We start from the raw sequence: 57671 nt of genomic DNA on the forward strand, positions 1-57671 counted from the left end.
CAGATGACCAGCGACACCATCGTCATGCGCATACCGGCCGATCGGTTTGACCCATTCATCTCTGAACTGGCGGCACTGGGAATCGTGACTCGCAAGAACATCGAGGCCGTCGACGTCACCGAACAGTATGCCGATTTGGAGCTGCGCCTGCGGTCGGCCAAGGCGATGCACGACAAGCTGATGGTTCTGCTGGACAAGGCCGCCGGCGTCAAAGACACGCTGGCCGTCGAGACCGAAATCGCCCGCGTTCGGGAGGAGGTCGAGCGGCTCGAAGGCCTGCTCAACCGCCTGCGCAACCAGGTGGCGTACTCGACGATTACCGTGAATTTCACTGCGGCCGCAGCCCCGCAGGCCCCTGGCGAACTGAAGATCAAACTCCCCTTCCCGTGGCTGGACAGCCTGGGCCTGGACCGGCTGCTCGAGAGCTAAGAAGAAGATTCGAAAGGATGACCTATGTCGCAGATGAAGACGTTGGCATTGCTGGCAACGGCGGCTGTACTTTCCGGGTGCCTGGGCGCGACGACGATCGAGGTGCCCGGCGATTTTGTGCCTGTCGAGCGCTGCGAGCCTTACACCATCAAGGCCGTCTCGGCTGACGGGGTCGTGCTGGCCCAGCGGACCGAGGATAATCCCAAGAACGGGACACTGGAGTTCTGGGCGGCGGCCATCGGCAACCAGTTGTTCGCCCGCGAAGGATACAAACTCGCCAGCAATGTCGAGGCCACCAGCGAGTCGGGCATCCCCGGGCGGCTGATGACTTATGACGCCCTCCGCAGCGGCGCGTCCTTCAAGTACCTTCTGGCCGTGTTCGTCAAGGGCGGCAAGGTGATCGTCGTCGAGGCCGGCGGGCGGGCCGACTCTGTCAACAAACTTCTGCCCCAGATCCGCACAGCCATGATGACAGTCAAATAGCCGTTCTCAGCCCAATGCGACCATTGCCACGGCTGCCAGCACGATCATCAGCGCGGCCAACGGGAGGATGTCATTTCGATTGAGTCTCATGGCGATGTCTCCACAGGAGGGTTCGCACTATAGGACGCCGGAGGGCTCAAAATGTTCCCACCGGGTTTGTCTGGTTAAAACTTCCCCATTTATTTGCCTGCGCGGTACACTTTATTGCTCGATGGCGAGTCTGACGGCATGAGCGAAATAACCAAAGATTCCAAGCTGACCTTCGGTAAGCACCGCGGGCGAAAGCTCGGGCAGTGCCAGAGCGACTATCTCGAATGGATGGCCGCCAAGCTGCTCGACACCGACTTTCACGCCTGGGCCCTGGCGGCCAAGAAGATTCTTGAGTCCCGCAAGGCCGCCGGCGCCGCCGAGGTTAAACTGGCCAGCCTGGAAGAACAGGCCGACGCCCTGCTGCGGCGGGCGGGCTTCGACGCCAAGGGCCAAAAGGCCGACGGGTGGGAAGATGACCTGGAGGAAGAGGAAGAATGACGCGATCGGCACATAAGTCTGACGGACTTCTGGACGAGGTGACAGTCCTGTCGCACCGCTTCGGCGGCGACGAGTTTGTCAAGGGCGGCGGGGGCAACTGCTCCGGCAAAGACGCTCACACGCTCTGGATTAAACCCTCGGGCCTGGCGTTGAGCGACCTCAAGCCCGCCGACCTGGTCGCCCTCGACCGAGCGAAGCTGGCCAAACTCTACTCCGCCAAGGCGCCGCGCAACGCCACGGCCCGCGAAGCGCTGGTCAAGGAGATCATGCTCGACGCCGTCGCCCCAGGCTCGAGCGGGCGCCCCAGCGTTGAGAGCCCGCTGCACGATTCGTTCCACGCCACCTTCGTCCTGCACCTGCACCCCCCGCTCGTCGGAGGCATGGTCTGCGCCGCCGACGGAAAGGCCGCCTGCCAGGAACTCTTCCCCAACGCCCTCTGGATGGACTACACCGACCCGGGCTTCACCCTCTGCATGAGCATCAGACACGCCGTGGCCGACTACACCAAAGCGCACGGCCGCCAGCCCAGCCTCGTCTTCCACGCCAACCACGGGCTGTTCGTGGCCGCCAACTCCTCCGAAAAGGTCAGCACGCTCTGTCACGAAGTGCTCGACGTGCTTCGAGGCCGCTACCGCCAGGCGGGCGTTTCGATGGAGCTTGGATTTGGCGAGCCAGCGCCCCAGGCCGACATCGACAAGGCTATCGCGCAGATGTCCGAGGTGCTCGGGCCCCAGGCCGAGCACGTCTGCGTCGAGGCGCCGTTCGCGGTGGCCCAGGGCCCGCTGACGCCCGACCACATCGTGTACATGAAGTCGCACACGCTGACGGCCCAGCCGACGCCGGCGGCAATCGCCCGCTTCGTCAAGGCCCACGGCTACATGCCGCGCGTGATCCGTTGCCCGGCCGGCGTCTTCGCCATCGGCACCAGCCCCCGAAACGCCCAACTGGCCATGGACCTCGCTCAGGACGGCGCCCTGGTAGAGCAGCTCACTGCCGCCTTCGGCGGCGTGCAGTACATGACGGCCGCCGCGCAGGACTTCATCGACAACTGGGAAGTGGAAGCCTACCGCCGGCAAGTCAGTTCGTAGCACAGGCGTCTCGCCCGTGAGTAGCATGGCCGTCTCTTGGGCAAGATGCCCATGCTTCTTTTGAGAGTGTCGCGGACGTCCCGTCCGCGCGTACGCGAGGGCGTCTCGCCCTCGCTTTGCCCTATTCCCGCGCCGGTGCCGTGGCGGGAGGGCTTTAGCCCAACAGCCACGACAGGGCAGCAGCGCCGCAAGTTCAGGAATCGTGGCTCTCCGGGGCTTCGCCCCCGCGCGCCACGGCACCCTGTCGTCCCGCCGCACACAGCACCAACTCCCGCAACGACGACGGTTCATCCAGGAAGTCGATCTCGACAGCCAACTGCCATAGCTGCAACACCTGCGTCAAACCGGCGAGTTTGATGTGGTCTTTCTGAGTGGTGATAGCGGCCTCGGCGCTGGCAGCGGTCGCACGCGCGGCGATGGCGCCCGCCAAGGCGGCGTCGTAGTGGGCGTGATCGTCCAGCGCCTCGCGGCCGACCAGTTGCGTGCCGGCGCGTTGGAGCGTGTTGAAGAAGCTTTCCGGATTGCCGATCCCGCAGAAGGCGTAGAGCTTTCTGCCGGCCAGAGTCGCCAGCTCCTGCCGCACGCCCCGCGGGTCGATGACATGCGAAGGTCTATGCCTCGCCGCCAGCACAGGGGCGGCTGTCCATTTTGAGGGAAGATCGCGAAGCTCGTTCAGCCGCTCGGCGGTCACTTCGTCGGCGCGCGTGATAATGACGGCCGCCGCATCAGCCAGTGCCGTCGGCGGCTCGCGCAGCAGCCCGCGCGGCAGACAGCGTCCGTAGCCCAGCGGGCAGGTTGCGTCGATGAGCACGATGTCCAGGTCGCGACGCAGGCGCAAGTGCTGGAATCCGTCGTCCATGACGACCACGTCGGCGCCGCCCGCGCGGGCCTGTGCCGCGCCGGCGACGCGGTCGGCGTTAACGATCACCTTGACCCCGCAGAGCGATTCCAGAAGCGCCGCCTCGTCCGAGACGCCCGCTTGCGCCTTGTACCCGCGCGTGAGGATGGCGGGGTTTCGCCCCGCGGCCTGAAGCTGTCGGACGATCCACGCGACCATCGGGGTCTTGCCCGCCCCGCCGGTAGTGAGGTTGCCCACGCAGATGACCGGCACGCCGGCCTGGCGCGACGCGAAGACGCCGCGATGATATGCCCATCGCCGCACGCGCATGGCCGCCGCATACGGCAAAGCCGACAGCGACAGCACCCCCCGCAGCGCAGCAGCGCCAACCCCGCCCCGCCGCCCGCTCAGAATGTCATGCACCGCCCGCTCATCCATGCCTGATATCGTAAATCGGGTGGCATGGCGACACCAGTTTTATCGGGGTCGCCATGGTTACGCCGCCCGATGTGCCCCATGGCGACCCGCTTCGCGTGTCGCCATGCCACCCTTCCCATCCTCTTAATCCTCTCAATCCCATAATCCCGCACTCCCCATCCCCGGAACTTTCGTGGTATCATGCGGCGACCTTAAAGGAGAACCGGCGATGAAAGAAGGCCCCCATGCCGAGCGGAGCGTTCAGCGGCTGAGCGAAGACGCACTCAACGAGTGGCTGTCGTGGGAGTACGGCATGTTCATCCACTACGGGATGAACACCTACAGCAAGGGCCGCGGCGGCGAGGCCGACCTGTACCAGCCCATCGAGAACTACCGCCCGACGAAGCTCGACGTCGATCAGTGGGTCGCCGTCGCTCGCGACGCGGGCATGAAGTACGCCATCCTCACGACCAAGCATGGCACGGGCTTTTGCCTCTGGCCCACCAAGCACAGCGACTACAACGTCGCCAACAGCCCCTGCAAGAGCGACGTCGTCGAGCTGTTCGTCAACGCCTGCCGCAAGTACTGCGTCAAACCCGCCTTTTACCACTGCGGCGGCGACCATAACTTCGGCCTCACCGGCGGAGAGGTCGTCAAAGGCCGCAAGTACGAACACTTCGAGTACGTCAGCGAGCACGTCAAGGAACTGCTAACCTGGTACGGGCCTATCGCCGAGATGTGGTTCGACGGGCCAGGGCAGTACGGCCTCGAGGGGCGAAAGAAACTCTACTCCCTCGTGACGGGCCTGCAGCCGCAGATCGTGGTGGCCAACAACGGCGCCTTCGACAACAACGGCCACAAGTCGGTGGTCAAGCCCGAGACGTGGCCGACGGATGTGAACGTAATCGAGGCAGGGGTGCCGCCGTTCTGGCCGATCGACCGGTTCGACATCGGCGAAGACGTCACCGGAAAGCCGGGCCCGGCGGAAGAATACTACCTGCCCATCGAAGTGGTCACGTGCATGGACAACATGGCCGACCGCTGGTGGTTCGGCGGCGACCACGCCGTCGTCCGCAGCCAGAACGAACTGCTGGCCATCCGCCTGCTGTGCAAGCTGCGCGGGGCCAACTGCGTACTGAACGTCCCCCCCACGCCCGAGGGGCGGCTGAGGCAGGACTACGTCGACGCGCTGCTGGAACTGCCCAAGACCTGGGCGAAGGTCACCGCCTGACCGGGCCGACCGCCCTACTTTGCCGCGTCGAAGGCCGGACCGTCCAGCGTCAGCTCGATCACCGTGTCGACGGGCTTTTGATCTTCCTTGGCCAGCGCCACCGTCACGCCCGAGGCCGTCTGCTCGACGCTCACCTTGCCGCCGGTCAGGGCTGAGGAAGCGACCACCTTGTGCGCCAGCGGTCCCAGGGCGATCTTGCCGTCCTCGGGCCACTTCTGCACGTGAAGGTAGATCGTCTTGTCGCGGCAGGTCGCGGCGCCCCAGGGGCCGGGGCGGTACGGCCCGCCGCGCGTGCCATAGATGCTCTTGCCGTACTGCCCGAGCCACCGGCCCACCTGGCGCAGCACCTGCACCTCTGCGTCGACGATGTGCCCATCCGGGTGCGGGCCGACGTTGAGCAGCAAGTTGCCGTCCGAGCCCGCGCAGTGGATCAGCAGGTTCATCACGGCCTCGAAGCTCAGCGGCTTGGCGTCGGGTTTCCACGACCACCCCGCCCCGATGGGCACGCAGCTTTCCCAGGGGCGCCGGCGATCGAACGCCCCGACCTTGTACTCGGCGCTGGAGAAGTCGCCGGGCAGGCCGCAGCGGTCGTTGATCAGGCACGCCGGCTGCAGTTCGTAGATACGGTTGAACAGGTTCTTCGCGTCCCAGTATTTCGCCGGGAACGGCCCTTTGGCGTCGAACCAGATCACCCCGACGGGCCCGTACTTGGTGCAGAGTTCCTCGATCTGCTTGCGGATCTTGACCGCCAGGGCGCCGTAATTCTGGTTCTCGAAGTCGCCGTCGTGCCAGTCGCGCTGCGAGAAGTACCAGCCGAGCATGAGGCCCTTTTTTGCCGCGGCGGCGGCGAGTTCCTTGGCCACGTCGCGCCCCAGCGGGCAGTCCTTGGAGGTGACCTTGTAGTCGGTGATCGCCGTGTCCCAGTTGCAGAACCCGTCGTGGTGCTTGGTGACGAAGACCATGTACCTGGCGCCCGAGTCGGCGATGATGCCAGCCCATTCGTCGGCGTTGAATTTCTCGGCGGAGAACTTCTTGTAGAGGTTGTCGTACTCAGCCGCGGGAATGTTGCCGCGTTTGCCGCGCTTTCGTGACCAGCTTATCTCCTGGCCGGAGATGACGCCCGGGCCCCAGTGGATGAAGATGCCGAACTTCATGTCGCGCCATCGCTGGAGCGCCTCGGCGGTGTTCTTTGCCGGCGGAATTACCAGCGGCGCCGCCGGCTGCGTGGCAGGGGCTTTATTGTCCTGGGTGTGACCAGCCGCGGCCAGGCCCAGGGCGAGGCTCATGATCGTCAGCAGCAATTTTGTCGGCATAGCGGAGTTCTCCTGCACGTTAAACAGCGGTTCGAAGTTCGAAGGTCGACGTTCGAAGGAAGGACCGAAAGGACTGCAGGGACTGCAAGGACGGCAAGGACGGGTGGCATGGCGACACCGGTTTTATCGGGGGGCGCAGTCAAGCCATCTCCATCAGACCGCAGACCCGGTGGCTTGTCCATGGCGACCCGCTGCGCGTGTCGCCATGCCACCCGTCTCTTTGTCCTCTTAATCCTCTTAATCCTTAAATCCCGCACTCCCGGTCCCTGACCTCGCCCGGCGGTTGAGCCCGGCGACGATGGCTCGGACGGCGGCCTGGTCGATGTTCGTGTCGCTTCCGACACCGAAGACGATCTGGTCGCCGTTGAACCGCAGCGGCACGTAGGCCACGGCCCGGGCGTCTTCGCCTTTGCCGACGGCCTGTTCCTGGTAGTCGTCGACGGCGAAGGGTTCGGCCCCGAGCTGGTGCATCGCGTGGCAGAACGCCGAGACGGGCCCGTTGCCCTCGGCTACGACGCTCTTTTCCTGACCGTCCACGCGGAGGCGCACCTCGCCGTGGATATGCGTGGGGTTGTTCTCATCCGGTCGCGGCCAATACCCGACCAGCTCATAAGGTCCGCGCGGGTTTATAAACTCGTCGACGAACGCCTGGTAGACTTCGGCGCTGGAGACCTCGCGCCCGACGCGGTCGGAAAGCTGCTGCACGGCCGAGCCGATCTGCGGGTGCATGGTCTTGGGCGGCTGGAGACCGTAATCCTGTTCGAGCACCCAGACCACGCCGCCCTTGCCGGACTGGGAGTTGATGCGGATCAGGTCCTCGTACTGCCTGCCGAGGTCGCAGGGGTCCACGTGCAGGTACGGCACCTTCCAGGCGGCGCCGAATTTCGCGGGGGCTTCGTCGAGTTTTCGCATGCCCTTGCGGATGGCGTCCTGGTGGCTGCCGGAAAAGGCGGTGAAGACATACTGACCGGCGTACGGCTGGCGGTAGTAGACCTCCATGCCGGTCAGGCGGTGGACGCTCTGGGCGATCTGGGGCAGGTTCGAGAAGTCCAGCCCGGTCTCGATCCCGCGCGAGAAGAGGTTGTTGGCGACGGTGACGATATCGACATTGCCGGTGCGTTCGCCGTGGCCGAACAGCGTGCCCTCGACGCGCTGCCCGCCGGCCAGCAGCGACAGTTCCGTCGCGGCAACGGCCATCCCCTGGTCGTTGTGCGCGTGCAGCGAGATCAGCACGTCGTCCGGTCGCGAGAAGCGGCGGCAGAACAGCTCGATCATGTCGGCGTACTGGTTGGGCGGGCGGCGCTCGACGGTGGCGGGCAGGTTCAGGATGAGCGGTTTGTCGGGCGTGGCGCGCCCCCAGGTGGCCAGGACCGCTTCGCACAGGTCGAGCACGAACTCGAAGTCGGCGTCGGTGAACTCCTCGGGCGAGAACTCCAGGCGGATGTCCGAGCCTTTCATCGCCGCCGCCGAGTCGCGCGACTGCGCGATGGCCTTGACGACCATGTCCATGGTTTTGGGATGGTCGAGGCCGAAGACCTGCTGCATGTGCAGTTCGCTGCAGGGGCAGTACAGGTGCATGATGGCCCGCGGCGCGCCGGCCAGCGACTGGAACGACCGCTCGATCAGGTGCCCGCGGCACTGGCAGAGCACCATCATGAACACGTCAGGCGGCAGGTGCCCCTGCTCGATGAGCACGCGCGTGAAATCGAAGTCGTCCTTGCTGGCCGAAGGGAACGAAACCTCAATGTGCTTGAACCCGATGGCGGTCAGCAGCTTGAAGTATTCGAGCTTCTGGGCGGGGTTGAGCGGGTTGGGCAGGGCCTGGTTTCCGTCGCGCAGGTCGACCGAGCACCAGATGGGCGCTGCCGACAGCGCGCGCGACGGCCATTGGCGGTCGGGCAGATCGATGCTCTTGGGATACGTGTACTTTGGCGTTGTCATGGTCCTGCTCCTGCACCTAAACAAAAAGCTCCGCAATCCTCAGGATCGCGGAGCTTGAAAAGGGACTTAAGCCCGCGGTCCGTCAGCGCAGCAACAAACCCAGAAGCAGCAGAGCGGGCAGGTTGTTGATGCGACGGACCATTATTATCTCACACTCACAGATATCATATCGGCCATCGCAGGCGGCGGTCAAGAGCAAGGCGGGAAGAAAAATGGATGGATGAATGGATGGATGGATGGACTAGTCACGGCGTCGCCGAAGGCGAAGCCGGAGGCCCGCCCGCCCGTCACTCAAACTGAATCGTCGGCCAGTCGCCATTGCAGGAGGCTTCGAAGCCCTTAGCCGGACCGAAGGGATAGAACGTCTTGAAGAACTTGGCGATGGGCGTCTTGCCGTTGGGGGCTGGCCAGTCCCCATCCTGCAGATCGTGACCGTTGTTGGTCAGGGCGACGGTGGGCGCCATCTCCCCGACGTGGCCATCCATGTAGACGGCGTTAGAGACGCCGCCATGGCGGAAGACCAGGCTGCCCATCCCGGTGTTGGCGGGCTTAACGATGGCCGTGGCGCAGTCGGCTTCATACGGGTTGTTCTGCCAGTCCGCCCAGGTCATCATGCGGTACGGGTTGCCCTTGAGCTCGCTGCGCAGCACCCAGAACGCCTGCGGTCCCAGGCTGGTCATGCGGGCACTGGCCGAGAGGGTGTTCTCGTTGCAGCCGATGCTCACCCGCAGGTTGTCGTACTGCGAGAAGGTTCCCAGCCGCCCCAGCGATTCTGTGGCCCCGTCGCCGGGGCAGCGCGACACCTGCTCGGGCAGCTTGGTGTCGCCCAGCCAGTACCGCGGGATGCCCATCGTCGCGTCGAGGTGCTTGTACGAGTCCAGCATCAGGTCGTTGTGCTCGCGGGTGAAGCTTTGGCTGGCCTGCTCGTAGCCGCGCAGCAGCGGCTTGCAGGCGGTCTTGCGGGCATTGCTCAGGGCGTTGCTGATGACCGGCACGAGGATGCTCGCCAGCACCGAGATGATCGCCACGACCACCAGCAGTTCGATAAGCGTGAACGCGCTGCGGTTCCGTCTGTTCGGCATCTTCAGTTTCCCCAGTTACGGTTGCGTCGGGGCCTTGAGGGCCTCTTCCAGCGCGAGCATCGCGAAGGAGGTGGCCAACACGGGATGGCCTTCCCACCAGCGGTCGGAGTTATTGACCCAGCTTCCATCCTTGCGCACGCGCTGGGCCAGGTGGTCGATCAGTTCGTGCCGCCAGTTGTGCCCGGCCCCTTCCGGGTCGGTGATGACGTCCTGGCCCCAGGCCCGCAACGCCTTGGCGAAGACGTGGTAGTAGTAATACAGCCCCGCCTGCGACTGCGCCTGGGGCATGTTGGGGTTGGCGTCCAGCCGCCAGTACTTGCGGATCCAGTCGAAGGCCGCCCGCACCCGCGGGTCGTCGCGCTTCACGCCGGCATAGAGGAACGACTTGAAACCGGTATACGTCATCGTGCCGTAGCTGCGGGCGCCCTGGGCGTCCTTGGGGAACCGGTAGACGAACCCCCCGTCGTTGGAGCCCTGCGACGCCCAGTCCATCCTGTTGGTCTCGGTGTTGTTCTGCAGGCGGCTGATGAAGGCCATCGCCTGCTGCATCGCCGGGTCGTCGGCCGGCACGCCCGCCTCGTGAAGGGCTTCCATCCACATCCCCACCACGCTCAGGTCGCCCGAGGCCGCCCCCTTGGCGTACCCCAGCCCCCCCACGTTCGGGTCGTCCGCGGCGATGGCTTTACCGTCAGTCGACTCGGCGCCGGCCACGATCTGCAGGCTCTTGAGGTAGGCCGTCAAATCCTTCACGTGGGAGGCGTACTCGGGACTTTTCGCCGCCGCCAGCGCCATCAGCGCCACGGCGGAGGTGTAGCTCGATCCGCCTTCCTCAGCGACATACACTCCCCCGTCAGACTGCTTGAATGTCAGCAAAACCTCGTAGGCGCGTTTCACCGCCGGATGTTCCACGCCATAGCCCGGATGCTGCACCAGGGCCTTGAGCACCATCGCCGTGATCGGCGGAGCCGCGGTGCTGCGCCCGGTCGACCAACTCCCGTCGCCCTGGCGCTGGCGGAGCAGGTACATCGCGCCGGCGTCGAGCAACGCCTGGGCCTTGGCGCGGTGGGCGGCGTCCAAGGCCGACTCGGGCAGGTTCGCCACGCCGCGCCACGCCGCGCCCGCCGGCGCCGGCTGCGACGCGCTTGTCCGAGCGGGCGCGGTGGCCGCGGAACTCTTGCCCGACTTGGCGCTGCTGCACCCGGTCATGCTCACGCTCAAGGCCGCCAGCAGCAACGCCGCCGCCACGCCCGACCGCCGGTTCGAGATGCTGTCAGTGATTGTCATCAGTTCATGCTCCTTCCTTCCTGCAGCAGCCTCAGGGGCTGTCGGCAGGCAGCGTTGATCGCCGGCCACACGCCGGCGATCAGGCAAAGCGCGATCGTGGCGCCGATGCCGTAAAGCAACATATCCCAGGGAATCACAAACGTGGCGTGTACACCCCACATCTCCTTGCTGGAGGCGATGCCCGTCCACGAAATCAAAGTCCCAAACAGCAGGCTGGCCACCGTGGCCACCAGGGCGATCAGCACGCCCTCGGCCAGGATCAGCCTCAGCAGTTGCCATCGCGTCATTCCGATTCCGCGCAGGATTCCGATCTCCCAGTTGCGCACGCGCACCGACGTCATCATCGTCCCTACCACCGCCAGCGCCGACAGACCCAGCGCCATCAGCGGATAGGTCGTGAGGCTGTCGAGGATCCCGCCGGCGCGGTTCATCAGGGCGCTGGTGACGGCGTGCATATCTGTCACCGTGACCGAAGCGGCGCTGTCAATCATCAACCGCGGTGGGCCGCTCATGCCGCCGCGCCGGCCCCGTCCGCCCCCGCCCCGCCCGGCCATACCGCCCATCCCGCTTCCACCCCCACCCGGGCCGCCGCCCATCATCCCCCCGTTTGTGCCGCCGCCCCTGTTGGCCGGTCGCGATGACGGCAGGACCACTCTGGCGTTGGGATCGGCGATCCGCACGATCGGCAGTTCCAGATCCAGCGGGCTTCTGCCGTCTTCCATCTTCAGCCAGAAGTTCTTGTACGCCGCGCCGGGATACGCCGCCGCCGCCGTGGCCGTCGGAACAATCACCAGCCCGCCGACGCGACCCATCGAACGCATCTGCGAAAACTTCGTCAGCCACTGCCAACCGGGAATTTCGATCACCCCTGCGATGGTGTATTTCAGTCGCGCCGTCGCCCCGCCCATTGAATCCATCTCGATCGTCTGGCCGACGTCGTACTTCTCCGGGGCGCGGTTGTAGAAGCTATCGGTGAGCAGACACGCGTCGCCCTGCTCCAGCCGGGCGAAGGCCTCCTTCGCCCTGCCACGTACGAAATTGGCCTGCATCATCCCATCGCGCTCGTCGAGCAGCTTATGGACATCGCAGCCGAGGTAGATCACCGTCCGGGCGAAGACACCCTTGATGACCTCGTCGGCCTTCATCACGTGCTCGGGCAAGTCCGTCACGTCCGGATGCTGCATGATCATCGCCACCACTTTCCCCGACGCCACGCCCGGCAGTTTTTCCACGGCCGCCAGCGACTCCTCCGCAATCCCGTCGGGCTGCACGGTGATCACGGCGTCGGGGCTGCGGGCGCTGAGCACGAAGGGCCTGAGCATCGACTGCCCCCAGATCTGCACCGTGACGTACAGCCCCAGGCCCACCATCAGGGCCGTCGCGCACCCGACGGTGCGCCACAGCCCCGCGCTGAGCTGCCGCGCCAGCAGGCGGTGATTCAGCCCCAGCGGCAAGGCCGCCGCCCGGGACAATACCCGCTCGCACAGCGCGATCGTAAAGGGCAGCAGCAAGGCAAAACCCGTGATCGCTGCCAGGCAACTGATCGGCAGGGCGATCGGGGCGCGCCACGTCTCAGGGACGATCTCCGTCAGCGTCACCACCGGATTGACCGCGACCAGCGCCAGCCCCACCGGGACCAGCCACGCCGGAACGCCCGCCGACTGCAGCAGCGGCGAAATGCTCATGCTCTCCAGCGGTTTGCGACGCGAGGCAAATATCGCCGGAACGATCGGCGCAGCCGCCGTGGCGCCATAGGCCGTCAGCGCCCCCAGCGCCGCCCAGAGCCCGACGTGCAGCGGTACGTCCTGCCCCGCCAGCGAGGGGATCTGCGAGACGCTCCATTTCATCACGAAAATGCCTGTCAACAATCCCAGCAGGTATCCTGCCGTCGCCACCACCAGTGCCTCGGCGGCGATCAGCCCCACCACCCCGCCGCGCGTCATCCCCACCGCCCGCATCATCGCCAACTGCCGCGAGCGCTCCTGCAGCCCGATATTGAGCGTGCTGAATATCACGAACATCGCCGCCAGAATCGCCAGGTTCATCCCCGCGTTGCGCAGCAGCGGGAAGAATCCCGCGCCCGACCGCTGCGCCATGCCCCCCATGCGCGCCGCTTCGCTCTGAAAGTCGCTGTTGGTCTGGACGTCGATAGGTTGCTGGAGCCTGTGGGCGGCCGTCACCAACTCGTCCAGGAACCGCTCCTGAGAGACGCCATTCTTGAGCTTGAGCAATGCGCGATTGGTGGCCGGCGGCGCCCCGGTCAACCGCTGGAAGGCGTCATTGGAAACGTACATCGCCGCCAGGGTGCGGTTCTGCACCGGCAGCTTGATGACCCCGCCGATACGCACCTTCTGCCGGCCGGCGGTGGTGGTAATCTGAAACGCCGTGCCCAGGGTGCCGGCAGGAGGCTCGGGGGTTCGGCCAAATGGAGAGCCCCTTGCGGGAGTCGGCGGCGCTGCCGGCTGGGTCGTGGCCACGACCGCCAGACGTGACGCCATCGTATAATCGATCACGACCTCGTTCGCATCCGCGTCGCTGACCCACTTGCCCCGCTCCAGCGGGAAAGGCGGCTCCGGGTCGCCCGAGGCCAGCAGAGGCCACGTCATCCCCATCCTTGCCATGGGATTCATCGGCATTGCGCTGGCACTGGCGCCTAAAGCCATGGTGTCGACGCTAGCCTGGCAATACTCCCGCATGCTCTCGACGCTGCGGTGATCGCGCAGCCACGTCAGCAGTTCGGACTTGATCGGGTGTCGGGGCGCCTGAGGGCCCATGCGCATCCGATCCGCCTGCATCTGCGCCCGCGCGGCGCCATAGAGGACCATGTCGAAGGACCCCAGGGCGTGGGCGGAACGCCCAGCGGCCATCTGCGCCTGGGCCATCGTAATGTCCTGTCCGCCGACGAAGACTACCACCATCGCCACCGACGTCACCAGCGCCCCCAGCGCCAGCAGCGTCCGCAGCCAATGCCGGCAATACTGCGCCCACAGCAGTTTGACCGTCAAACGCATGCCGGGGCCTCCTGGCGGTCGAGGATGTCCTGGAACCGCGTCCCAAGGTCCCGCGCCGACTTGAACTGCGACGGCAGCAGGGTTTCGACCACGCGCCCGTCCTTGAGCACTATCACGCGGTCGGCCCACATGGCCACTCCCGGATCGTGCGTCACCGTCACGATCGTGCGAGATTGCTCCTTGCACAGGCGGTGCATCAGTTCGCAGAGATTGCGGCCGCTGGCGCAGTCAAGGTTGCCCGAAGGCTCGTCGGCGAGGATGACGGTCGGGTTGGTAATCATCGCCCGCCCGATCGCCACGCGCTGCTGCTCGCCGCCGGAGAGCTGGTCGGGACGGTGGCGGCGGCGGTCCTTGAGGCCCAGCGTTTCCAGAAGAAACTCGACCTTCTGACGGTCGCCGCTTTGCCCTCGCTCCAGCAGCAGCGGCAGGCGGAGGTTGTCTTCGACGCTGAGCGTGGGAACCAGGTTGAACGCCTGGAACACCATGCCAATGCGCCTTCGTCGCAGCAGCGTCAGCGCGCGGTCCTTCAGGGTCGAAAGGTCCTTGCCGCCGATAAGGACCCGCCCCGCCGTAGGCGCAGCCAGCCCGGCGGTCAGGTGCAGCAGCGTGCTCTTGCCCGAGCCGCTGGGCCCGATCACGGCCAAGTGCTCTCCGCTGTCCACTTCGAGGTTGATATCGCGCAGCGCGTGAACCTCGTTAGGGCCGTGGCCGAAAGACATCGAAAGATCGCTAACCTCAACGGGCGGCAGGCTGGGGGGCGGAGTCGGCATGACGAGCTCCTGAATGTAGAGACTTCATGCCGGACTCACTGCAATAAGCGCGCCAAGTGAAGCGTACCCCGAATATCGTCGCCGGCGAGATCGCAGACACCGCAAAGACATGATGCGGGATCATTCGTTATCGCCGATCGGAGCGAGATTCACCAGGCTCTTGGCGGTGTGCATAAACCATGTGCGGCCGCGACAAATAATGTGCAGCCCCTGACGTTGAGAGGCAATGACCACGGGTCGCTGCAGGGCCATTGCCCCGTCCCTCCAGCGGCCCGTGCGATGCGCACCGGCAGGGCGCGTGAATCTTCAGGGTGTGGGAGCGGCGGCCTTGATCGACTCGATCAACTGTTCGATCGGGTAAGGCCGCACCAGCCACTGGCCGTTGTCGGTCAGGGCCAGCGCCGCGACCTGGCTGCGGCGGCTCTCGCTTGCGACGACGATGATGCGGACCTGCAGCCCGGAGTTTCGCCGTGCGTCACGGCAGAGCACGGGCGCCTGGGCGGCGACCGTGTCCAGATCTATCACCAGCACGTCGGGGCGCAGGCGGTGCGTGAGCAGACCGGCCTCGAAGGCCCCGCAGGTGAGGTGTACTTCAAAACTCTCATCGTCGCCGAGGCGATCCTTCATCTGTTCCAGCCCGTCGGCGCCGACGGCAAGGACGCGGCAGGGACCGCGGCGCAGTTCCGTCAGCGGCAAGCCGTACTCGTGCATGAAGCGGATGAGGTTCTCCATCGGGATGCGGCGCTCGCGGCTGAGCGGGATGCGAAATCCGCGCAGTTTTCCGGTGTCGAACCACTTGCTGACCGTCCGCGGCGCCACGTGGCAGATGCGCGCCACGTCGCCTGTCGTTAACAGGTGTTTTTCCCTCAGTTCCGGCATGGTGACCTCCATGTCATGTATCGTCACGCCGGAGGGTCAGCTTGATTAGCCAGGAAATCGAAAAACCGACGACGAGGACGAGGACGAGGACGACAAAACCAAAGAACGCTCTCGACGGGTTGTTTCCCAGACCGAACAACCGCGCGGGGCAAGCCCCGCCGCTAAAACCACATTTTCGTCCTCGTCGTCGTCCTCGTCCTCGTCGTCGGTTGTTTCTTTCCTGCCCGCAAGCATCGTCGATTGTTTCTTTCTTTCCCGCAAGCATCGTCGATTGTCTCTTTTCTTCCCCCCGCAATGGCGTGTAAAGTGTGACGGTGGACCTTCTGAGCAATCTCAACGACGCCCAGTTTCAGGCTGTCACGCACGTGGACGGGCCGCTGCTGGTGCTGGCCGGCGCGGGCTCGGGCAAGACGCGCGTTATCACGCACCGCGTGGCGTATATCATCGACCAGGGCGTCGATCCGCGCAGCGTGCTGGCGATCACCTTCACCAATAAGGCCGCCGGCGAGATGCGCGACCGCGTGGCCGCCCTGGGCGTGCCCTACGGGGCGACGGTCTCGACGTTCCATGCCCTCTGCGCGCGGCTGCTGCGGGAGTTCGCCGCCTACGCCGGCGTCAGCAACAACTACACCATCTACGACCGCGACGACCAGCTCCGCATCGTCAAGCAGGCGATGGAAAAGGCCTCCTGCGACGTCGAACGCTATACGCCGGGCGCCATCCACTCCGTCATCTCCAACGCCAAGAACGCCCTGCAGGCCCCGTCGGTCGTCGCGGCGGAGGCCGGAGCCAACCGCTTCCGAAAAGCGGCTGCCGACGTGTACGCCCAGTACGAATCGCTGCTGGCTGAGAACAATGCCCTGGACTTCGACGACCTGCTGATGCGGATGGCCTTCGTCCTGCGGGACAACCCCCAGGTGCGACAGACCCTCTCCGACCGCTACCGCTACGTCCTCATTGACGAGTACCAGGACACCAACCACGCGCAGTACCTGCTGGCCGACGCCATCGCCAAGCCCCACGGAAACATCTGCGTCACCGGCGACCCCGACCAGAGCATCTACGCCTGGCGCGGCGCCGACATCAACAATATCCTCGAGTTCGAGCGAGACTACCCCCAGGCCCTGGTCGTGCGCCTGGAAGAGAACTATCGCTCGACCGCCCCGATCCTGGCGGCGGCCTCGCGGCTGATCGCCCACAACCACCAGCGCAAAAAGAAAGAGCTCTTCACCCGCCGCGGCGGCGGGGCCGACGTACACGTGCTCTCGACCGATGATGAGCACGCCGAGGCGCGCGAGATCGTCAAGCGCGTCCGCGGCGCCATCGACGCCGGACGCAGCGGCGGCGACATCGCCGTCTTCTACCGCGTCAACAGCCTCTCGCGCGTGCTCGAAGATGCGATGATGAAGGCCGCAGTCCCCTACCGCGTCGCTCGCGGCGTGGAGTTCTACAACCGCAAGGAAATCAAGGACGTGCTGGCGTACCTGCGCCTGCTGGTCAATCCCGCTGACGACCTCTCCTGCCTGCGCGTCATCAATATCCCCGCCCGGCGCATCGGCACAACGACCATCGACCGGCTGGCGGAGATGGCCGCGACCAGGAACCTCTCGCTCATCGACGCCTGCCGTCTGGCCGACCAGGCGGGCTTGCAGCAACCCACGGCCGCTCGCGTGCGGGCCTTCGCGGCGCTGATCGACGAGTTGACGGCGGCTATCGACCAACCCGTCGCCGACGTGGTGCGCGATGTCATCACCCGCAGCGGCCTGGAGGCGATGTTGCACGAAGGGCAGGAAGAAACCGCCCAGGCCCGCTCCAACGTGGGCGAGTTGATCAGCGCTGCGGCCGAGTTCGACTCTGTCAGCGAAGGCGGCGGCCTGTCGGACTATCTGCACCAGGTGGCGTTGGTCAGCGACGTAGACCGCCTGGACGAATCGGGCGGGGCTGTCACGCTGATGACGCTGCACGCGGCCAAGGGGCTGGAGTTTCCGGTGGTCTTTATCGCCGGCTGCGAGGAGGGCCTGCTGCCCTTCCAGCGGATGGAGAAGGTTGCGGGGATGGGGATGGAGTCGGCCCTGAACGTGGTGGACCTGGAGGAGGAGCGGCGGCTGGCGTTTGTGGGGATGACGCGGGCGAAGGAGGAGTTGTATCTCAGCCACGCGGTGCAGCGCATGGTGCGGGGCATGACCTCGCGCCAAGTGCCCTCGCCGTTCCTGGGCGAGCTGTCCGGCCCCAGCGTGACGCATGATGACCTCACGACCCCGCCGGACCTGCAGCCGCGGCGCCCGTCGCGCGGCGGGTATTATGATGATGTCGAGAACCGCCGGCGCATCGAGGCCTTCAGCGACGATCAGGACAGCCGGGGGTATGAAGAAGACGCCGATGAGACAGGCCACGGCGAAGGCTTTCCGCCCGAGTACGAGTTCCTCCAGAGCGGCAGTCTGGTGCGGCATCCCAAGTTCGGCGTCGGGCGAGTGGTGCAGATCAAGCAGCCTTGGCCCGAGACGCGAGCGATCATCGACTTCCAGACGTTCGGCCGCAAAACCATCGTCCTCCGCGTGGTGCCGCTGAAGGTGCTGTAACGACGGGATATATTTACCGCAGAGGTCGCTGAGGTCGCAGAGAAAGAATTTGGTGAAATCTTCCGTGCTGAGTCTTCCTCAGCGTCCTCTGCGACCTCTGCGGTGAATAATTACCCGCGTTACGCCTTGACGATCTTGTTCTTTCCGCCTTTGACCTTCTTGGTCGCGTTTCGGGTGTCGATGACCAGTTGGGCGCTGTCGACGATGGCCTGGTAATCGTACGAGCTGTGGTCGGTGCTGATGACCACCGCGTCATATGCAGCCAGCATTTTGGCGGAGAGCTTCTTGGAGGTCTTCTTGAGGTCGTGCTCGCGCATCTTGTGAGTGCGGGGCACGTGCGGGTCGTTGTAGTCGACCTTGGCGCCGCGATATTCCAGCAGCTCGATCAGCTCCAGCGAGGGGCTCTCGCGAACGTCGTCGATATCCTTCTTATACGCCAGGCCCAGCACCAGCACCTTCGAGCCTTTGAGGGCCTTGCCGCGCCAGTTCAGGGCGTACATCAGCTTGTTGATGACGTACTGCGGCATCGAGACGTTGATTTCGCCGGCCAGCTCGATGAACCGCGTGCTCATGCCGTACTGGCGGGCCTTCCACGACAGGTAGAACGGGTCGATCGGAATGCAGTGCCCGCCCAGGCCCGGGCCTGGATAGAACGCCGTGAAACCGAAGGGTTTGGTCGAGGCCGCACGGATCACTTCCCAGATGTCGATCCCCATGCGGTCGAAGAGGATCTTCAGCTCGTTGACCATCGCGATATTGACGCAGCGATAGGTGTTCTCGAGGATCTTGCACGCCTCGGCGGCCTCGCAACTGCTGACGGGCACGACCGTCTCCAGCGCTTGCTCGTAGCATGCTACAGCCGCGTCAAGCGAGGCTTTGTCGAACCCGCCGACGACCTTGGGAATAGTTCGCGTGGAAAAGTTCTTATTGCCCGGGTCTTCTCGTTCGGGCGAGAAGGCCAGGTAGAAGTCCTTGCCCGCCTTGAGACCGCCGGCCTCGAGGACCGGAAGCATGACCTCGCGCGTGGTCCCGGGATAGGTGGTGGACTCCAGGACGATCAACTGGCCTTTTCGCAGCGTCTTGGCGATGGCGGCGGCGGTGGCCTCGATATAGGTCATATCCGGTTCCCGCATCTTCGTCAGCGGCGTGGGCACGCAGATGAGGATGCAGTCGGCCTCTTTCATGCGGGCAAAATCGGTGGTCGGCTCGAAGAGGCCGCCGGCGATCATCTTCTTGACGACGGCCGAGGGGATGTGCTCGATGTAGCTCTTGCCGGCCTTGAGGGCCTTGACCTTTTCCGGATCGACGTCGAACCCCATGACGTTGACGCCTGAACCGGTGAATTCCCGCACCAGTGGCAGCCCCACATAACCCAGACCTACCACGCCGACGGTGGCCTTCTTGCTTCTGATCTTGTTCACCAGCTCTTTGGACATTGCAGCCCTTTCTGTCAAGCCAATAGGTTATCCAGCCATTTGCTTGCCGGAATCTTATTCCCGATTATCGGCATGCAACCGCCAAAGGCACAATATCAAATTATTGCATTCACCATCGACTTTGCCATTAAGCTCGGTATAATCCGAACCATCCGAAATAATTGCCGGCAGAACCACACAGAAACCAAAGCGTATAACCCGGTGGAGTGATTTTCGTTCATGCCTCCCAGACCCAGACAACCTGCCCAGGCAGGAATGACTTTGGCCCAGAAGATTCTCCAGGACCTCAATCAATCGGCCGCTCCGAAGCGTGCGTATACCGATGGCGACCTGGCGACCGTTCTGCAGGCGCCGGCGTATCCGTCGATGGCCGAACCATCGCCCCCGCTGCGCGAGATGAGCGTCACGCAACTGGCCGCCCCGCGGCGGGCCCAGCGAATCATGCTCGACCTGGGGATTACCACCATCGGGCAACTGCTTGATACGCCCGTGCGGAACCTGATGTCCCAGTGGAGCTTTGCCGAACAATCTTTCGCACGCCTGCAGCAGCAGCTCGTGCGACTGATGTTCCCCCAGGCTGACCCGGGCAGCCACGAGGTCGATTACGCCTCGTACGCCGCCATGGTCGCCAGCATCATCAAACCGGCAATCTCAAACCGCCGCATGGCCCAGATCGTGCAGGCGCGGTTGGGCAGCGAAGGCAAACCCCAGACGCTGGCCGCGCTGGGCAGAACGTACGACATCACGCGCGAGCGCGTGCGGCAGATCGAGCAGGTTGGCATGGAGCAGCTCAAGGCCGCCACGACGCGCCGCCGAATGGCACGGTTCTGGAAGGAAGTCTGGACCATTCTCGAATCATGGAAGCGGCCTTACCCGATCTCGCGGCTGGCCAAGAGCCTGGCCACGCGGATGGCTTGGAGCGAGCCGCCGCCGGTGCGCTCGCTGCAGCGGTTGCTGGAATTGCACGCGGAGTTGGAACGGGACAGCGACGGTAACGTCTGGACGAAGGGGTCCGCTTGCGAGTAAGATGGGGGCGTTCACTCTCGCTCCGGCCATGCGATGCGGCATAGGTCTGGAGGGGGACTTGCCAGGAGTATGCCATGGGAGTCAAAGCTGTAGATTTGCGCAAAGGGATGGGCGTCAAGTGGGAAGGCAACGCGTGCGTGGTGCATTCGATGCAGCACGTGGCCAAGGGCAATAAGCGCTCGTACATGCAGGTCGAGTTGCGCAACATCAAGACCGGGCAGATCCTGCCCAACCGCTTCCGCGTCGATGAGATGCTTGATGAGGCATACCTGGAACGCAAACCCTTCGAGTTCCTCTATGCCGCCGGCGACAAGCATATTTTGATGGACACCGAGTCGTTCGAGCAGATCGAGATCCCCGCCGACATCATCGGCGACCGGGCCGTCTTCCTCACCGCCAACCTGCCCGTCGAAATTTCCTTCGTCGAGGGCGTGGCCGTGCTGGCGGACCTGCCCAACACCGTCGAGCTCAAGATCGTCGAGACCCCGCCGGAAGTCAAAGGCGCCACCGCCCAGGCCCAGCTCAAAGAAGCCACCTGCGAAGGCGGCGCCCGCATCCGCGTGCCGTCGTTCATCGCCCTGGGCGAAGTCGTCAAAGTCGACACCCGCACCGGCGAATACCTCGGCCGGGCGTAGATCGGGAGCGGGGAGAGCGGGATTACGCGGACTGGGGTATTGAATTGACTACAGTAACCACTACAGCTTGGGCTGCCTCCCCCGGACGTGTTGGATCAGCGACCGGTAGGGCGCCGGGGCCACTTGTGCAGCCTGCTGAACCAAACGATAGAACAGCTTGCCGCGGTAATTAGAGGTCCGGCGGTAAAACCGGAAGGCGAACTCATCGAGGTAGTAGTCCAGATGATCAGCACTGATCGCGCCTTGATGCGTCCCCAGTAGCCATCGCTTCAGCAGAGAGATGACGCGGTGGGCGTACGGAAGTAGATCCTCCTCCGCGCCAGGCACGTCCAGTCGGCCCTGCTTGCCAGGCTGATGCTTGTAGCCCAAGGACCTCAAGCCGCTGTATCCGGACCATCCATCGGTCTCCACAGCGCTACCGGGTTCCACACTGTCTGTGACGAAGGCGTGAAGACTGGTCGCCGACGCGTCCTGTATCCGGCGCATGCGGACTCGTCCACATTTGCGACCATCTCGCTCTACCGCAACCCCGATGAGTGCCTTTTTGCCTGGTTCTCGGCCTTGGCGCCCTTCCTCCAGGCCGCCCCAATATGTTTCATCTACCTGAACCAGCCCGTGCAGACGATCTCGGCCGGGACGAACCATGGCCCGCCGTAACTTATGCAACCATGCCCAAGCCGTTCGGTAGCTGCCCAGCCCCAACACGCGCTGCAGGCCCAAGGCGCTGGTGCCATTCTTCTGGCTGGTCACCCACCACATGGCGCGAAACCACGTGCTCAATGGCTTGTGGGTGTCCTGGAAGATGGTGCCGGCCGTTACCGACGCCTGAAAACCACACTCGGGACAGATCAGCAAGTCGCTCTTTCTTCGCCAGTATCGTCGCCCATCGCACCGAGGGCAGACAAAGCCGGTCGGCCAGCGGAGCTCGAACAGATACTGCCAGCACTGTTGCGGAGTGCCGAACTGCTCCTCAAACTCTTCCAGCGACTTTGGATAATGCTCTTCCATTGTCGCTCGACACTACAGGTGGGGTGTACTGTAGTCAATTCAATACCCGGATACGCGGATTAAGAAGATTAAGAGGATTGGGAAGAAGCAAGAACCCGGTCCAAAGATCTCCTCTGCGGTCGAGCTCTTGCTTTGTTAGCGGTCGAGCATGCTCGACGCGGTTTCTCAACTGACACATCCCACCAACAGCGGACAAGTCATTTGTGGTCTGCCTTGTGAACGAAGCGGCCGAGGACCTGCAAGTTCATAAAATATACTGTGTGCTTTATGACAAGCAGTCCCTTGAACAAGGTTTTCTCCGCGTCATTGACGACAGCGGCGAGGATTATCTTTATCCTTCGTCCTGGTTCACTCCCATCGACCCGCCGGCCAAGGTGAAGGACTCACTCCTTCTGCACGCCAAGTGATGCCAGCGCCTCAGAGCCCCAACTTCCCTTCTTGATCTGCACGTCAATTCTGTCATCGCCGAAGGTCAAGGTGACATCCCATGGCTCTTGGCTGATGAGCATCTTTATGACGCGCTGCCCTGCAACGCCACAGCAGGAGAGTTTGACGAAGCCTGGCCATACATGCCGCCTCTCGATGGCATTATAACGCCCGGGCAAGGCCAGGCTTCGTTTTCCTCCACTATGTCTCCGGTTTTGCCGTTGGGCGGCCACGTATAATGATGCAGAAAGGAACGGCCTATGGATATCGAACGGTACATCAAGGACTCCGGAGCCCAGTACGAAAAGCATGAGCATCCGACGGCGTATACGGCCCAGGAACTGGCGGCCGAGGAGCATGTGCCCGGCGATGCGGTGGCCAAGGCCGTCGCCGTGGCGGCAGACGATCGCTGCGTGCTGGCGGTGCTTCCGGCGACGCATAAGATCGACTTGGACCGCCTGGCCGAGGCGCTGAACGCCCGCCACTGCGTCCTGGTAAACGAGGACAGGATGGCCGATCTGTTCCCGGACGTGGAGTTGGGCGCCGAGCCGCCGTTCGGCCAACCGTACGGACTGGAGACGGTCGTCGACGAACCGCTGACGCGATGCAAGACGATCACCTTCAACGCCGGCTCGCACAACCTGGCGATCCGCATGCGCTTCGACGACTACCGCAAACTCGCCCAACCCAAAGTCGCGGAGTTTTCGAAGCACATCTAAAACCACCGTCCGGGCCGGCAGCTGCCAGCGCGGCGATACCGGGGGCCGATGGCTATGACGCTTTCTTGAAGCGCACTCCGATGTCCCCGCGCGGAAGACGCACGATAATTTCCAGCTCGCCGCCCATGGCCTCAACCAGACGTCGTAGCGTGGTGATCTGCATGTCGTCCTGGTTCTCGAGCTTCGACAAGCTCGGCTGAGTGATGCCCAGTTTTGACGCAAGCTCTTCCTGCGTCAGGCCGACATACTTGCGAATTTCGGCAAGCAACATCTCGGCCATCATCTCATTGGCCAGAGCGTCCGCTTGGGCCAGTTGCTCGGGCGTCATCTTCTCTCGCAGCTTCTTGAAAGGATGGTGTGCCATCAGATCAATCCTTCTTCCCTCAGTTCATCCAGATAATCATCAAATAACGCATCGGCTAGAGGGATCATGCGATCATAAAAGCGGTCGTCGCCCGTCTTGTCGCCGCCGATCAGAAGAATCGCGCAACGTCGTGGGTCGAAAGCAAAGAAAGTTCGCAACGGCCGTCCCTTGCACTGCGTTCGCAACTCTTTCATGTTCGAGTGCCGAGAGCCATTAATCGTATCAGCGTGAGGACGCGACAATTGCGGGCCTGAATGCTCCAGCAGCCGGACGCTCGCCTCAAGGCATGCCTGCTCGGAAGGCTCAAGCGTTTCCCACCACTGACCGAACTCGTCTGTGTATTCCACTTCCTACACACTTGGCATTATAGCTTAAAAGCGATATGCGTCAACAGCTATATTCAGAAATCCCTCTGGACGGCCTACTCGTTGCCGCGGACGGCCAGGGCGGTGGGCAGGGCGATCATTTCGGCCAGGGCGACGTCGTCGTCGGTGAAGGGTTGTTCGCCTTTGCGGTAGAGGACCACCAGGCCGATCATTTCGCCGGCGGCGGGGACCAGCGGGACAGCCAGCACCGTCAGACCGGGCAGGAAATTTCGGATGGCCGGGTCGAACTCCTCGGCCCGCATTCCCGCGTCAATCACCTGGCAGATGGGTTCGGCCAGCACCGATTCGATGATCGGCCTGGTAAGCCGACTGCAGAAATTGAAGCCGTCGGGCGTGGGCACGCCGAAGCGCCCGGCGATCTGCAACTGGGCTGAACCGTCGCACACCATAGCCGCCCCGAACACCGCCCCGCTTTGCCCGACGATCAGCTTGAACAGCGAGCGGAAGATATCGTCGTCGGTGCGGGCGAGGATCAGTTCGCTCTGGTATTCGATCACCATCTGCTGGCGGGCCATGCGGGAGCTGAGCGAGCGGTAGGCGGCTGTCAGCTCGGCGCAGGTGGTTTCGAGCTGGCGGGTGACGCTCTTTCGCTGGAGGTTGCTGTGGCGGGCGAGGCGTCGCAGCTGGATGCTCCGGCGCCGCGCGAGGGTCTGGTTGTCCTTCTGGGCCAGGGCGGCCGAGACGGTCTGCCGCAGGCGCTCGATGTCCAGGGGCTTTGACATGATCTCCAGCGGGCGGCGACGCGAGGCTTCGGTCATCGCGGCGGCGTCAGGGCGCCCGGTGATGACCACGGCAGGAACGCCCGCGTCGAGGGCGTCAAGCACGTCCAGGCCGGTGCAGTCGCCCAGGTTCAAGTCGGCGACGATCAGGTCCGGGGGATGGATGGCGGCTCGCTGGAGGGCTTCTCTGCCGCTGGCGGCGGTGATGATTCGGCAATTTTCGCTGTCGAGGGCGTCGGTCAACAGATCGCGCAGGGCGGGCTCGTCATCGACCACCAGCACCGTTCTGCGTTGTGTCGCCGTTGCCATGGTTTGCCTGCTCTGCCTTGGGCAGTTGCACGTACACGGCCGTGCCTTGGCCTTTGCGGGAGCGGATGAAGATCTGCCCGCGGTTGTTCTCGACGTATCGGCGAGCCAGGGGCAGCCCCAGCCCGCGGCGGCGTCCGGCGGCCTGCAGCGAGAAAAACGGCGTAAAAACATGCTGCAGCGTCGCCTCGTCCATGCCCGGGCCGCTGTCGGAAACGCTCACGAGCACCGCGTCGCGAACCTCGTCCAACCGCCCGGTCAGCGTGATCGTTCCGCCGCTGTCACCCAAGGCCGTCACGGCGTTGGCGATCAGCTCGGTCAGCACCCTGCGAATCTGCTGCCGGTCTGCCAGGACGGCGGGAACGTCGTCGCCAACGTGTATATCGACGAGCGGATGCGCGGCTTGAGTAGCGACCGAAGAAAATTCGCGAACGGCCTCTGCAGCCAGGGCCCGCACGTCGATCGCTTCGGGCTTGGCCGGCTCGGGGCGGGCGTACTCCATGAGGTTGGAGATGATGTCGCTGATGCGCTGGGCCTGGTCGGCGATGAGCTGCCAGGTCTGCCGCTCGGCGTCGCTGGTCGCGGCGCTGCGCATGAGCTGGGCGCGCCCCGAGACGATCGCCAGCGGATTGTTCATCTCGTGGGCCGCCCCGCCGGCCATCTCGCCCACCGCCGCCATCGCCTGCGCCTGTGCGACCGCGTCGCGCCGTGCGGCCACCGCCTCGCCGGAGCGGGCGAACTCTTCGTTCATCTGCACGGCGCGCTCGCGCGCCTGCACGAGCACGAGCGAGTCGCTCAGCGCCTCGGCGGTCAGGGCGGCCGTGGCGGCTACCAGCGCATCGGGGGCCTCGGCCGCCCGCACGAGCACGCCCCCGACGAGCACGCCCTGGCACAGCAGCGGATAGTGCAGGTAGCGCGTGGCGTCGATCCACTCGTCGAACCCGCGCACGTCGACGCACGACATAGCCGGAATCTGCAGCGCCTGGGGAACCTGCCGCGTGGGGCTCATCGCCGCCAGCCAGTCCCCCGCCGCCACGCTCTGCCATCGCCATCGCGGCGACCCGTCGCAGCAGACCGCGAGCATTTCATCGCCGGCACGGTCGAGCGAATACGCCACCACCGGCCAAGCCGCACTGGGAGGCTGGCGGCAGGCCCAGGCCATCGCCTCGGCGACGGCTACCAGCACGTCGCACAGCGCCGCCCCGCCTCGCAGCGCCCCGCTGATTCGCCGCGCCTGGTCAAAGGCGTCGGCGCGGACGGTCGTCTGTTCGAGCCGCTGCAACAGAATGTCGTTGAGCCGCCCCAGTTCGGCATTGGCCCGCGAGAGTGCGGTTCCCATAAGCCCTGGCATGGCAATGCCAGGGTTCCCCGACCCGTTGAGCCCCAACAATTCCAACCGCCGCGCAACCTGCTCGGGCAGGGCCTTGCGCACCCGATCGAGCACGTCGCGCGAAACGCCGGCGGCGTCCGCCCGCTCCTCGATCCCCCACGGCCCGGAGGCCCCGGCGAGCGTCGAATATCCCAACTCGTGCGCCAGGCTGTCCGCCAGCGACAGCAGCGTGATCAGGCGGGAATCCCCCAGCGTCGCCGAGACGCCGCCGGCGGGCTGATGGCTCAGCCAGATGCTGTCCTGGATGCTGCGGCTGAAACCCCAGTGCTCGGCCAGCCGCCGCCCCACCGTCGGATGGTCGATCCCCAGAATCTGGTGCTCGCACTGGCGGATGTCGCCGCCGCGCCCGTCAGCGGCGGCTTCAAGCACGCGCTGATAGCTCTTGGGCACCGATTGCCAGAGCGCCAGTTGCCCGATGTCCTGGAGCAGCCCGCAGGCGAAGGCCACATCGGCGCCGGCGGCGGAGGTCTGTTCGGCCAGCATCGCCCCCGCGCACGCCACGGCTACACTGTGCGTCCAGAACGCCTTGTGCTCGCCGGCGGCGCCATTGCCGGCGGCGAGCATGGGAGCCTTGAGCACGGCCGAATACACGCAGCCGGTCGGGACGGCTTGGACGGCCTGCTCGGGCGTTTCCGCTTTGCCGTATTCGGCGTTGGCACGGCGCAGCAGGGCGGCCGACAGCGAAACGTCGGAGGCGATCAGTCGCGTCAGCGGATCCGCCGCGGTGAGCCGGTCGGAGATGTCGCGACCCTTGATGAGTTCTGCCGCCCGCAGCACCACGCACGGCAGGGTCGGCAGCGGCGGGAGCTGTCGGATCATGAGATCCAGTTGGCGCAGTCCCAGCCGCCCTCCCTCGTTGATATTTCCAGCTTTGTCGTTCACGCGTTTAAGCGGCGCCCGGACGATTCGTCAAGAGCCCTACCCTCGCACCAGGCTGATGATGCGTTGCCTGACCTGGTCGATATCGAAGGGTTTCTTGACGAAATCGTCGGCGCCGGCCTCCTTAAGTTTCTCCAACTCGGCGGGGTTCACCACGCCGGAGATGATCAGGATGCGGATGTGTTCGAGGTCGGGGTTCTCGTGGATCGTGCGGCAGACCACGTTGCCGTTGACGTCGGGCAGCATGTAGTCCAGCACCACCAGGTCCGGACGGAACTGCTGGGTCAGCACGCCGGCGTCGTAGCCGGTGCTGGCGGTCTTGACCTCGAACCGCCCGTCGTTGCCCAGCACCTCGCGGAACAAATCCAGAATCGCCTCCTCGTCGTCGACCACCAGCACGCGAATGATGTCGCTCTCGAGCGAATCCAGCGGGATGTTGTTGGCCTTCATGAAGTCGATCAGGGCCTGGCGAGGAATGCGGCGGAACTTGCTGCCCGGTACGCGGAACCCCTGGAGTTGTCCGCTGTCGAAGCAGCGGATGATCGTCTGCTGGGACAGCTTGCAGACGTCGGCCGCCTCACCTGTGGTGAAAACCGCTTTATGTCTCATTGTCATTCTACCTATCCCCAGCCGCGCCAAGCCTGCAGTTACCCTAGGCGATGCAGTCGGCGATACTTGTGCATATTAACATACAAACCGCCAAACGACAAGTTTTCAGGGACAAACTGGATAATTGCAACTCAATGCCTCGTTCTGGGGCGGCTTCCCTTTTCTTGCACTTTGTTGTACTTTTCACAGCGATCTCGGGGAAGCGGTCGAGGCGGCGGTATCCTGGAAAAGGCACCCGACCAAGGTAACAATTGTCTTTTCTTGTCTGTCTTGGGCCTAATTCAGAATGCGGTATTTGCCTAACCCCTTTGGCTCCAGATACTTATATAACTCCCCCATTGTCCTCCCCTGATGCCCAGACAATGCAAGCGGCGGCGCATATAAAAAGGGCACAACCGAAGTCGTGCCCTTTGATCTTAACCTGAGGCTGCAACTATGTTCCGGGGAGCAAATCCGCCAGTAGCCTCTCGACGGCCGCATCTATCCGCTCGGGGGTCTCGTACGTTCCGGCGGCGATTTCCTCTTTGACCCTGGCGATCAGCTCAGTGCGCACTTCGGGCACTTCGCGTATCTTCATCGCCAGCTTGGCTGCGGTAGAGATCTCGACCGTGTCGGCGGTCTGACCGAGCCGATGGATCGCGCCCTTGGATGCGATAGACCCGGTCGGTTCTACGGGACTGGGGGCTCCGGCACCTGTTACGCCATTGACATTCGCCATGGTCATCCTGTCTGCCTGTCCCGCGTCGGCACCCCAGCGTGGCAGGCACTTCATAATCATCCGGCGATCCATCCCTGGAACCACCGGTGGCGCCGCAAAGGGCTCAACGTCACCTGCCGTAAGGACCGTCGCGCATCCCTGGCGACTGCTCCCACGGCCACTGCCTGGCTGCATCTCAATGTACCATCATGCCTATCGACTGAAACTCCAGAAAATCTTGAGAACTTCAATCAATTTTCGCGCTGATCTTATTATGGGATTCGTCATGGCCAAGGGCCAATCCTTCTGAGGGGGGAAAGTCGCGGCGGAGGCACCAAGTATTTATCAAAGCCGTTGGCTGGCTTTGATGAATACTTGCGCCCAGAGGAGGAACCAGCCCTAAATGAAGAAGTAATTCAAGAAAACGAATTACTTCTTCATTTAGTGCCTCCGCCGCGACTTTCCCCCCTGACTGAGGCGGTGCCCGGGCAGCCATCCGGTCCGGCGGCCTGGCGGAGCGGTCGCACCTGCGGCTGGGGTTTGCAGCGGCGAAGCTGGCGCCAACTGCCGTTGGCCCGGCGGACGTCTTCCACCGTGTAGAACGCCTGGGGATTGAAGGACTTGACCACATCGAGCACTTCAGGCAGGTCTCCGCGGCGGATCACGCTGAAGATCACGTTGACTTTGCCCAGGGCCCCCTGGGCGTCGATGCACGTCACGCGGTGGTTTCGCCGGCGGAGCTCTTCAACCAACTCCTCGCCCCGTACCTGCGGGATCACCCGCAAGATGATCGTCCCCATCGCCAGCTTTTCTTCGATCATCAACCCGACGAACGTCCCGAGCCCGTACCCGCCGGCATAGGCGAAAAAGCAGATGACATTGTCGAGGTTTCGCACCACCTGGGCGATGGCCGTGATCCAGATCAGCACCTCAAAGAACCCCACCACCGGCGCCAGCAGTTTCATCCCGCGCGAAAGAAACAGCACCCGCAGCGTCCCGAGGCTGACATCCACCACCCGCGCGGCAAATATCAGAACCGGAAGCACCCACCACCAATTGCTGTCACCCTGAAAAAACTCGTAAAGGTTCATAGTTGATCCTGCCCCCCAGCAGCGCGCCCGCCCCGCCATCATTATTATCGACCCGCCGATCCGATGCGGCCAATAAATGCAACGTCATGAGCCTCGGCGGAGTTTGCGGAAAACCAGAATCTTGCCGATGCTGTCATCGGGACTGTCCCGTTGTAATCCCGCCCGTGGCGTGGCAGAATGTCGAACGTGGATCGCGGCGCATGTGACATCCTGGGGCGCGTTGGCGGCAGTTCATGTCGAGTGGTGCTGCTTCGCGGACCGGCCGGGTCCGGCAAGACACGAGCCTGCCTGGAGTTCTATCGCAGCTTCGAGCCCACCTCGACGCGGCGGTGTCTGTACCTGGTGCCCAATGCCCCGGCGGGGTCTTCCGTGCGCCGGCAGTTGCTCTCGGCCGGCGGGGGCGTGCTGGTGGCGCCGATGGTGCGGACCTTCGCGGAACTGGCTCAAGGCGTCCTGGCGGCCTCGCCGTCGCCGGGGCGGTTGATGAGCGGACCGGCGCGCATGATCCTCCTGCGGCGGATCGTCGACGAGCTCTCGGCGAGTCGAAAGCTCGAGGCCCTCGAGAGCGTCGTCGACACGCCGGGCGTGGTGGCGGCGCTGGACCGGGCCATCGCCGAGCTCAAGCGGGCGGCGATCGAGCCAGAAACGCTGGCGCAAGCGGTGGCTGGCGGGTCGGCCAAGTGCCGCGACCTGCTCAATGTCTACCGCCTCTACCAGGACCATCTTCTGCGGCACGGGCTTTACGACGTCGAGGGGCAGATGTGGCAGGTGCGCGACGTGCTGACCTCGGCCGACGGCGGGTTCGGGGATCGTGGCTCTGCGGGCCTGCGGCCCTGCGCGCCACGGCACCCGGAAACATCACTGCCCGGCCTGGAGACCGTAGCGGCGGTGGCAGTAGACGGTTTTACTGACTTCACGCCCACGCAGCTTGCAATCCTGTCGCTGCTGGCCCGTCGTAGCGAACGGATACTGATCACGCTGCCCTGGGCCCAGGACGGCCGCGAGCGGATGTGGCACTGGACCGCCCGCACACTGAATAAAATTCGCGAGACCTTCGGGGGCGATCTGGAAGAGATCGCCCTGGACGCTCCCGCCGGGGGGGGCGGTCTGGCTGAGCTGGCCGGAAAGCTGTTCACAGCCGACGCGCCGCCGATGGCGTCGCCGGGCGCCCTTCGCGTCGTGGCCGCGCCGGGGACCGAGGCGGAAGTCTGGGCCGTCGCTCAGGCGGTCAAGAAGCTGCTCGTCGGCGCAGACTCACAGGCTGGAAAGCCTGTGCCACCGGGAAGCATCGCCGTGCTGGCACGTTCGCTCGAGGCGTACCGCCCCACTATCGCACGGGTCTTCGCCGCCTGCGACATTCCGATCGCGCACCCGTCCGGGCCGCTGACCGACGAGCCCATCGTGCGGTTTCTGCTGGCGGCGGCCGCCATCGCGCCGCGCCAGGAGTTCGCCGACGTGCTGGCGGTGCTGCGGAGCAGCTACTTTCGTCCGCAGGCGCTGGGGGATTTCACGCCCGCCACTGCCGCCGTCGCCGAGATGATCATCCGCCAGGGCAACGTGCTGGAAGGGCGCGCCGCCTACGCGCGGGCGGTGAAGTCCTACGCAGCCAGGGCGGCCCGCGCCGAGGCGGATAATGAGGATGGCGAGGAGCCGGCTGTCAGACTGGGTCCGCTGGATTGTTCGCGCGATGAGATCGTCAATGCCGGCGAAATGCTGGAGCGGCTTTTTGATCTGACTGACGCGGCAGCAACGAGCGGAATAGCCAAGTTGGTCGACGAGTTGCAACTTCGCGCCGCCGCGTGCGGCCATGCCGACACGCTGCTCGTGGCCCGCGACTTGCGGGCGCTGGCGGCGCTGGAAGGTGCGCTGGGGGAACTCGAAGGGGCCGCGGCGGGGATCGTGGCTGTCGGGCTGGCGCCCTCCCGCCACGGCACTCTTCCGCTGCCGCACCTTCGCAGCGCGCTGGGCGCGGCGGCGGCCAAACCGGCGCGCACTGAGTCGCTGGTCGACGTGCTGGACGTTCTTGACGCCCGCGCGGTGCGGTACGAGCACGTCTTCATCCTGGGCCTGGGCGAAGGGCAGTTCCCCCCCGCGTCCGCCGAGAGCCCGCTGGCGGGCGAGGCGGACCGGACACTCTGGGCGGCCCGGGGCATCGAACTCGACAGCCGCAGCGACCTGACAGCCCGCGAGATGCTGCTGTTCTACCTGGCGATCTCGCGAGCGGAGCAGAGCCTGACGCTGACGTACCAGCACACCGATGCCGGCGGGCGGGCCGGGTCGCGCGGAGCGTTCCTCGAAACGCTGCTGGAGTGCATCGACTCGCCCAGCGAAAGCAAGATACCGCCGGGCGCTTTCGTGCCCCCGCAAGCCGAAATCGCCTGCCGCCAGGACGCAGTGAACGCCGGGATCGGCGGCCTCTTCGATTCCAGCAGCCCCCCCGCCGGCGGCGCCTTGGCGTGGGCGGCCGCGAACGAGCGGGCGGCGGTCTCGCTGGCGGCGCGGGGCATCTGGGCCCGCCACCGCCGATGGCTCAGCGCGCCCTGCGACGCCTACGACGGACGCATCGGCGACCCATCGCTGCTGGCGGCGCTGGGAAAGCACTTCGGCGAAGACCACGCATTTTCCGCCAGCCAGCTCAACACGTTCGGCCTGTGCCCGTGGCGGTTCTTCGGCAAGTACGTGCTGCAGTTGGAACCGCTGGAGGAGCCGCAGCGCCGCATCGAGCCGGTCGAGCGCGGAATCTTCTGCCACGAGGTGCTTTGCCGCGTGATGATGCGCCTGCGTGACGGCGGAGCGGTGCGGCTGGCCGCTGTCGGCGCCGATGCCCTGGCGGCTGCCCTGACCGATGCGGTCGCCCAGGCCTCGGATGTGCTGGGCGCCAAGTACGCCGCCTACCCGCGCCTGTGGGAATTGCAGCGACAGCGCATGCACCAGGATATCGGCGACTACCTCGCCGCCCGCTCATCCCAGGACGCCTTGGCCGCCGAGTCGGTGGCCTTCGAGCTGGGCTTCGGTCTCGATGCCCGTGCGGCCGAGGGCCCTGCCGATCCGGCTGGCACGAACGAGCCCGTGAGCATCGCCACGCCGACAGGGACCGTGCGCGTCAAGGGCAAGATCGACCGCGTCGATCGCGTGAGCTTCGAAGGGCACGAGGGGCTGATGGTCGTCGACTACAAGACCGGCGCCCTGCCGCGACCCGACGCCATCAAGGCCGCCCAGAACGTGCAACTGCCCGTCTACATCAAAGCCGCCGAGGCGCTGCTGGGGGCCAAATGCATCGGCGGCCTGTTTGACCACGTCAGCGGCGGCAAGGTCCGACGCCTGTTTTTCGCCGAGATCGCCTGCTCGCGGGGCAAGTACAAGATCAACGAGGCCTTCGCTGAGCAACTCGATGAGGCCCTGGCGGCCATCGGGCGCACGGTCGAGTCCATCCGCGCTGGGCGATTCGACCTGATGCCCGCCGGCGGGTGCGACTACTGCGACTATCGCCAGATCTGCCAGTACGTCGAGGCGCGGCAGGAGGTTAAAGCTGCCGCCGGGGAGCATGGGCGGGACGCCCATGCCACACAGCAAGAGCATGGGCGGGACGCCCATGCCACACTGCAGGAGGGTGCCACGCACAACTCCGTTGTGCGTGTCCCTGACCGTTCCGCCGACGACTCCCAAGAGCATGGGCGAGACGCCCATGCCACACAGCAAGAGCATGGGCGGGACGCCCATGCCACACAGCAAGAGCATGGGCGAGACGCCCATGCCACACAGCAAGAGCATGGGCGGGACGCCCATGCCACAAAGCAAGAGCATGGGCGGGACGCCCATGCCACACAGCAAGAGCATGGGCGGGACGCCCATGCCACGGGGGAGGGTCCCCCATGAGCGAGGCGGCGCCCAAACTGACCGCGGTGCAGGCCCAGGCCGTTGAGAACGGCCGACAGAGCCTGGCGCTATCCAGCGGGGCCGGCTGCGGCAAGACGCTCGTGCTGGCGCTGCGGTTCACGCGGTTGCTTGAAGAACACCCCGACCCCGCCAACGCCCTGGGGCGCCTGGTGGCTATCACGTTCACCGAGAAAGCCGCCGCCGAGATGCGCCAGCGCGTGCGGCGAGAGCTGACCAAGGCCGCCCACCGCACCACCGGCGAGGCGCGCCGGCAGTACCGCCAGTGGATCTCGCAACTCCCCCAGGCGCGCATCTCGACGATCCACAGCTTCTGCTCGGCGCTGCTGCGCAGCCGGGCCATCGAGGCGGGAGTCGATCCGGATTTTGCCGTCTGCGCCGACGAGATGCTCAGCAGGTCGATGATCGCCGACGCCGCACAGCAGGCGGTGCTCGAGGCCGTCGAGGGCGGCGGGCAGGAGATCGCCGACCTGCTGGCGGCCTGCACGTTCCAGCGCGTGCTCGACCAGGTGCGAGACCTCGTCGACATGCGCAGCCGCTTCAACCCTGCAGATTTCACCGACCCGGCCATCACGCTGAAGCGATGGCAGGACGCCCTGCCGCGGCTTCGCAGCGCCGCCTGGCAGAGGCTGGAGAATGACGCGGTCATCCGGACAGCCCTGGCGGAGCTGGCGACGTTCCATTGCACCTCGCCGGCGGACAAACTGCTGGCATTTCACGAGCAGGCGCTGGAGCTGGGTCAGCGGCTGGTGGGCGACGCCGCGTCGCGCACACCCGAGACGTTCGAGCAGATGGCGGCAGTGCGCCCCGTGGCGGTTGGTTCCGATAAAAGCTGGGGCGGCGAAAAAGGCGCCGCCAAGGCCGTGCGAGACCAGATCAAGCTGCTGCGCGAGCGGCTCGAAACGGAATACGAGATTTTCTCGCGAGAGATCGGTCCGGCCGACAAGCAGGCGGCGGAACTGCTGGCCACGCTGGCGCAGGCCGCGGTAGCGGCGACGAAAATCTACGACGCCCGCAAGCGCGCCCGGGGATTGCTGGACTTCGAAGACCTGCTTATCCGCACTGAGGCGCTGCTGGCAGCCGACGCGTCCGTGCGCGACAGCCTGGCCCGCCAGGCGGACCAGTACCTCGTCGATGAGTGCCAGGACACCGACGCGCTGCAGATGCGGCTGTTGAACTGGCTGATCTGCGGCCGCGGCGAGGGCGGGGCGGTTCCCGAGGGCAAGCTGTTCCTGGTAGGCGACGCCAAGCAGAGCATCTATCGCTTCCGGGGGGCGCAGGTGGAGGTTTTCGAGCAGCTCTGCACGCGCCTGGGGCGCGAGGGCAACAAGAGCTTGGACATTTCCTTCCGCACGCACCGCGCGGGGCTGGAGTTCGTCAACCATCTCTTCGCTCCGCTGCTGGAAGTGGCACAGGCTTTCCAGCCTGTGTCGGCATCACAGCCTGGAAAGGCTGTGCCACAGTACGTGCCCGTCAAGGCCAATCGAAAGGAACTGCCGCCCGGGCCTTCAGTCGAGATTCTGCTGGCCGCGCCCCAGGACGGCGGCGACGACGCCCGCACCATGGCCCAGGCCCAGGCGGTGCTCACGGCCAGGCGAATCCACCAGATGATCGCGAACCAGGAAAGGCGCGTCTGGGACCGCCAGGCCAACGACTGGCGGGCGGTGCGCCCCGGCGACATCGCCATCCTCTTCGCCCGCATGACGCCCAGCCCGGACTTCGAGCGGGCCCTGGCCGCGTGCGACGTCCCCTACTACGTCGTGGCCGGCACGGGCTTCTTCCGACAGCAGGAGGTTTTCGACCTGCTCAACGCCCTGCGCGTCATCGACAATCCCTTCGACGACGTCTCGCTGATGGGCGTGCTCCGCAGCAGCATGTTCGCCCTGGACGACAACGCCCTGATGCACATCGCCTCGCGCTGCAGCCGCCCGTACCTACACGCGTTGCAGGCGGCGGACCTGTCCGATGCCCTGCCGCCCGGTGACGCCGCCGCGCTGCGGACGGCTGTCACGTGCATCACCCGCCTGCATGCAGCCAAGGACGCGATGGCCATCGATGCGATGATCGGCGAGCTGCTGGGCGCGACCGGATTCGAAGCCTCGCTGCTGGCCCAGGGACGCGGCAGCCGCCCCCTGGGCAACCTGAGGATGCTGATCGACATGGCCCGGCGGGCCTCGTCCGACGGGATGAGCCTGGCCGCCTTCATCGCCCAGGCCGGCGAGATGATCCTCGACGACTCGCGCTACGAGCAGGCGGCGGTGGCGGCGGAAGAGCAGGACGTCGTTCGCCTGATGACAATCCACAAGGCCAAGGGGCTGGAGTTCCCCGTGGTGATCGTTCCGGACCTCAGTTCCGGCAGCCGCCCCTCGACCGCCGCCGTTCTGGGACGCGCCGATCTGGGCCTGACGTGCAAACCGCCCCAGCCCGATGACGGCGAAGAAGACGCGCCCACCCCGCTGATGTACGACCTGGCCCGGCGACTCGAAGCGGCGGAAGATCGACGCGAGGATCTGCGCCGACTCTACGTCGCCGTCACGCGCCACCAGGACCACCTGATCCTCGTCGGCGCCGATGTCCGCAGCGAGAGCGGGCAGTTCAAACCCTCCTCCAGTCCGCTGGCCGAGATGGACTCGGTGCTGGGCATCGCCGCGGCGATCGACTCGGGCCAACAGACGCTGCCTTACGCCGGCGGGTTCCAAGCCAGCGTTGCCAGCCAGGCGGCGGGGGCGATGCCCCGGATAAAACCGGCGGCTCGCAAGGGGACGGCCCTGCTGGCGCAGTCGGCGAATGGGGATGATTTGGCGGCAAGAGTTCTTGACGCCGCCGGAGGGGAGAGTCTCGCCGACACGGCGGCTGAGAAACGGCCGCCATCTGGAGTTCCGGGGCTGCTGGGGGTCCTGCCGGCAGAGAATGCGCAACTCACGGTGGCGGTGACGGCTTTGGCGGATTTTCAAACCTGTCCCATGCTTTACCGCTGGCGCTACGAACTGGCCGTGCCGGAGATTCCCGCCCGTGCGATCATTGGCAAACAGGGCGACGGCGATGAAATCGGTGTCGCCATGCCACCGGGCCCTGCTATCGCCGGGTTCGATGCCGCCCAGCAAGGCACGCTGTTTCATCGGTGCATGGAACTGCTGAATCCGCCGGCCGCCCAGACGGCGGGCGAACTGGTGTCCGCCGCGGCGGCGCAGTTGGGGATGGACCTGGGCTCCCAAGCCACCGAGGCCGCCGCGCAGTTGCAGGACATGCTCGACCGCCTGGTTGCCCAGCCGTTCTGGGGCGGTCTGTCCAGCAGCCGCCGGCGACTGCCGGAGCTGTCCTTCGCGTTGGAATGCGGCCGCCTGACGCTGCGCGGGCAGATCGACCTGCTGTACCAGGACGAGGGCGGATGGCACATCATCGACTACAAGAGCGACCGCGTCACCCCGGACGACGTGCCCGCCAAGGTCGAGCACTACCGCCTTCAGATGGCCGCTTACGCCCTGGCAGCGGCGAAAATTCTGGGCGAACCGGTGGCCGACGCGACTCTGTACTTCCTTCGCCCGGGCGTGGCGGCGTGCGTCTACGCCGGTCAAAGCGGGCAGGCGGCCCGGTCGACGATCGACGCGGTGGCTGAGGAGTTGCTCCGCTGCCGCCGCGGCGGGCGCTTTGAGCGCCGCCGGGGCCAGTACTGCAATTACTGCCACTACCGAACCTTGTGCGAATGATGCGGGGAAAGTCGCGCCGTTTCCATCTCTGGGCGCAAGTATTCATCAAAGCCAAACAGCGGCTTTGATAAATACTTGGTGCCTCCGCCGCGACTTTCCCCGCATGACTGAGGCATTATAAAACCCGTTGAATATTGACCCCGACGCGGTATGATCGTGATGCAACGGGGTTAGACCCGTATTGGGTCTGATCGTGTCTTTTAAGGACGGATATTCGACATGGTTCTGTACTTCATCCGCATGATCTTTCTGCTGATCGTCATTGCGCTGACGACGTTCTTCGCGTTCCAGAAAGACGCGGCCTCCCAGGGCGAGGTCACCTCCCGCGGGACGGCCTACATCATCCTTTATATCACCATCCCGGTGCTGGCGGCCTTTGCCCTGGTGCTGGTGGACATCCTCTGGCGCCGCAAGCGCCTGCAGATGATCAGCGGTTTGTTCTTCGGGATCATCGGCGGGCTGATTATCGCCTTCGGTCTGGGGCTGATCGTGGACCTGGTAGCCCAGATTTTCCCGGTCTTCAATCAGGACCAGGGGCTCAAGCTGGCCGTGCCGCTGGTGAAGGTGCTCGTCGGGGCCATGGCGGTCTTCCTGTGCGTGACGTTCGTGCTGCAGACCAAGGACGACTTCCGCTTTGTGATTCCCTACGTCGAGTTCGCCAAGGAGTCCCGCGGCCCGCGCCCGCTGCTGCTGGACACGTCGGTGATCATCGACGGGCGCATCGCCGACGTCGCCGCCACGGGCATCCTGGAGTCCGAAGTCATCGTCCCGCGATTCGTGCTGACCGAACTGCAGGCCGTGGCGGATTCGGCCGACAAGCTCAAGCGAAACCGCGGTCGCCGCGGACTGGACGTGCTGGACAAGCTGCAGGACAGCCCCAAGCTCAACCTGGTCATCTCGGACCTGAGCATTCCGGACGTGGAAGTCCTTACCGAGGTCGACGCCAAGCTCGTGGCGATGGCCCGCCACATCAACGCCCGCGTCGTCACCAACGACTACAATCTCAACAAGATCGCCCAATTGCGCGGCGTGGACGTGATCAACATCAACGACCTGGCCAACGGTCTCAAGCCCGTCGTCCTGCCCGGCGAATCGCTGAAGATCAAGGTGCTGCGCCCCGGCGAAGACTCCGGCCAGGGGGTCGGATACCTCGACGACGGAACGATGGTCGTGGCCGAGCAGGCGCGCGACTTTATCGGTCGCGAGATCACGATCGTCGTCACCAGCGTGCTGCAGACCTCGGCCGGTCGGATGATTTTCGGCAAGCTCGACGCCGATCGCACGCTGGGCCCCAACGGGCGTCCGAAGCCTTCGGCGCAGGTCTGAGATTTGGGATTTCCGCCGGATACTGAAAGCGGCGCCCTATTCGTCTCTGGCATCGGTTGGCGAACATGTGTAGAATAGCACAGGAACACGAGGCCCTAAGGGATTGCGCATGGCCAAGATATCTCTATCGGAACATATGAAACCTGGCGCCGTCGACGAGACCGACGCCCAGAATGCCGGACCGTTCATCACGATCTCGCGCCAGGCCGGGTGCTACGGGTTTTCGCTGGGACTGCTGCTGATGGAAATTCTCAACGAAGACATCCCCGCCTCCACGGCGACCTGGAAGATCTATCACAAGGAAATCCTCTCCAAGCTCGCCACCGAGACGAACGTGGCTGAGGAGTTCATCGAGAAGCAGCGCCGCGCCAAGCAGGGCTTTCTGGAAGGGCTGTTCCGATCGCTGTCGAAGGACCAGGCGCCCTCCGGCCAGGCGATCCGCAACCGCATTACCACGATCATCCGCGGCCTGGCGATCGAGGGGCACGCGATCCTGATCGGCCAGGGCGCCATCGGGGCCACGCAGGACCTGCCCAACGGCCTGTCGGTTCGCGTCGAGGCGCCGGAGAACTGGCGCGTCAAGCAGGTGGCGTTCCGCGAGGGGTTGGGCGAAACCCAGGCTCGCCTGAGAATCCGCGCGATGGAAGAGGAGCGGGAATATCTGCGGCGGATGTACGAAACCTCCGCCTCGCAGCGACCCCGCTTCAACGTCACCTATGATTGTTCGGTCTTTTCGCTGGCCCAGATTGCCCAGCAGGTTGTCTATGCCATGAAACTGCTCAAGATTATCTAGAGAGGCCTTATCATGATGTACGCATTGCTCTCGCTTGTTCTGATGGCCGCCAAACCCGCCCCCGCCCCCACCACCCAGCCCGCGACCGCCGAGAACAAGATCCTGGCGGCGGTGATGGATGTTCGAGCCAAGCAGATCGAAATCGCCGACAGGCAGTACAAGACCGCTGTCGACAACGCCGCCAAGAGTCACGCACAGGCCGTCGATGGGGCCAACAAAAACGCCGTGAAGACTCTGATCTCGCACGCCCGGACTTTCACGCAGTCGGGCAAGCTCGCCGAGGCGATCACCGCCTACAAACTCATCTGCCGCTTTGAGCCGACGCACCCCGAGGCGCTGGCGGCCCTGAAGTCGGTGGGAATCACTCCCGAAGCCCCGCAGGCCGCCGCGGACCCGGCGACGCCGGCGGCCGGCGGCGCCACAAAGACCGCAGCGGCAGCGGGAAATCCCCCCGCGGCCCAACCCGCGGCGCCGGCGGTGGAGCACACCTGGCAGCAGGCGGTGCAGTGCCCGGTCGACAGTTCGCAGTGGATCACGGTCGTCCAACTCACCCAAGGCCAGACTGTCGATTTCACCGTGACGGGCGCCTGGACCCTGAACGGAAAGGAAATCGGCCCCCAAGGCATCCCCGCCGAGGGAGTCGTCCTCCACGGGCGCGTCAGTACCATGCCCAACACGCCGTTCGTCATCGAACCCAAGGGTTCCTTCAAGGCTCCGGTCGCCGGTCTGTTGCAGGTCCTCATGACCATGCCTGAGGCACGCCGCAAAGACGCCAAGGGTCGCCTGCAGATCCTGGTCGCCATCCGAAAATGAGTCCTCAAGGTTACGCCAGAACACGCGACAACTACTGTAGATTGTCCCGCGCTCGTGATATGCTCTGCAGAACGATTGGGACAGCCTACATTCTTTAGGAGCCGGTCGATGGCCGAAAGCATCGAAACATTTGTAGCCAAACTGCAGTCCGAAGGCGTCGAAGCCGGACAGCACCAGGCCCAGCAGATCGTCCAGGCCGCCAACGAACAGGCGGCCAAGATCGTCGAGGATGCGCGGCGCCAGGGGCAGCAGATCGTCGATCAGGCCAACACCGCCGCCGCCGCAAGCCTCGACCGCGCCAAGACCCAGCTTGAACTGGCCTGCCGCGACGCGGCCCTGAAGTTGCACGAAGCCGTCGTGCGCGCGGCGAAGCTGGTCCTCGTCGACGCCACCGCCAGTGAACTCGATGATCCCAGGCTCGTCGGGCAGCTCCTGCACGAGATCGTCCTGTCGTACGTCAAGGCCGAACAGGAAGGCAACCCCTGGCTGCTGATCAACGTCAAGCCCGAGATGCGCGACAGGCTTCGCGACTGGGCCCTGAAAGAGATCGGCCGCGGCGCGGTCGATCAGCTTCGCGGGCATTTCGACATCAGCGCGACGCTGGCCCAGTCCGGTTTTGAGTTCACCGTCCACGGCGCCACCGTCGAGGTCACCGCCGATTCGGTCGCCGACGCCCTGGCACAACTGGTCGCTCCGGCCCTGCGGGAGACGCTCAGGAAGGTCATGAAAGAGACTGACTGAAGGATTGACGGACGCAATGGCCGGCGAAAATTACTTTCTGATCTCCGCCCTGCCCGATCTGGGACGGATCGGGACCGCCCCGCCGATGACCCCGGCGGCCCTGATCGAACATGTGTCCGACCGACCTCAGGCCCGACAGGCTCTCGAAACCCTCTTCCTCGCTGACGACCTCCTGCAGCGCGCCAGCATCCTCTCCGGTCAACAGGCCGCCGCCGAGCCGATCGTGCTGACCCAAGCACAGGTTCACGACCGACAACCGCTGCCCGATTTCCTCGCCCCGCACGCCGACGCGACCACCCCCCGTGCGACCGAAGAGGCCATCTGGGAAGCCTACTTCCGTCACGCCGCCGCCGTCGCGACGCAACTGGGCAGCGAGTTTCTCGCTCAATGGGTCGCCCACGAGGTGGCGATGCGAAACGCCCTGGCGGCCGCACGGGCCCAGGCGCTGGGGCTCGAAGCCCAACCGTATCTTGTCGCCGGCGATCTGTCGGAGGCATCCGGTTTCGACGCGCTGATCGGCGACTGGAAAGCCGCCCCCACCCCGCTGGCGGCGGACGAGGTGCTCGACCGCCATCGCTGGGACTGGATCTCAAGCCACGACGCGTGGTTTACGTTTGATGATGACGAGCTGGTTGCCTATGGCGCCCGGCTGGGGCTGCTGGTCCGCTGGGACCGCATCCGCCGCCGGGAGAAGGCGCAGCCGGCATGAGGACAATCCTGTGAATGGACGAATTGTCGCAGTCTACGGAAACATGGTGATCGCCCAGATCGAGGGACAGGTGGTCCAGAACTCGATCGGGTACTGCTGCCGCAGCGACGGGGCTCGACTGCTCAGCGAGGTGATCCGCATCCGCGGTCAGCACGCCGACCTGCAGGTCTTTGAAGAAACGCGCGGGCTCAAGGTCGGAAACCCCGTCGAGTTCCACCAGGAAATGCTCTCCGTCGCCTTGGGACCGGGCCTGCTGGGCCAGATCTACGACGGCCTGCAGAATCCCCTGCCCAAGCTGGCCGAATCGACCGGATTTTTTCTCCAGCCCGGCCAGTACATCCACGGTCTGGACCTGGATCGCAAGTGGGACTTTACGCCCACCGCGGCCGTCGGCGACACCCTGACCGCCGCGGCGACGCTGGGCACCGTGCCCGAGGGCATCTTCACGCACCAGATCATGGCGCCGTTCACGCTGGCCGGACCATGCAAGGTCGAGTCGATCGCCGCGGGCGGTTCGTACACCATTGCCGACGAAATCGCCGTCCTGTCCGACGAGCGCGGCCAGCGGCACAGCGTCACCATGCAGCAGAACTGGCCGGTCAAGGTCGCGCTGAACATCTCGCGACGCCGCCTGATGCCCACCGAGCCGCTGGTCACCCGCGTGCGGATCATCGACACGATGTTCCCCATCGTGCGCGGCGGCACGTACTGCATCCCCGGACCGTTCGGGGCCGGCAAGACCGTCCTGCAGCAGATCACCTCCCGCCACGCCGAGATCGACGTGGTGATCATCGCCGCCTGCGGCGAGCGCGCCGGAGAGGTCGTCGAGACGCTGCGCGAGTTCCCCGAGCTGTCCGACCCGCGCACCGGCAAGAGCCTCATGGAACGCACCATCATCATCTGCAACACCTCGGCCATGCCCGTCGCTGCACGCGAGGCTTCGGTCTACACCGCCGCGACCCTGGGCGAGTACTACCGCCAGATGGGGCTCAACGTGCTGCTGCTGGCCGACTCGACCAGCCGCTGGGCCCAGGCCATGCGCGAGCTGTCGGGGCGCCTGGAAGAAATCCCCGGCGAAGAGGCGTTCCCGGCGTACCTGGAGAGCCGGATCGCCGGGTTCTACGAGCGCGCCGCCGCCGTCGAGCTCAACGACGGGCGCATCGGAACGCTGACCATCGGCGGGACGGTCAGCCCGGCCGGCGGCAACTTCGAAGAGCCCGTCACGCAGGGCACGCTCAAGGTGGTCGGGGCGTTCCACGGCCTCTCGCGCGCCCGCAGCGACGCGCGGCGTTATCCGGCGATCGACCCGCTGGATTCCTGGAGCAAGTACGCTGGCATCATGAATCCCGACGACGTGGCGTTCGTTCGCGGCATGCTCAAGCGCGGCAACGACGTGGCGCAGATGATGACCGTCGTCGGCGAGGAAGGCACCAGCGTCGACGACTTTCTGATCATGCTCAAAGCCGAGTTCTTCGACGACTGCTACCTCCAGCAGAACGCCTTCGACGAGGTCGACGCCGCCACGCCCGCCGACCGCCAGAAAGCCGTCTTCGCCCGCGTCGTCGAGGTGCTCAGGCTCGAGTTCGACTTCGCCGACAAGGACCGGGCCCGCACCACGATGGTCGCCGTGGCCGACCTCTTCCGCAACTGGAACTATGCCAAGAGCGGCAGCGACGAATACCGGGCCCTTGAAGAGCGCATCGCCCGTTTCATCGCCACGAAAGGCACGACACAAGAATGAGAAAGTACTTCAACGAGATCATGCGCATCGCCGGCAACGTCGTCACCGTCGGCGCCGAGAACGTCGGGTACGAAGAGCTCGCGATGATCGTCTCGCAGCGCCGCTCCTCGCTGGCGCAGGTGATCCACCTCGAGAGCGACCAGGTCAGCCTGCAGGTCTTCAACGGCACGCAGGGCATCTCCACCAGCGACCGCGTGCGATTCCTCGGCCGGCCGATGCAGGTGCCCTTCAGCGACGACCTGCTCGGGCGCGTCTTCGACGGCTCGGGCCGTCCGCGCGACGGACGCGCCGACGTCGTCGGCGAGATGATCGAGGTCGCCCGACCGGCGGTCAACCCCGTCAAACGCCTCATGCCCGACAAGATGGTGCATACCGGTATCCCGATGATCGACATCTTCAACTCGCTCGTCGAGTCGCAGAAGCTGCCGATCTTCTCCGTCGCCGGCGAACCGTACAACGAACTGTTGGCCCGCATCGGGCTCCAGGCCAAGGCCGACATCATCATTCTGGGCGGCATGGGCCTGCGCCACGACGACTACCTCAAGTTCCAGCAGGCCTTCGACGAAGGCGGCGTGCTGGGGCGCTCGATCATGTTCATCCACACCGCCGCCGACCCGGTCGTCGAGACCCTGCTGGTGCCGGACCTGTGCCTGGCCGTGGGCGAGCAGTTCGCCCTGCAGGGCAAGCGCGTGCTGGTGCTGCTGACGGACATGACGGCCTTTGCCGACGCCCTGAAGGAAATCTCCATCATCATGGAGCAGATTCCCTCCAACCGCGGGTATCCCGGCGACCTGTACACGCAGATGGCCAAGCGGTACGAGAAGGCCGTCGACTTCGACGGCGCCGGTTCGATGACGCTGCTGGCCTGCACGACGATGCCCGGCGACGACGTGACGCACCCCGTGCCCGACAACACCGGGTACATCACCGAAGGGCAGTTCTACCTGCGCAACGGGCGCATCGAGCCGTTCGGGTCGCTCTCGCGTCTCAAGCAGCAGGTCAACGGCAAGACGCGCGACGACCATCGCGCGATCATGACCGCCTGCATCCAGCTTTACTCCCAGTGCGTCCAGTCGCGCGAGAAGCGCGACATGGGCTTCGAGGTCTCCAAGTGGGACCAGGCCCTGCTCGACTACGGCGCCGCCTTCGAGAGCCGCATCATGGACCTGCGGGTCAACATCCCGCTGTTCGACGCCCTAGACCGCTGCTGGGAGATCCTGGCCGACTGCTTCACCCCCGAAGAGGTCGGCATCCGCCGCAGCATTCTGGAAGCACACTGGCCCAAGCCGCTGGACAAAGAAGCCCCGGCCGCCGCAACCGCATAACCCATGGCACAGAAGGTCAAACTGACTCGCCCCGAGCTCAAGCGCCAGCGCGACGCGCTGACGCGCTTCGAGCGCTACCTGCCCATGCTCAAGCTCAAGCAGCAGCAACTCCAGAGCACCGTGCAGCAGGTGCAGCGCAAGACCATCGAGGCCCAGCGCGACGCCGAGGCGGCGCAGCAGAGCTTCGACCGCTACAGCGCGGTGCTGGCGGATCGCGCCGGCGTCAACGTGACCGCCCTGGCCGAACCCTCGCAGGTGAAGACCACCACCGCCAACATCGCCGGCGTGACGATCCCGGTCTTTCAGGGCGTCGAGTTCGCCGCGGCGGACTACAGCCTGTTCACCACGCCCGCCTGGGTCGACCGCGCGGTGGCCGACCTGCGGTCCATCAGCTCGCTCAGGGCCCGCGCCGAGATCCTCCATCGCCAGCAGATCCTGCTGCAGCGGGAGTTGCTCAAGATCATCCAGCGCGTCAACCTCTTCGAAAAGGTCAAGATCCCCCGCACTCGCGAGATCATCCGCGTCATCCGCATCAAGCTCGGAGACGAGATGACCGCGGCCGTCGGACGGGCCAAGATCGCCAAGACCAAGCTGTCGGAGTCCGACTTCCACACCGCCGCCGAACCCGCCGAGCCTGAGGCCCCGGCCCAGGCGACCACGGAGGGCACGCCATGATCGTGACCATGCAGAAGGTCTACGTGGCCGTCGCCGCCGGCGACCGGGGGCGACTCCTCGACGGCCTGGCCGACCTGGGCGTCATGCACCTCCAGCCGGTCGATCCGTCGCTGGTCAAGGTCGACGAACCGACCGCCCGCGCCCGCGACGCCGCCCGACGCGCCATGCAGATTCTCGCCTCGGTGGAGTCCGCCGGTCCGCGACCGTCGATTGCACCGGCCCAGGCCGTTGACGAAGTCATGGAACTCTCCCGACGCTCGGCCGAGCAGATCAGCCGCCTGGCCGCGTTGCATCGCCAGATCGAGCAGCTCGAGCCCTGGGGTGACGTGCGACTGGAACAGTTGCAGGCGCTGGCCTCAGCCGGCGTGCCGCTGCGGTTCTTCGACGTGCCTCGCGAGGCGATCGATCAGGTCAGGGCTGAACTGGTTCAAGAGGTCGCCACCCTGCCGCGAGAACACGCCTTGGTGGCCGCCGTCGACCGCGCCGGCGCCTTGCAGATTCCCGAGGCGGCTGTCGAACTGCCTCTGCCCGCGCGCGACCGCCCCTCCATCCGCGCCGAAGCCGCCCACCTCGACGCGACCATTAAGGCCGACGCCGCACGACTGGCGCAGTTGGCCGGACTCGCCGACGACATCCGCCACCACCTGGGGCAACTGGAAGAGCGGGCCGCGTTCATGCAGGCCGATACCGGTTCGCTGGTCAGCGGGCCTCTCTTTGCCGTTCAGGGTTGGATGCCCGCCAATGACGTCGCACGACTGACCCAACAGTTGGCCGACTCGGGCATCACTGCCGCCGTCGCGGCCATGGACGCCGCCGATGACGAGACGCCGCCGACGCTGGTTCGCCCGCCGCGCTGGGCCAAGCCGATCCAGGGGCTCATGACGATGCTGGGCCTGGACCCGGGTTATCGCGAGACGGACGTGTCGGTGGCCTTCATGATCGCCCTGCCGATCTTCGCGGCGATCCTCATCGGCGACGCGGGCTACGGACTGCTGTTCCTGCTCGCGCCAGTCCTGCTGTATCGCAAAACCGTGGCAAAAATGGGGCGGGACATGACGCACCTGATCATGATCATCGGCGTCACGACGATGATCTGGGGCTGCCTGACCAGTTCTTTCTTCGGCATCAATTTCCTGAAATTGCTGACTGGACGCGGAGCGTTGATTGAAGTATCGATGGGGTCTGAAGCAATGCGATTCATGATGCTCCTGAGTTTCACCATTGGCGTACTGCATCTGTCCCTTGCGCAGCTTTGGCGAGCAGCGTTAATCTTCCCGAGCCTCCAGTTCCTGTGCAAAGTAGGCTGGGCGATCTTCCTGTGGGGCATGTACGGGGTGGTGCGCATGGTGGTCCTGCAGGCCCCGTTTAACACGGGCACCCCATGGCCGTATCTGCTGATCGCAGGGGGCGCACTGGCGATCATCTTCACCAGTCCCTCCCGCAACATCTTCCGCATGGTCCTGGTTGGTCTGGCCAACTTCCCGCTGGCAGGCATCGGAACGTTCTCCGACATCATGAGCTATGTGCGATTGATGGCCATCGGTCTGGCGGGCGCCGTTCTGGCGAGCAACTTCAACGAATTGGGCACCAGCGCCGGTCCCATTTTTTTGATCCCCATCGTGCTTTTCGGTCATGCCCTGAATATCGGCTTGGCCATGATTGCCCTGTTCGCACATGGCGTGCGATTGAACGTGCTGGAATTTTCGAATAACTTTGGCATGGAATGGTCGGGGCACCCGTACCGGCCGTTCGAGCGAACCTCACAGTAGGAGATCCGATAATGGAATGGGCCTTTTTGGGACAACTGGGTGTAGTGCTGGGTTTTGCGATGGCTGTCATCGGTTCCGCGCTGGGGATCAGCGCCGCCGGGCGAGCCGCCGCTGGCGCTTGGGCCAAAGATGCCAAGGCTGGGCTTCCGCTGCGGTTCACCTATGTCATCTTCATCGGCGCCCCAATCAGCCAGACCTTCTACGCCCTGCTTATCATGCTGCAGTTGGCCAAAAAGATCCCCTTGGCCGGACCCAACGCCGGACTAATGCTCGCTATGGGCCTGGCCTTGGGCTGCGGCGAGCTGTTCTCGGCCTGGGGACAGGGGCTTATCGGAGCTGCAGCTTGCCGCTGCATCTCTGAGAGCGAAGGCAAGGGCTTGGCTTTTCTGCTGATTGCCATCGGCGTCGTCGAGACCGTCGGCATCTTCACGATGGTGTTCATGCTGATGATGCTGCCCAATATCGTCGGCTGACGCACCTGACAAATGAGTTAAATACACCAGCGGCCTGCACGCTCTCACGTGCAGGCCGCATTTTTATGTCCGGTCGGCTCGGTTACCTGGACGGGCTGGTCCCATTGCCATCCGCCTCGGCAGCGCCGGTCTGGCTGGCGGTTCCGTCGGCCTTGACGGCCTTGGGCTGCGCCGGGACGCTCGGCTGGGCCTTGGCGGCCTCAGGAGTCCTGGTGTTGGACGCCGTCTGCGGTACGGTCAGCGGGGCGCCCTGCGGCAGGGAATACAGCGCCGTGGCCGGCACGGCCTGCTTGGCGAGGTTGGGACCGCTGTAGCGCAGTTCCAGCCCGCTGCGGTTGCCGCCGTTGAAGTAGTCGATCTGGATGGGGTGTTTGCCGGCCGCGAGCTTGATCTCGCCGCGTTTGGTCCACATGCCGTGTTCGCCGTCGTTGTCGGCGATGAGCATCCCGCCGACGCTCAGGCGGCTTCCGTCGTCGCTGCGAAGATAGAACGTATAGACGCCCTGGACGGGGACATCCAGAAACCCGGTAAACTTGACGGCAAAGCTGCCCGCCTGGGCCATCTCCAGCCCCAGTCCGCTCGTGCGGCCGCTCTTGGTGGGCACGAGCTTGTCGAACTCGGGGACCATTCCGAACTTGCCTTCATAGTAGGAGTACTGCAGCCCCTGCACCAGGCCCGACAGGGCGACGGGCTCCAAGGCGGGTCGCTGGCTCGGCGGCGGGCACAGGGGGCAGTAGAACTTGCCCGTCAGCGCCTCGACGACGCCCTGCACAAGCTGCGTCGTCACGCGGGCGTTGGGTCCGCTCGTCGAGCCCATGAGGTTGTTGCCGTAGAACTTGATCTTGTGATCGTAGTAATCCGCCAAGCCCATCATGTGACCCACTTCATGGGCGGCGTCCTTGAATCGCTCGCCGCCGCGCCGGCGCGGGTTCACCAGGGCGCTGGATTGCGTCGACCACACGCCGTCGATCGACGCCCCGCCGCGCGACGGGCTGTGCGTCGTTTTGCCCATGTACGCGATGGCCACGCGACCGTCGGGGGTATGCGGCAGGCTCGACTCGCGCCCGTCGTACGGTTGAATTTCGATCCGGTGATACCCCTTGGGGAAGGGCTTGTCGGCAGGGACCGTGACCGTTTCGAGGGCGAAGACCACCCTGTGCCCGCACTGGCCGTACGCCTGGCTGCCTTCGGGACCGTTCCAGGTATCAAGGATTTCCTTATTCCACCGCTCGATCAGCGCGTCGTTTCCGCCCTTGTACGCAATGTACACCGTGACGACCATCTTGCCGTCTTTGACATCAAACGTGGTTCGGGCCGCCGCTGTGGAGCACAGGGCGGAGAAACCCACCATGACTGCCGCCGTGACGATCACCTGAGCATGCTTCATGATCAAAACCCTTGCCTCCAGTTATGCCCGGCTGTGTGTGGGGGTACGTCCGAACATGATACCATTTCTTTCCTATTCAATGCTAAGGATTTTGCTTACGACTCGCCAAGCATGGCGACACTCGTTTGGGTCTCTCGCGTGTCGCCATGCGCCCCCGGGACTTTCATGGTTTCTGGGAACGAAGGTTCATGAGCGACGGGGCAAGTCAGTCCCCAGCCTCTCGTAAAGGCTTGACTGTTTGCTCACAGAATCTATGCTGGTGTGGCTCAAGAGGCCCCGGCGGGCCTGCTATGAAAGGTTCCTTATGCAATCTAACAACGTCACGGTCACCGGCATGCAATGGGGCGACGAGGGCAAGGGCAAGCTCGTCGACGCCCTGGCCCGTTCCAGCCGCTACGTCGTGCGATATTGCGGCGGCGCCAACGCCGGCCACACCGTTATCGCCGGCGGGCAGAAGTTCGCGATGCACCTGATCCCGTGCGGCATATTGCACGAGGGCGTCTGCAACATCATCGGCAACGGCGTGGCGTTTGACCCGGTGGTGGCCTGGGAAGAGATCACGGCTATGCGGTTGCGGAACGTTGCCGTCTCGGCGGCAAACCTCAAGATCAGCAGCGCCGCCAATCTGGTAATGCCCTGGCACAAGCTCGAAGACACGCTGCGCGAGAAGAAGCTCGCCGCCGCCAAGATCGGCACCACCGCGCGGGGCATCGGCCCGTGCTACGCCGACAAGGCGCATCGCTCGACGGCCATCCGCGCCGCCCTGCTGACCCAGCCGGACAAGCTGGCGGCCGCGATCCGCACCATCGCCGAGTTGAAGAACGCGACCTTCGCCGCGCTGTACGGCGAACGGGAGGCGATCAACGCCCCGGCCGTCGTCGAGCAGTTCGTGCAGCTCGGTCGCGAGATGGGGGCGATGATCTGCAACACCGGGGCGATCCTGCGCCGGGCCATCGAGAAGGACGAGCGGATCCTGTTCGAGGGCGGCCAGGGCAGCATGCTCGATATCGACCACGGCACGTATCCGTTCGTGACCAGCTCGTCGGTCTGCGCCTGCGGCGTGCCGGCCGGGGCGGGGGTGTCGCCCAAGGCCGTGGGCATGGTCGTGGGGCTGATCAAGGCCTACTCGACCCGCGTCGGGTCCGGGCCGTTTCCGACCGAGCAGGACAACGCCGTGGGCCACTACCTTCGCGAGAAGGGGCACGAGTACGGAACGACGACGGGGCGCCCCCGCCGCTGCGGGTGGTTCGACGCCTTCGCCGTGCGGTACGCCTCCGACCTCTCGGGGGTTGACGAGTTCGGTCTGGCGCTGCTGGACGTGCTGGGCGGGCTGGACGAGATCAAGATCTGCACCGGATACCGCGTCGAGGGCAAGATGCTGGGCGACTTCGACCCGGCCATCATGGACGGCGTCGAGTGCGTGTATGAGACGTTGCCCGGCTGGAGCGAGGACATCACGTCCTGCCGCACGTTCGAGTCGCTGCCGCCGACCGCCCGGGCGTACGTGGAGAGAGTCGAGCAGCTCCTGGGGCGGCGCGTCGGGTTCATCAGCGTCGGCCCCGACCGCCAGCAGACGATCCTGCACAAGACGCAGATCAAGGGGTTGGGTTGATGGCTGAGCTGACGCCCGAAATCATCGCGATTCGCCAGGCGCTGAACATCGCTCCGGAGAAGTTCCCGCGCAGCGTGGCGATCATCATGGACGGCAACGGGCGCTGGGCCCGCCAGCGCGGTCTGCCCCGCACGCTGGGGCACCGCCAGGGCGCCGAGATCGTGCGCGACATCGCCCGCGAGGCCGGGCGCCTGGGGCTCGAGGCCCTGACGCTCTACAGCTTCTCCATCGAGAACTGGAAGCGACCCGAGGGCGAAGTCAACGAACTGATGCACCTCTACGCCGAATACCTCGCCCACGAACGCCCCACCATCCTCGAAAACAACCTCGTGCTCAAGCACCTCGGCCGCCGCGACAACCTGCCCAAGGAAGTGCTGCACGAACTCGATGAGACCATCCGCCAGTCGTCGACGAACACCGGCATGAAACTGTGCCTGGCGCTGAACTACGGCAGCCGCCTGGAGATGGTCGACGCCGTGCGCAAGATCGCCCGCCGCGCCGCGGCGGGCGAGATCACGCCCGAGCAGATCAACGAGAAGATGATCGACCAGTCGCTCTACAGCGCCGGTCTGCCGGACCCGGACCTGCTGATCCGCACGGCCGGCGAGATGCGCATCAGCAACTTCCTGCTCTGGCAAATCTCGTACGCTGAGCTGTACGTGACGGACACGTTCTGGCCGGAATTCCGCGAGCCTCAGTTCCACCAGGCCCTGGCCGAATACGCCCGCCGTCAGCGCCGTTTCGGCGGACTCAACGAGTCGAACACCTGACGGAGCGGCACGGCGACACGAGTTCTTTCGAAGCGCCGTGACGTCGCGGTCGCGCGGACCATGGCGACCCGCTGCGCGTGTCGCCATGCCACCCTCGTTTTCGGCATCCTGCCGGCGGTCGCGAGGTGGCCGTTCCCGACTTCGCCTGATGCGCCACCCGGCAAAGACTTGCAGAAGAATTCTTCCCGGCGACAATGGGGAGAAGGAGTATGCATTGACTTCCGCGTCAAATAGAACGGCCGTCTTGGTCTCCTGCCTGGCCCTGGTGTGTCAGGCGGCAGCGGCGCAATCGGCGCCGGACACAGCGAAGGAGTCTCCCGCGATGGCGCCGGCCGACTTGGGTCTCCAGCGATACATTGACGAACAGGTGCGGCAGGGACGCACGCGCGTGGTGGTACCGCCCGGGCGGTATCGCATGGCGCCCCGCGACCGGCAGCACCTGGTCCTGAAGGATCTGAAGAATGTGGAGATCGTCGCCGATGGCGTCGAGATGGTCTGCACCGAGACGACGCGGGCGGTCTCCATCGTCAACTGCACCAACCTGACGTTTCGCGGCCTGACGATCGACTACGACCCCCTGCCGTTCACGCAGGGGCGGATCGTCGCGATGTCGGCCGACAAGAAGGTCCACGAGATCGAACTGTTCGAGGGGTATCCCCCTGCCGAATCGGCAAAGAACTGGAAGTACGAGATCTTCCGCCCGGACACGCGCACGCTGCGGTGCGACGACCGCTACCCGGCGAAGGTCGAGGCCGCCGGCCCGCGGCGGCTGCGGGTGACGCTGCCCAAAGGCACGCGAAGCAACCCCGAGCGCGTGGGCGACCTGGCGGTCATCGCATCCGAGCACGCCCTGCACGGCAGCGTTCCCCACGCGATTCACGCCAACGAGTGCAGGAATCTTCACCTGGAGAACGTCACGCTGTATGCGTCGAACTGCTTCGGATTCTACGAGACGGCTTGTCAAGGCAGTACGTACTTGCGATGCCGCGTCGACCGCCGTAGCCCCGACGCCGACCCCGTCAAGCGGGCCTCCCCGCGGCTGCGGTCGCTTAATGCTGATGCCTTCCACAGCAAGTACGCGACAGTCGGGCCGAAGTACATCGAGTGCTTCGCCCGCTTCCAGGGCGACGATTGCATCGCCATCAACGGCGACTCGCACATGATCATGACCGCGCAAGGCAGAGCGCTCCGCGTGCTGGCCAAGGGCCGCATGAACATCCAGAGCGGCGACCCGGTGGAAATCGCCACGCCCGACGACGGCGCCTTGATGGAGGCCAAGGCCGTCACCATCGAGGCGGCAGGTGAGATTCGCGACGATGAGCGGGCCTTCTTGTCCAAACAGAAAGGCGATGAGCGTGTACTCGCGCTGCACAAGGCTGTCACCATCACGCTGGATCGCCAGGTCAAGGTGGCCAGGGGCGGCCTCATCTATGCCGCCAACCGGCTCGGCAGCGGCTTTGAGATACGCGGCTGTGATTTCGGCCAGAACCGCTCGCGTGGGCTGGTGATCAAGGCCAGCGGCGGCCTGATCACCGGCAACCGCTTCGAGGGCTGCCGGATGTCGGCCATCCTCGTCTCGTCCGAGCGGTGGTGGCTCGAGGCAGGCAACAGCAGCGACGTGGCGATCACCGCCAACACGATCACGTCGTGCGAAGGCATTGCCATCAACGTCGCCGGCGGCGTACACCGGAACATCTCGATCACCGGCAACACGGTCCGGGACTGCTCCGCCCCGGGCATTTTCGCCTCGCGGGTGCGCGGCCTGCAGATCAAGGACAACTCGCTTGAATTGAAGCCCTCCCGCCGCGCCGGCGCCGCGGCGAAGGAGGCCCCGCCGATCGTCCGCCTCGACTGCGACTAGGGCGCCCAGTCGTCCGCCGTGGCACCCGGTCCGCGATCCTTTGGGGGCCTATAATATAACATCATGAGCCCCCAATCACAGACCGCACGCGGGCACGAGGAGCCGTTTGCCATCCAGTTCAGCCTGTTCCTGGCTAACCGGGTCGGGCAGCTTAAGGACGTGCTGGATGTGCTCAACGAGAAGAACCTGGAAGTGCTGGGGCTTTCCATCATCGACTCGGCGGACTGGGCGGTCATCCGAATGGTGCTGTCCAACGCCTCCAAGGGACGCGTCGTCCTGCAGGAGCATCATCTGCCCTTCACCGAAAGCGCCGTCCTTCTGGCGGCGATGCCGCAGAACAATTCGCTGGAGCAGATCTGCGGACTGCTGCTGGCGGCCGAGATCAACGTACACTTCGCCTACCCGCTGACCATCCGCCACAAGGACTGGCCGGTGATGGCCCTGCACGTCGACGATACGGTCTTGGCCACCCAGACGCTTACCCAGCACGGGTTCGAGTTGCTCGGCCAGGAGGACCTGCTCGATCGGCTCTGAAGCGGCGCGGGCCGGACGCCTGTGCCACGCATTGCCAAATGCCTGCGTGGCCGCTAGTGTATCGCCATGCCAAAAACATTCGATGTGGCTATTCTGGGCGCCACGCCGGGCGGCTTGGCCTGTGCCGGCGCCCTGGCAAAGGCTTCGGTCAGCGTGGTCGTCATCGACGCCCCCGGGCATGACGCATCCAGTCCGCTGGGCGACTGGATCGGCGCCGATACGCTGGCGCTGACGGGGCTGCCCAAGACCCTGGCCAAATCCGCCGGCGGCGAACCCTTCCGGCGCGTGTGGTATTACGGCGTCGATCCCAATAGCCGGGCCGAGTATTCTTCCCGCACCCCGGCGGGCTATCTTCTTAACACCCCCAACCTGATCGCCGCCATGTCGGCATCGGCCGTCAAGAGCCGGGTCGTCCTGCAGGCGGTCAAGTCGTGGCCTCGGATCGAACTGGCCGAAGATCAGGTGTTCCTGCAGACCGCCCACGCGACGGCCTCGCGCCCGCCCCTGGCGGCCCGGCTGCTGATCGTCGCCCAGAACAGCCCGCCGGACGTGTTGTCGCAGCTTCGGATGCCGCCGCTGACGTCGTCGCCGGGCATGGCGGCAACCGCGCTGGCGATTCCGCTGCGCGCTGGGGAGGCGGCGACGCTGGCCAAGTCGCTGCACGTGATGCAACTGCCCGACCGCGCGTGCCTGGGGCTGTTCTTCGTGGTGGGCAAGATGCTGCACCTGCGGGTGGTGGGCCCCGGCGGCACGGCCCCGCGTCAGATGCACATGCTCTCTGGGGCGATCTCGGTCCTTCAGAAGGCGTCGCTTCTGCCGGGGCAGTTGTCCCTCTCGACGGCGCGCGGGGCGGCCTGGTCGCCGCCGGCGGGCTTGGCGATGGAAATGGAAACGCACGTCGCCAAGCGATGCCTGCTGATCGGGACGGCCGGCGGGTTCGCCGACACCATCACCGGACAGACGCTTCACGCGGATATCGTTTCGGGCCTGCTCGCTGCCGACGTGACGGTCAAGGCCCTGCAGTCGCCGCACGTGCAGGAATCGCTGCTGGCCTTCAAGAAGGTCTGGCGCAAGGCTTTGGTCGACTACCTTCGTCCGCCCAACACGTCGCTGCAGATGCTGCTGCCGCTGCTGTTCGCCAATACCCGCATCGTCGGCAAGTTCACCCGCGCGCTGCTATACGGCGAGAATATTTAGAAAACGGTAATCCGTAATCAGGGATCAGTAATCAGGAGAACGGGATACTGATTACCGATTACTGATTGCTGTTGACCCTGTCTGCGGAAACAACTAGAATATCGTATGTTCCGGTCCCACACAGGGGCGCACGTGCGTCCCCACGCCTGGGTCTGTCTGTTTCAGTCGCCTTGGGAGTATTGAATATGCCCAATGAATTGGCAGGAAAAAAGATTCTGCTTGTTGATGATGACCGCGATATTCTGGCCTCGCTGACGGCAGCGCTGGAAGAACTCGGTCCGGAAGTGATTACCGCCAGCGACGGCAACACGGCCGTACGCCTGGCCAACGAGAAGCAGCCCGACCTGGTGGTTCTGGACATGATGCTTCCCAAGCGCAGCGGGTTCCTGGTGCTCGAGCAGCTCAAGCCCGACAAGAACAAGGACACCCCGCCGCGCGTGATTATGATCACGGGCAACCAGGGCACGCGCCACCGGATTTACGCTGAATCGCTGGGCGTCAACAAGTACGTCCAGAAGCCTTTCCGCGTCGACAAGCTGCTCGAAACGATCCGCGACCTGCTGGGCGCCGCCGAGGAAAAATAATCTTCACAATAAAAGGCTTGTGGCCGCTCAAGCCGATGGTTAGAGTGATGCCACGCGAACGGGAATAGAGACGATACAAAATGAAAGGTTCCGCGCCGCAGTACGGGGCGCACAGTGACGGTTGGTATGAGCATTACGGCAGAAGAAAAGACGACGATCGTAAATCAGTATCAGCTTCACGACGGTGATACCGGTTCGGCGGAAGTTCAGATCGCCCTGTTGACGGCGAGGATCAACCACCTGACCGACCACCTCAAGAGCCACCAGAAAGATCACGCCTCGCGACGAGGCCTGCTCAAGATGGTCGGCAAACGAAGCAGCCTGCTCAAGTATCTGTCGGCCACCGCGCCAGACCGCTACCAGCAGACCATCAAGAAGCTTGGGTTGCGGAAATAGCCTGTCGTGCCCGCACCGTTCCAGGGGTCGCCCATACCTTCGGTCTCGGCAACCGCTTATTGCGCTGCCGCAGAGCGTTGTCGCCTTACACCAGATTAATTACCCAGATGGGAATATTATAGAACAGGCTGCAACGGTTGCAGCCGCAGGTAAGAGCGCCGGCCGGGTGGCCGCCGCGAAGGAAAGAGAAGAGAAATGGCAATCGTAAGAGTGGAACGTGAAATCGGCGGACGCAAGTTGATCCTCGAAACCGGTAAAGTCGCCAAGCAGGCCCAGGGCGCCGTCTGGGTTCAGTACGGCGACACGGTCGTGCTGGCCACGGTGCTGGCCGCCCCGGCCTCCAGAGACCTGGACTTCTTCCCCCTGTACGTGGACTATCGCGAAGGCACCTACTCAGCCGGCAAAATCCCCGGCGGGTTCTTCAAACGCGAAGGACGCCCCACCACCAAGGAAATCCTGACGATGCGGCTGATCGATCGGCCGCTTCGCCCGCTGTTCCCGGCAGACTACACCGACGAAGTGCAGATCCAGTGCATGGTTCTCAGCTACGACGGCGAGCAGGACCCGGACGTGCTGGCCCTGATCGGCTCGTCGGCCGCCCTGGCCATCAGCCCGGCCCCGTTTGATGGACCCGTCGCCGCCGTGCGGATGGGATACATCGACGGCAAGCACGTGATTTTCCCCACCGCCGCCCAGCTTGAAGAAAGCCAGATGGACCTCGTGCTGGCCGGACCCGCCGAAGCGCCCAACATGATCGAGATGGGCGGGCTGGAAGTGCCCGACGAGATCGTCGCCGAAGGCATCCGCCAAGGCCAGAAGGTCATCGCCGCGATCGTCGATGCCATCCGCGAGATGGTCACCCAGTGCCCCGTCGAGAAAGCCTACCAGTCCAACCCCCTCTCGCAGGAACTGCTGGACCACGTTAAGAAGACCTACGGTGATCGCATCCGCACCGCCAAGCAGATCAAGGGCAAGGTCGAGCGCAACACGGCCGTCAGCGCCATCAAGGACGAAGCCGTCGCCGCCCTGTGCCCCGAAGGCCAGGCCGAGCCCAAGTACACGCCGGCCCAGGTCGCCCTGGCGGTTTACAAGATCGAAGGCAAGATTCAGCGCGATCTGATCCTCAACGCCATTCGCCCCGACGGACGCGGCGTCGACGAGATCCGCCCGCTGCAGATCGAGGTCGGCGTGCTGCCCCGCACGCACGGTTCGTCCATCTTCGCCCGCGGCGAGACGCAGGCGCTGGTGACGGCCACCCTCGGAACCCCGCGCGACCAGGTCATCATCGACGGCATCATGGAAGAGTACAAGAAGGGCTTCTACCTTCATTACAACTTCCCGCCCTTCAGCGTCGGGCAGATCAAGCCCATCCGCGGACCGGGGCGGCGCGAGATCGGGCACGGGATGCTGGCCGAGAAGAGCCTCCAGCCCGTCATGCCCAGCACCGACGAGTTCCCCTACACCGTGCGCGTGGTGGCCGACATCCTCGAGTCCAATGGCTCGACGTCGCAGGCCGCCTGCTGCGGCGCCACGATGGCCCTGCTCGACGCCGGCGTGCCGCTCAAGGCGCCGGTGGCGGGCATCAGCATCGGCATGGTCAGCGACGACAGCCGCTATATTCTCCTGACCGACATCATCGGCGAGGAAGACTTCCACGGCGACATGGACTTCAAGGTCGCCGGAACGGCCGCCGGGATCACCGGCATCCAGTTGGACATGAAGGCCCGGGGCATCCCTGTTGAACGCATGGATGAAGTCTTCACCCAGGCCCGCAAGGCCCGCCTGTTCCTGCTGGGCGAG

Annotated in this window: 48 protein-coding genes (2 of these 48 cut by a window edge); 30 read left to right on the forward strand and 18 right to left on the reverse strand. The window is 64.9% G+C overall.

What is annotated here, in order from left to right:
* The 4 genes from ABFD92_03160 to ABFD92_03175 all read left to right on the forward strand — a co-directional run.
* Positions 1-429: the 3' portion of a DUF4349 domain-containing protein gene (locus ABFD92_03160; protein MEN6503515.1), read on the forward strand. 372 nt of this gene lie to the left of the window's left edge; 429 of the gene's 801 nt are visible here — the last part of the coding sequence; the start codon falls outside the window, past its left edge; its stop codon occupies positions 427-429.
* Positions 430-453: 24 nt separating this feature from the next.
* Positions 454-912 (forward strand): hypothetical protein, encoded by a 459-nt coding sequence (locus ABFD92_03165; protein MEN6503516.1) that lies wholly within the window; start codon positions 454-456, stop codon positions 910-912.
* Between the two features lie 228 nt (positions 913-1140).
* Positions 1141-1440: a hypothetical protein gene (locus ABFD92_03170; protein MEN6503517.1), complete on the forward strand. Its 300-nt coding sequence runs from the start codon at positions 1141-1143 to the stop codon at positions 1438-1440.
* On the forward strand, positions 1437-2528 hold the full coding sequence (locus ABFD92_03175) for a class II aldolase/adducin family protein (GenBank protein MEN6503518.1): 1092 nt from the start codon (positions 1437-1439) through the stop codon (positions 2526-2528). Before ABFD92_03170 ends, ABFD92_03175 begins: the two co-directional genes overlap by 4 nt.
* Before the next feature lie 193 nt (positions 2529-2721).
* Here ABFD92_03175 and lpxK read toward each other — a convergent pair whose 3' ends face one another.
* Positions 2722-3804, reverse strand: coding sequence for a tetraacyldisaccharide 4'-kinase (gene lpxK, locus ABFD92_03180; protein MEN6503519.1), 1083 nt, complete (start codon positions 3802-3804; stop codon positions 2722-2724).
* A gap of 208 nt (positions 3805-4012) precedes the next feature.
* Between lpxK and ABFD92_03185 the strand changes: the two genes are divergently transcribed.
* The gene (locus tag ABFD92_03185; GenBank protein ID MEN6503520.1) at positions 4013-5014 is read left to right on the forward strand and encodes an alpha-L-fucosidase; all 1002 of its coding nucleotides are present in this window, start codon (positions 4013-4015) and stop codon (positions 5012-5014) included.
* 14 nt (positions 5015-5028) lie between these two features.
* Here ABFD92_03185 and ABFD92_03190 read toward each other — a convergent pair whose 3' ends face one another.
* From ABFD92_03190 to ABFD92_03220, 7 genes are all read right to left on the reverse strand, one after another.
* Positions 5029-6327: an alpha-L-fucosidase gene (locus tag ABFD92_03190; protein ID MEN6503521.1), complete on the reverse strand. Its 1299-nt coding sequence runs from the start codon at positions 6325-6327 to the stop codon at positions 5029-5031.
* Between the two features lie 237 nt (positions 6328-6564).
* On the reverse strand, positions 6565-8268 hold the full coding sequence (locus ABFD92_03195; protein MEN6503522.1) for a 2-isopropylmalate synthase: 1704 nt from the start codon (positions 8266-8268) through the stop codon (positions 6565-6567).
* A gap of 287 nt (positions 8269-8555) precedes the next feature.
* Positions 8556-9350, reverse strand: a complete 795-nt coding sequence (locus tag ABFD92_03200; protein MEN6503523.1) for a type II secretion system protein — start codon at positions 9348-9350, stop codon at positions 8556-8558.
* A 15-nt stretch (positions 9351-9365) separates the two neighbouring features.
* Positions 9366-10634, reverse strand: coding sequence for a prenyltransferase/squalene oxidase repeat-containing protein (locus ABFD92_03205; GenBank protein ID MEN6503524.1), 1269 nt, complete (start codon positions 10632-10634; stop codon positions 9366-9368).
* Entirely contained in the window at positions 10634-13645 is a 3012-nt protein-coding gene (locus ABFD92_03210) for an ABC transporter permease (GenBank protein MEN6503525.1), read from the reverse strand. Before ABFD92_03210 ends, ABFD92_03205 begins: the two co-directional genes overlap by 1 nt.
* Complete coding sequence (locus ABFD92_03215) at positions 13636-14415, reverse strand: ABC transporter ATP-binding protein (protein MEN6503526.1); 780 nt, start codon at positions 14413-14415, stop codon at positions 13636-13638. The genes ABFD92_03210 and ABFD92_03215 overlap by 10 nt, the downstream gene beginning before the upstream one ends.
* A 306-nt stretch (positions 14416-14721) precedes the next feature.
* Positions 14722-15294, reverse strand: a complete 573-nt coding sequence (locus tag ABFD92_03220; GenBank protein MEN6503527.1) for a helix-turn-helix domain-containing protein — start codon at positions 15292-15294, stop codon at positions 14722-14724.
* A gap of 308 nt (positions 15295-15602) precedes the next feature.
* Between ABFD92_03220 and ABFD92_03225 the strand changes: the two genes are divergently transcribed.
* Positions 15603-17873, forward strand: coding sequence for a UvrD-helicase domain-containing protein (locus ABFD92_03225; GenBank protein ID MEN6503528.1), 2271 nt, complete (start codon positions 15603-15605; stop codon positions 17871-17873).
* Between the two features lie 119 nt (positions 17874-17992).
* Here the strand turns inward: ABFD92_03225 and ABFD92_03230 are convergent, their stop codons facing one another.
* Positions 17993-19309, reverse strand: a complete 1317-nt coding sequence (locus tag ABFD92_03230; GenBank protein ID MEN6503529.1) for a nucleotide sugar dehydrogenase — start codon at positions 19307-19309, stop codon at positions 17993-17995.
* Positions 19310-19570: 261 nt separating this feature from the next.
* On the opposite strand from ABFD92_03230, the gene ABFD92_03235 reads away from it, so the two are divergent.
* Together ABFD92_03235 and efp are read left to right on the forward strand one after the other, a co-directional pair.
* Entirely contained in the window at positions 19571-20335 is a 765-nt protein-coding gene (locus ABFD92_03235) for a sigma factor-like helix-turn-helix DNA-binding protein (GenBank protein MEN6503530.1), read from the forward strand.
* A gap of 74 nt (positions 20336-20409) precedes the next feature.
* The gene (gene efp, locus ABFD92_03240) at positions 20410-20970 is read left to right on the forward strand and encodes an elongation factor P (GenBank protein MEN6503531.1); all 561 of its coding nucleotides are present in this window, start codon (positions 20410-20412) and stop codon (positions 20968-20970) included.
* Between the two features lie 60 nt (positions 20971-21030).
* Here the strand turns inward: efp and ABFD92_03245 are convergent, their stop codons facing one another.
* Positions 21031-21978, reverse strand: a complete 948-nt coding sequence (locus ABFD92_03245) for an IS1595 family transposase (GenBank protein ID MEN6503532.1) — start codon at positions 21976-21978, stop codon at positions 21031-21033.
* 215 nt (positions 21979-22193) lie between these two features.
* Here ABFD92_03245 and ABFD92_03250 point away from each other — a divergent pair, with 215 nt between their 5' ends.
* Positions 22194-22385: a hypothetical protein gene (locus tag ABFD92_03250; GenBank protein MEN6503533.1), complete on the forward strand. Its 192-nt coding sequence runs from the start codon at positions 22194-22196 to the stop codon at positions 22383-22385.
* A 279-nt stretch (positions 22386-22664) separates the two neighbouring features.
* Positions 22665-23123 (forward strand): YbaK/EbsC family protein, encoded by a 459-nt coding sequence (locus ABFD92_03255; protein MEN6503534.1) that lies wholly within the window; start codon positions 22665-22667, stop codon positions 23121-23123.
* Between the two features lie 52 nt (positions 23124-23175).
* On the opposite strand, the gene ABFD92_03260 is transcribed toward ABFD92_03255, so the two are convergent.
* The 7 genes from ABFD92_03260 to ABFD92_03290 all read right to left on the reverse strand — a co-directional run bounded on the left by ABFD92_03260 (position 23176) and on the right by ABFD92_03290 (position 29564).
* The gene (locus ABFD92_03260; GenBank protein MEN6503535.1) at positions 23176-23487 is read right to left on the reverse strand and encodes an XRE family transcriptional regulator; all 312 of its coding nucleotides are present in this window, start codon (positions 23485-23487) and stop codon (positions 23176-23178) included.
* On the reverse strand, positions 23487-23834 hold the full coding sequence (locus ABFD92_03265; GenBank protein ID MEN6503536.1) for a type II toxin-antitoxin system RelE/ParE family toxin: 348 nt from the start codon (positions 23832-23834) through the stop codon (positions 23487-23489). Before ABFD92_03265 ends, ABFD92_03260 begins: the two co-directional genes overlap by 1 nt.
* Before the next feature lie 74 nt (positions 23835-23908).
* Positions 23909-24901, reverse strand: a complete 993-nt coding sequence (locus tag ABFD92_03270; protein ID MEN6503537.1) for a response regulator — start codon at positions 24899-24901, stop codon at positions 23909-23911.
* Positions 24858-27107 (reverse strand): HDOD domain-containing protein, encoded by a 2250-nt coding sequence (locus tag ABFD92_03275; protein MEN6503538.1) that lies wholly within the window; start codon positions 27105-27107, stop codon positions 24858-24860. Before ABFD92_03275 ends, ABFD92_03270 begins: the two co-directional genes overlap by 44 nt.
* 99 nt (positions 27108-27206) lie before the next feature.
* Entirely contained in the window at positions 27207-27782 is a 576-nt protein-coding gene (locus ABFD92_03280) for a response regulator (protein ID MEN6503539.1), read from the reverse strand.
* A gap of 427 nt (positions 27783-28209) precedes the next feature.
* The gene (locus ABFD92_03285; GenBank protein MEN6503540.1) at positions 28210-28554 is read right to left on the reverse strand and encodes a flagellar biosynthesis anti-sigma factor FlgM; all 345 of its coding nucleotides are present in this window, start codon (positions 28552-28554) and stop codon (positions 28210-28212) included.
* Positions 28555-28910: 356 nt separating this feature from the next.
* A complete protein-coding gene (locus tag ABFD92_03290; GenBank protein MEN6503541.1) occupies positions 28911-29564 on the reverse strand; it encodes a DUF2179 domain-containing protein in 654 nt (217 codons plus the stop codon).
* A gap of 186 nt (positions 29565-29750) precedes the next feature.
* On the opposite strand from ABFD92_03290, the gene ABFD92_03295 reads away from it, so the two are divergent.
* The 12 genes from ABFD92_03295 to ABFD92_03350 all read left to right on the forward strand — a co-directional run bounded on the left by ABFD92_03295 (position 29751) and on the right by ABFD92_03350 (position 47530).
* Positions 29751-33440 (forward strand): PD-(D/E)XK nuclease family protein, encoded by a 3690-nt coding sequence (locus tag ABFD92_03295; GenBank protein MEN6503542.1) that lies wholly within the window; start codon positions 29751-29753, stop codon positions 33438-33440.
* Entirely contained in the window at positions 33437-37165 is a 3729-nt protein-coding gene (locus ABFD92_03300; protein MEN6503543.1) for a UvrD-helicase domain-containing protein, read from the forward strand. Before ABFD92_03295 ends, ABFD92_03300 begins: the two co-directional genes overlap by 4 nt.
* 219 nt (positions 37166-37384) lie before the next feature.
* Positions 37385-38491: a PIN domain-containing protein gene (locus tag ABFD92_03305; protein MEN6503544.1), complete on the forward strand. Its 1107-nt coding sequence runs from the start codon at positions 37385-37387 to the stop codon at positions 38489-38491.
* Between the two features lie 136 nt (positions 38492-38627).
* A complete protein-coding gene (locus tag ABFD92_03310; GenBank protein MEN6503545.1) occupies positions 38628-39284 on the forward strand; it encodes a cytidylate kinase family protein in 657 nt (218 codons plus the stop codon).
* Positions 39285-39296: 12 nt separating this feature from the next.
* Positions 39297-40097, forward strand: coding sequence for a hypothetical protein (locus ABFD92_03315; GenBank protein ID MEN6503546.1), 801 nt, complete (start codon positions 39297-39299; stop codon positions 40095-40097).
* 108 nt (positions 40098-40205) lie between these two features.
* Positions 40206-40838, forward strand: a complete 633-nt coding sequence (locus ABFD92_03320; GenBank protein ID MEN6503547.1) for a hypothetical protein — start codon at positions 40206-40208, stop codon at positions 40836-40838.
* Between the two features lie 16 nt (positions 40839-40854).
* A complete protein-coding gene (locus ABFD92_03325; protein ID MEN6503548.1) occupies positions 40855-41547 on the forward strand; it encodes a hypothetical protein in 693 nt (230 codons plus the stop codon).
* 10 nt (positions 41548-41557) lie between these two features.
* Positions 41558-43288 (forward strand): V-type ATP synthase subunit A, encoded by a 1731-nt coding sequence (locus tag ABFD92_03330; GenBank protein ID MEN6503549.1) that lies wholly within the window; start codon positions 41558-41560, stop codon positions 43286-43288.
* Positions 43285-44613: a V-type ATP synthase subunit B gene (locus ABFD92_03335; GenBank protein MEN6503550.1), complete on the forward strand. Its 1329-nt coding sequence runs from the start codon at positions 43285-43287 to the stop codon at positions 44611-44613. Before ABFD92_03330 ends, ABFD92_03335 begins: the two co-directional genes overlap by 4 nt.
* Positions 44614-44616: 3 nt before the next feature.
* The gene (locus tag ABFD92_03340; GenBank protein MEN6503551.1) at positions 44617-45288 is read left to right on the forward strand and encodes a V-type ATP synthase subunit D; all 672 of its coding nucleotides are present in this window, start codon (positions 44617-44619) and stop codon (positions 45286-45288) included.
* Complete coding sequence (locus tag ABFD92_03345) at positions 45285-47057, forward strand: V-type ATPase 116kDa subunit family protein (protein ID MEN6503552.1); 1773 nt, start codon at positions 45285-45287, stop codon at positions 47055-47057. Before ABFD92_03340 ends, ABFD92_03345 begins: the two co-directional genes overlap by 4 nt.
* 11 nt (positions 47058-47068) lie before the next feature.
* On the forward strand, positions 47069-47530 hold the full coding sequence (locus ABFD92_03350) for a V-type ATP synthase subunit K (GenBank protein MEN6503553.1): 462 nt from the start codon (positions 47069-47071) through the stop codon (positions 47528-47530).
* 82 nt (positions 47531-47612) lie between these two features.
* On the opposite strand, the gene ABFD92_03355 is transcribed toward ABFD92_03350, so the two are convergent.
* Positions 47613-48917, reverse strand: coding sequence for a PA14 domain-containing protein (locus tag ABFD92_03355; protein ID MEN6503554.1), 1305 nt, complete (start codon positions 48915-48917; stop codon positions 47613-47615).
* Positions 48918-49221: 304 nt separating this feature from the next.
* Between ABFD92_03355 and ABFD92_03360 the strand changes: the two genes are divergently transcribed.
* From ABFD92_03360 to pnp, 8 genes are all read left to right on the forward strand, one after another.
* Complete coding sequence (locus ABFD92_03360) at positions 49222-50529, forward strand: adenylosuccinate synthase (GenBank protein MEN6503555.1); 1308 nt, start codon at positions 49222-49224, stop codon at positions 50527-50529.
* Positions 50529-51299, forward strand: a complete 771-nt coding sequence (locus ABFD92_03365; GenBank protein ID MEN6503556.1) for an isoprenyl transferase — start codon at positions 50529-50531, stop codon at positions 51297-51299. The genes ABFD92_03360 and ABFD92_03365 overlap by 1 nt, the downstream gene beginning before the upstream one ends.
* Positions 51300-51621: 322 nt before the next feature.
* Positions 51622-53160, forward strand: a complete 1539-nt coding sequence (locus tag ABFD92_03370) for a right-handed parallel beta-helix repeat-containing protein (GenBank protein MEN6503557.1) — start codon at positions 51622-51624, stop codon at positions 53158-53160.
* 63 nt (positions 53161-53223) lie between these two features.
* Positions 53224-53694, forward strand: a complete 471-nt coding sequence (locus ABFD92_03375; GenBank protein ID MEN6503558.1) for an acetolactate synthase — start codon at positions 53224-53226, stop codon at positions 53692-53694.
* A 66-nt stretch (positions 53695-53760) separates the two neighbouring features.
* Complete coding sequence (locus ABFD92_03380) at positions 53761-54891, forward strand: hypothetical protein (GenBank protein ID MEN6503559.1); 1131 nt, start codon at positions 53761-53763, stop codon at positions 54889-54891.
* 185 nt (positions 54892-55076) lie between these two features.
* Positions 55077-55475, forward strand: a complete 399-nt coding sequence (locus ABFD92_03385) for a response regulator transcription factor (GenBank protein MEN6503560.1) — start codon at positions 55077-55079, stop codon at positions 55473-55475.
* Between the two features lie 126 nt (positions 55476-55601).
* A complete protein-coding gene (gene rpsO, locus ABFD92_03390; GenBank protein ID MEN6503561.1) occupies positions 55602-55871 on the forward strand; it encodes a 30S ribosomal protein S15 in 270 nt (89 codons plus the stop codon).
* Between the two features lie 195 nt (positions 55872-56066).
* Positions 56067-57671 carry the 5' portion of a polyribonucleotide nucleotidyltransferase gene (pnp, locus tag ABFD92_03395; GenBank protein ID MEN6503562.1) on the forward strand. 498 nt of this gene lie beyond the right edge of the window, so only the first 1605 of its 2103 coding nucleotides appear in the window; the start codon lies at positions 56067-56069; its stop codon lies off the right edge, out of view.

Source organism: Planctomycetaceae bacterium (assembly GCA_039680605.1).
GTDB lineage: Bacteria > Planctomycetota > Phycisphaerae > SM23-33 > SM23-33 > JAJFUU01.

Bases quoted from the DNA above. Each gene is read 5' to 3' on its own strand.
- ABFD92_03345 (MEN6503552.1), top strand. From the start codon at position 45,285: ATGATCGTGACCATGCAGAAGGTCTACGTGGCCGTCGCCGCCGGCGAC.
- ABFD92_03285 (MEN6503540.1), bottom strand. From the start codon at position 28,554: ATGATTATGAAGTGCCTGCCACGCTGGGGTGCCGACGCGGGACAGGCA.
- ABFD92_03365 (MEN6503556.1), top strand. From the start codon at position 50,529: ATGGCTGAGCTGACGCCCGAAATCATCGCGATTCGCCAGGCGCTGAAC.
- ABFD92_03205 (MEN6503524.1), bottom strand. From the start codon at position 10,634: ATGACAATCACTGACAGCATCTCGAACCGGCGGTCGGGCGTGGCGGCG.
- ABFD92_03175 (MEN6503518.1), top strand. From the start codon at position 1,437: ATGACGCGATCGGCACATAAGTCTGACGGACTTCTGGACGAGGTGACA.
- ABFD92_03210 (MEN6503525.1), bottom strand. From the start codon at position 13,645: ATGCGTTTGACGGTCAAACTGCTGTGGGCGCAGTATTGCCGGCATTGG.
- ABFD92_03335 (MEN6503550.1), top strand. From the start codon at position 43,285: ATGAGAAAGTACTTCAACGAGATCATGCGCATCGCCGGCAACGTCGTC.
- ABFD92_03385 (MEN6503560.1), top strand. From the start codon at position 55,077: ATGCCCAATGAATTGGCAGGAAAAAAGATTCTGCTTGTTGATGATGAC.
- ABFD92_03360 (MEN6503555.1), top strand. From the start codon at position 49,222: ATGCAATCTAACAACGTCACGGTCACCGGCATGCAATGGGGCGACGAG.
- ABFD92_03245 (MEN6503532.1), bottom strand. From the start codon at position 21,978: ATGGAAGAGCATTATCCAAAGTCGCTGGAAGAGTTTGAGGAGCAGTTC.
- ABFD92_03350 (MEN6503553.1), top strand. From the start codon at position 47,069: ATGGAATGGGCCTTTTTGGGACAACTGGGTGTAGTGCTGGGTTTTGCG.
- ABFD92_03275 (MEN6503538.1), bottom strand. From the start codon at position 27,107: ATGATCCGACAGCTCCCGCCGCTGCCGACCCTGCCGTGCGTGGTGCTG.
- ABFD92_03170 (MEN6503517.1), top strand. From the start codon at position 1,141: ATGAGCGAAATAACCAAAGATTCCAAGCTGACCTTCGGTAAGCACCGC.
- ABFD92_03305 (MEN6503544.1), top strand. From the start codon at position 37,385: ATGGTTCTGTACTTCATCCGCATGATCTTTCTGCTGATCGTCATTGCG.
- ABFD92_03165 (MEN6503516.1), top strand. From the start codon at position 454: ATGTCGCAGATGAAGACGTTGGCATTGCTGGCAACGGCGGCTGTACTT.
- lpxK (MEN6503519.1), bottom strand. From the start codon at position 3,804: ATGGATGAGCGGGCGGTGCATGACATTCTGAGCGGGCGGCGGGGCGGG.
- ABFD92_03190 (MEN6503521.1), bottom strand. From the start codon at position 6,327: ATGCCGACAAAATTGCTGCTGACGATCATGAGCCTCGCCCTGGGCCTG.
- ABFD92_03310 (MEN6503545.1), top strand. From the start codon at position 38,628: ATGAAACCTGGCGCCGTCGACGAGACCGACGCCCAGAATGCCGGACCG.
- ABFD92_03195 (MEN6503522.1), bottom strand. From the start codon at position 8,268: ATGACAACGCCAAAGTACACGTATCCCAAGAGCATCGATCTGCCCGAC.
- ABFD92_03220 (MEN6503527.1), bottom strand. From the start codon at position 15,294: ATGCCGGAACTGAGGGAAAAACACCTGTTAACGACAGGCGACGTGGCG.
- ABFD92_03185 (MEN6503520.1), top strand. From the start codon at position 4,013: ATGAAAGAAGGCCCCCATGCCGAGCGGAGCGTTCAGCGGCTGAGCGAA.
- ABFD92_03260 (MEN6503535.1), bottom strand. From the start codon at position 23,487: ATGGCACACCATCCTTTCAAGAAGCTGCGAGAGAAGATGACGCCCGAG.
- ABFD92_03290 (MEN6503541.1), bottom strand. From the start codon at position 29,564: ATGAACCTTTACGAGTTTTTTCAGGGTGACAGCAATTGGTGGTGGGTG.
- ABFD92_03280 (MEN6503539.1), bottom strand. From the start codon at position 27,782: ATGACAATGAGACATAAAGCGGTTTTCACCACAGGTGAGGCGGCCGAC.
- ABFD92_03300 (MEN6503543.1), top strand. From the start codon at position 33,437: ATGAGCGAGGCGGCGCCCAAACTGACCGCGGTGCAGGCCCAGGCCGTT.
- ABFD92_03255 (MEN6503534.1), top strand. From the start codon at position 22,665: ATGGATATCGAACGGTACATCAAGGACTCCGGAGCCCAGTACGAAAAG.
- ABFD92_03320 (MEN6503547.1), top strand. From the start codon at position 40,206: ATGGCCGAAAGCATCGAAACATTTGTAGCCAAACTGCAGTCCGAAGGC.
- ABFD92_03325 (MEN6503548.1), top strand. From the start codon at position 40,855: ATGGCCGGCGAAAATTACTTTCTGATCTCCGCCCTGCCCGATCTGGGA.
- ABFD92_03200 (MEN6503523.1), bottom strand. From the start codon at position 9,350: ATGCCGAACAGACGGAACCGCAGCGCGTTCACGCTTATCGAACTGCTG.
- ABFD92_03315 (MEN6503546.1), top strand. From the start codon at position 39,297: ATGATGTACGCATTGCTCTCGCTTGTTCTGATGGCCGCCAAACCCGCC.
- ABFD92_03215 (MEN6503526.1), bottom strand. From the start codon at position 14,415: ATGCCGACTCCGCCCCCCAGCCTGCCGCCCGTTGAGGTTAGCGATCTT.
- rpsO (MEN6503561.1), top strand. From the start codon at position 55,602: ATGAGCATTACGGCAGAAGAAAAGACGACGATCGTAAATCAGTATCAG.
- ABFD92_03270 (MEN6503537.1), bottom strand. From the start codon at position 24,901: ATGGCAACGGCGACACAACGCAGAACGGTGCTGGTGGTCGATGACGAG.
- ABFD92_03230 (MEN6503529.1), bottom strand. From the start codon at position 19,309: ATGTCCAAAGAGCTGGTGAACAAGATCAGAAGCAAGAAGGCCACCGTC.
- ABFD92_03375 (MEN6503558.1), top strand. From the start codon at position 53,224: ATGAGCCCCCAATCACAGACCGCACGCGGGCACGAGGAGCCGTTTGCC.
- ABFD92_03340 (MEN6503551.1), top strand. From the start codon at position 44,617: ATGGCACAGAAGGTCAAACTGACTCGCCCCGAGCTCAAGCGCCAGCGC.
- efp (MEN6503531.1), top strand. From the start codon at position 20,410: ATGGGAGTCAAAGCTGTAGATTTGCGCAAAGGGATGGGCGTCAAGTGG.
- ABFD92_03380 (MEN6503559.1), top strand. From the start codon at position 53,761: ATGCCAAAAACATTCGATGTGGCTATTCTGGGCGCCACGCCGGGCGGC.
- ABFD92_03355 (MEN6503554.1), bottom strand. From the start codon at position 48,917: ATGAAGCATGCTCAGGTGATCGTCACGGCGGCAGTCATGGTGGGTTTC.
- ABFD92_03370 (MEN6503557.1), top strand. From the start codon at position 51,622: ATGGCGCCGGCCGACTTGGGTCTCCAGCGATACATTGACGAACAGGTG.